This window comes from Streptomyces sp. NPDC104226, assembly GCF_055584085.1.
Map to the genome: position 1 here is coordinate 705,244 of NZ_JBVJMS010000003.1, position 57,671 is coordinate 762,914.

Genomic DNA, 57,671 nt, shown 5'->3' on the forward strand with positions numbered 1-57,671 from the left:
TTGGGCGCCGTCGGCCTGGCGGCAGCTTCGGCGGAACTCTTCCAGGGCGGCCGGTGTGCGCACGGCTGTCTCCAGCTCGGCGCGCCAGGCCTCGGCCTCGGCTCCGGCTCCGGCCCCGCCCCCGTCCTGAGACTCCGGTGCGCCGAACGCCTCCCGCAGCACAGCCGTCTCGGCCTGCCGCGGGCCTGCGCCCGACCGGGCTGCGTCCATGGCCTGTTCGAGGTCGGTCCGGACCAGTACCGCGCCGAGGCTCCGCAGCAGCGTCAGCGCCGACGGGCCGTCCGCGGGAGCGCGGGGCAGTGCGCGTACCGCCGCCGCGACGGCCTGCTTCTCGACAGCGGGCAGGGTGGGTGCGATCGCTCCGAGTACGGCCATGAGGCCGTGCCGGTCTTCCGCCGGGGCCTCGGCGAGCCCGTCGAGCAGGACCGCGGTGGACCGGGCGAAGGCCGCCCGTTCCCCGGCCGTCCACGGCGCGGGGCAGAGCCGGAGCGTGAGCCGCAGGACGGCAGCGCGCTCGGCGGGTTCGGCGGCGGCCAGGCGCAGCCAGTCCGGCAGCAGGTGCCGCAGCTCCCGCAGCCGGAAGGGCCGCAGCTGCTCGTGCCGCGTGCTGAGGCGCAGCGCGGTCGGGGCGTGCCAGCCCTGCGCCGCCAGCGCGTCGACGTCGCGTTCCGCTCCGGTGTCCGCCGCCGACCGGGGTGCGGCCGGGGTGATCCCGTGGCGGGCCAGGGCCGTGGACAGGTCCTCGGCCGTCCCGGAGACGAGGCCGACGCGACCGCTCGCCACCAGGGCGAGCAGGGTGGGGGCGACCGGTGACGCCTGCTCGTCCAGGGCGAGGACCGAGCGCACCGGCAGGGCGCCGTCGAGGCCCGCCAGCAGCAGTTCGCGGGTACGGCCGTGGTCGCTGTGCTCGGCCGCGGCGAGGACGGTCGCCGGGTACGCGTCACCGAGGACGGCGCGCAACGCCGCGACGAGGGTGCCGCGCAGGCCCGGATTGTCGTGGTGTCCAAGCCAGAAGAGCAGCGCCGGTACCGCCGTGGGCGTGCCCGCGGCGACCAGGACCTGCGCGGCGGTCTTCTTGACGTTCATGTTCGGGTGGCCGAGGCATGCGGCGATCGCGGTGGCGGCCCAGCGGGCCCGCGCGTGGCCGAGGGCGAGCAGCGCCTGCCGGACGGTCTGGACGTCCTGGGCGGTGGTGAGCGTGATCAGCGTCGCCGACAGTGCCTGCGCGTCTTCTCCGGTGGCCTCGCGGGCGAGGATCGCGATCACGTGCCCCCGCACGTGCCGGTCGCGGTGCCGCAGCAGGCGGTGCACCCGCGCGCGGGTGCGCGCGTAGGGGGCTCGGAGCAGCAGTTCGAGCAGGAGCGCCTGTTCACCGCTCGACAGTCCGGGCCGGTCCAGCAGATCGAGCGCCAGGGTCGCGACGAGGGCGTGCCCCGCCTCGTCCGGTGTCCGCGCGTCGAGCAGGCAGGCCGGCCTGACGCGTCCCCGCTCGTGGAGCCGGCGGCCCAGGCCGTGTACGGCGTCCAGGATCTGCTGGGGTACCACGGGCTCCCCGGGCTCCTGTCGGGCCGGCAACCACCACTGCTCCGCGGCCGGCGCTCCGGCCTGGTGTACGGCGTCGCGGAGCGGGGCGGCTGCGCCCGGTTCCCGGGCCGCCGCCACGTCGGCCACCACCCGCAGCAGCAGGTCCGCGATGACCGGCAGCGTCCCCGCGCCGCCGTGTGCGGCGAGTCGGCACAAGGCGGCCACCGGCTGGTCCGGGTCCAGATGGGAACTCAGGAGGGCCAGTTCCCGCTCGTCCGGCCCGCCGAGGTCCGCGGCGATGCGGGTCGGCAGATCGACGGGATCGAGGCGGACGAGGAGGGCGCGGCGCCCTGACGGATCGTCCGTCAGGTGCCACAGCACCTCCAGCGCGCGGTGGCGTACGGCGCGGAGATGCGGGGCGATCTCTCCCGCGCCGCCCTCCACGTCCTCCTCGGCGCCTTCCCCCGCGCCCTCCTCAGCGCCTTCCCTCGCGCCTTCCCTCGCGCCTTCTCTCGCTCCTTCCGTCGCGCCGAGCCCGAGCCCTTCCTGCAGCGCCGCCGTCGTCCGGTGCCCGCCGATGGCCTCCAGGGTCTCCAGGGCCGCTGCGGGCGCCGCGGGAAGGAGGGCGATCACGGCGTCTTCGGCATCCGCGTGGCGCAGCGCGCGGAGGGCGTCGAGGAACGGCCCCGGCGCGGGAGCCGAGGGGAGGAGCCGGGTGACGGCGTCCCCGATCTCCAGGTCCGGCGCCCCCTGTCCGGCCAGGGCGACCAGCAGGGCGAGTCGGCGCGGCCAGCTCGGGTCGCCCGCGGCCGCGTCGGCCAGGACGCGGAGCGTCTCGTGGCGGCAGGTGAACAGGATCGTCGCGACCTCGCCGGGCGGAATCGAGTGATCGGCCAGCGCCAGGCCGATGACGGACGGGACGTGCGCGGCGTCCGGGAAGTGCCCGCGCCGGTGGAGCCCGCGCAGGCAGGTCACGGCGGGTGCTCCGAACAGCAGCGGGTCCCGTGCCGCGATCGCGGTCAGTTCGCCGATGTCGCCCCGGTCCGCCAGGTCGCCGATGCGTTCCATCGCGCGCCGGCGAAGGCCCGGCGGCAGCTCCGGATCGTCGATGACCTGCCGGAGCAGGCCGCGGTGTCCGTGGTGGGCCGCGGCGGTGAGTGCGGCATCGGCGGTCCCGGGCCGTGTGCTCGCCGATGCGGCGGCGAGGAAGGGCGACAGCCGCCCCGCCTGCAGGGGCTCCAACGCCGCCCAGGGCTCGGCGAGTTCCCTCAGCGCGGCCGCGACGACGGCCGGGCTGCCGCTGCCGAGCAGCCCGATCACGTGGGCGCGTACCCGTACGGGGGCCAGCAGGCCGGCGTGCAGTGCCTGCCGGGCCAGCCGAAGCCCCTCCTCCTCCATCACCGGGTCGCCGCTGCCCACCAGTTCGTCCACGAGCCGCCCGGGCCGGTGCGCCCCGGTGGCGGTCGTCTCCCGCAGGGCCTGGTAGAGCAGTTCGCCCCGGGGCTCCTTCCGGATCACCGCGGGCTCGTTCAGGATCTCGGCGCGCAGCCAGGCGATCCGTACCCGTACCGGCAGCCCGGCCGTACGCCACGACGGCCGGTGGTGGCCCCGGAGGTACGGGCCGAGCCGTTCGTGGAGCCGTGCCAGGAGGAGCGCCTCCTCCGGCGTGCCCTCCGGCGACACCGGGAGCAGGCCCGCGAGCTCGGCCATCTCGCGCTCGTCGCCGGTCCGGCCCGAGGTGACGCGCTCGGCGAGCAGGGTCAGCCCGAGGTGACGCAGCCGGGAGTCCTCGTGCCGGACGAGGAGTTCGAAGGCGGCCGGCGGGCAGACCTGTGGGTCGAGGTGGCGGGCCGGCCAGTCGAGGTCGCCTCGACGCACGGCGTCCTGGAGGGGCTTGTCTGCCGGCATCGTCATCTTCGGATGCTAACCGGGACGTTCCCGGCGCCACCACCGCGTTTGCGTCCGCGCCTCCGGACCGGCGCGATCTTGACAAGACTTCATGAGCATGACACCAGTGGGTGCTGCACCACTCCCACCTCCCCGTCAGCGGCACCACACCCCGAAGGGGGCGATCAGCGCATGCCCAGGCCTGAGAGCGCGGAACACGACTACGACGTCGTCATCAGCGGAGCCGGCCTCGCCGGCAGCGCCGCGGCGATGCTGCTCGCCCGGCGCGGCGTCCGCGTCGCGCTGCTGGAACGGCGCTCGGACCCCGAGGCGTACAAGGTGCTGTGCACCCACTCCATCACGGCCAACGCCTACCCGGTCCTGGACGAGCTCGGCCTCGTCCCCGCCCTGGAGAAGGCGGGAGCCGTGCACAACGAAGCGCGCTGGTACACGCGTTGGGGGTGGATCGAGCCGAAGCCCGCGCCGGGCGGACCCCCGCTGCCGTTCGCGTACAACGTCCGCCGCAGCACCCTCGACCCGTTGATCAGGTCCCGTGCCGCGCAGACCCCGGGCGTCGATCTGCTCCTCGGCCACCAGGTCACCGGAGTGGTCCGGGAAGGCGGCCGGACCGTGGGGGTGCACGCCTCGACGCCGCAGGGCGAGCGCGAGATCCGGGCCCGGCTGGTGGTCGGCGCCGACGGCAAGGACTCGGCCGTGGCCAAGCACGCCGGGATGCGCACCTGGACGCATCCGAACAACCGCTTCGGCTACCTCGCCCACTTCCGCAACCTGCCGCTGCGCGACGGCATCGGTCAGACCTGGTTCCTCGAACCCGACATGGCCTACGCGTTCCCGAACGACGACGGTGTGACCGTCCTCGCGGTGCTCCCTGACAAGAAGCGGCTGCCGGAGTTCCGCGAGGACCTGGAGGGCAGCTTCGCCGCCTTCGTCCGCGCCCTGCCCGACGCACCGGCGATCGACTCCGCCGAGCGGGTCTCGAAGATCATCGGTACGGTCGACTACCCGCTCCACCTGCGCAAGCCCACGGCACCGGGCCTCGCCCTGATCGGCGACGCCGCCCTGACCGGCGACCCCCTGTGGGGGGTGGGATGCGGGTGGGCCCTGGAGTCCGCGCGCTGGCTGGCGGAGGCGGTCGCCCCTGCCGCGGCCGGCCGGGGCGACCTCGGCAGGTCGCTCAAGCGGTACGCGGGCAAGCACCAGCGCACCCTGCGCGGTCACCAGGCGCTGGCGATCGACTTCGCCAAGTCCCGTCCGTTCAACGCCGGGGAGGAGCTGGTGTTCGCGGCGGCGGCGCGCGACGCGGCCATGGCGCGGCACATGCACCTGTTCGCGTCCCGGCTGATCGGCCCGGTGCGCTTCCTGAATCCCGTGGTCCTGGCCAAGGCCTCGCTCATCAACATCAGACACCGCTGGGCGGATCAGCCGGGAGCGGATCAGCCGGGGCCCGTGGGGTAACCCGTACCGGCCGAGGTCAACCCGGCCCGTCCGCACCCTGGTCGCGGCCGGGCAGCAGGACGCGGACCGTGAGACCGCCGCCCTCGCGGGGCGTCGCCACGATCTCGCCGTGGTGCGTGTCGCCGATCGCCCGGACCACGGCGAGCCCGAGCCCGAATCCGCTGCCCCGCTCCCGGCCCTGGTGGAACGGCGCGAACAGGGCGGGCACCTCTTCCGGCGGCAGGACCGGGCCGGTGTTGGAGACCTCCAGGAACATCCGGTCGCCCGCCGTGCCGGTCGCGATCACGGCGGTGCCGCCGGGGTGGTTGTGGCGCACCGCGTTGGCCAGCAGGTTGAGCGCGACCTGCCGGAGCAGCGCGGGGTCCCCGTCCACCGGCGCGTCCGCCGCGTCGAGCGTGACCCGGACCCCCGCCGTACGGGCCTCCTCGGCCAGGTCGTGCGCGGCGGCCCGGGCGGTGTCCGCCAGATCCACCGGACGCAGCGCCAGTGCGGCGCTCTCCGCACGCGCCAGGGTCAGCAGGGCCGCGATCAGCCGCTCGATCCGCACGTTGGCGTCCAGCGCGCGCAGGACGGCGGGGCGCAGGTCGTCCGGGACCCGTCCCTGGGCCAGGGGGATCTCCAGTGCGGTGCGCAGGACGGTCAGCGGGGTGCGCAGCTCGTGCGAGGCGTGTGCGGTGAAGCTCCGCTGGGCCGTGAAGCTCCGGTCGAGCCGGTCGAGCATGGCGTCGAAGGTGTCCCCGAGTTCGCGGATCTCGTCGTACGGACCGGTCAGCGCGAGCCGCTCGTCCAGGCTGCTGCCGGTGCTGATCCGGCGTGCGGCCCCGGTCACCTGATGGAGCCGGAGCAGGGAGCGGTGGCTCGCCCACCAGGCGAGCAGCGCGGCGAGCGCCGTGAAGACGGTGAGCAGGAGCGCGGAGCGGGTGAGCAGGTCGCCCAGGATGGCGTTCTGGAAGTCGTCGAAGGCCTCGGCCGGGGTCACCGTGCGGGCGGCCTGTGTGGACCCGGGGGGCAGGTCGGCGGTCCCCGGGGGCACGTCGGTCACCCCCGGATCGGGGAACTGCGCCTCCGGCATTCCGGTGGACGCGATGACGATGTCCCGGTTGGCTTCGATGAGCTGGCGCGAGCTGAGCCAGTTCAGCACCAGCACCCCGCAGCCGAGCACGGCGAAGACGGCCGTGGTCACCAGGGTCAGCCGGCCGCGCAGCGGCAGGCGGCTGCGGCCGGGCCCGAGCGGGAAGCGGGACCGGGTCACGGACGGCATCCGTGGCCCGCGTCGCGGGGCTCCGGGGCCGGTTCCCGCTCGTCCTCGCCCATCAGCACCCGCATCGCGTCCCGCTCCGTTCGCCCGTGCCGCCGCTGTTCCCTCCGGGCCGACGCCGGGGACCAGCCTGCCCGCACGCCGGTTAGCCAGTGGTTAGGCGCGCGTTCGGCGCGCCCGGCCGGGCTGCCGCCGCGCGCCTGCGATGCGCGGTTCCCGCGGCCCGGCTACCGGATCGGCGGGTGAACCCGACCCGCACGACGGATCCGGGCGGGCCGGGGAGTGCCTTCGGGGTACGAGTGCGCAGGTCCGGGATAGGGTGCCGCCGACGGATGTAGTCGGTGGGGCGGGGCGGGACATGACACTGCGGGACGGCGATCCGCGGGCGATCGGCGGATATGTCCTGATCTCCCGGCTGGGTTCCGGCGGGATGGGGACGGTGTACTCGGGGCGGGCCGCTTCGGGGCGGCTCGTCGCGGTGAAACTGGTGCACCAGCAGTTCGCCGACGACCCGGAGTTCCGGACCCGGTTCCGGCAGGAGGTGGCGGCCGCCCGGCGGGTGAGCGGGGCCTTCACCGCGGCGGTGGTGGACGCCGACCCGGACGCGGAGCGGCCCTGGATGGCCACCCAACTGGTGCCGGGACGGACCTTGGGCGCCCGGGTGAAGGCGGACGGGCCGCTGCGCGGGAGCGCGCTGCGCGTTCTGGCGCTCGGGCTGGTGGAGGCGCTGCGCGAACTGCACACCACCGGGGTGATCCACCGCGATCTGAAGCCGGACAACGTCATGCTGACGGACGACGGGCCGCGGGTGATCGACTTCGGGATCTCGCGGGCGGCCGGGCAGCAGACGCTGACCTCGACCGGGCAGATCCTGGGGACTCCGCCGTACATGTCGCCGGAGCAGCTGTCGGCTCCGGCGCGGGTGCGGCCCTCCTCGGACGTGTTCTCGCTGGGATCGGTGCTGGTGTTCGCCGCGACCGGGCGGGGGCCCTTCCACGCCGAATCGCACTACATGACGGCCTACCGCGTGGTGTCGGACGCCCCGGACATCGGGGGTCTGGCCGATTCGCTACGGGCCGTGGTCGGGGCCTGCCTGGCCAAGGAGGCGGCCGTCCGCCCGGGACCGGACGAGCTGCTGGCCGTGCTCGCATCGATCCCGGCGGCCGACTGGGAGAGCCCGCTCCGCGAGCACGACAGCCCCGGCGGGGAGGCCCGTAAGCCGCTCGGATCCGGGACCTGGACCGGCTCGCGGGCCGGCGCCGAAGGCGTCGGAGGCGATGCAGGCGTCGGAGGCGATGCAGGCGCCGAAGGCGACGCAGTGGAGCCCTGGGCCGGGGCCGACGACTCCGGCGCCCCCCACGGCTCCGGCTCCGGCACCGACTCCCGCGGCCCGGAATCGCCCGCCGTGTCCGGGGACGGATCCGAGGACACCGAGGGGGCGCTCACCCGGCAGTCCGGGCCGCCCACCGGCCCCGCCGGAGACGTGCCGGCCGGGCGTCCCCGGCGGCCTCGCAAGCCCCGCATGCCCCGCAGGCGGGCTCTCCTCGCAGCGGCGCTCGTGGCTTCGCTGCTGGCCGGCGGCGGGCTCTACCTGCGGTTCTCCCCGCCGCCCGGCAGCGCGCGGGACGACACGAAGGCCCCCGCTTCCTCCCCCGAGTCCTCGACCGGGCCCTCCGCCACCCCCGCCCCCTCCGCTCCGTCCCCCCACGGGTCCCTCGCCCCGTACGTGGCCACCGAGGGCGGCAGCCCCGGCGGCAGCCGTGCCTACGCGGACGCGCCCGCCCGGCGCCCCGCCGGGTGGCGGGCCTGGGACGGCGACAAGGACATGGGGTCCTGCGCGTACGCCGAGTCCTCCCTGGTGTGCACCGCGCCCCGCCCCGGCAAGGCCTCCGCCCTCAGCCGGTTCGACGCGGCGACGGGCAAGATGCTCTGGGGGGAACTGGTGGAAGGCCCCGTGGACGGGCAGGCGCCGATGGTGGCCCCCGGAGCGACCGCCGGAACCCACACGGTGATCGCGCTCGACCGGAGGGGGATCACCGCGGTGGACCTCGCCGACGGCGCCCCCCGCTGGGAGTACCCCACCAAGGAGATGCTGCGGCGGCCGGTGCTGGACGCGGACGGCAGCCGGATGTTCGTCGTCTCCATGTCCGGCGCGGTGACCGCGCTGGAGACCCGGTACGGGAAGGTCCTGTGGACGCAGGCCGCGTTCGGGTCGTCCGGGTCCGCCGACGGCTATCCGGCGCTGCGCGTCGACGGCGACCGGGTGTACGTGGAAGGGCGGGCCCAGGACGCCGACATGAGGTTCGAGAGCTTCGTGACGGCCCTCGACGCGGCCACGGGCAAGAAACTGCCGTTCGGGACTCCCCAGGACGGCACCCGCTTCACGATGCCCGGGATCTGCGAGACGCGCGGGCTGACGCTGGGCCGGGACGAGGGCGGGGCGACCGTCTTCCTGTGCAACAAGGAGAACGGGGCCGGCGTGCTGCGCGGTGAGCCGGCGCGCCGGCGGAGCGCGGACCTCCCGTACGCCGGCACCACGCTGTCCGGACCGGCCGTGGCCGGGGACAAGGTGTACCTGATGGCGACCGCGGCGGGCGGCGAGCCGGGGTTCATGGAACTCAACCAGGAGTCCGGCGGGGCCGTGTGGCGGATTCCGCTGGCGCAGGAGTGCACCGACCCGGAGCGCCCGGAGGCCTCGAACGCGGTGGTGGTGACCGACGGACTCGCGTACGTACGGTGCCGGACCTCGGGCGTGGTCATCGACCTGGTCTCCCGCAAGCAGACCGGCCGGTTCACCGTCCCGGGCGGCGTCCGCCCCGGAGCGGACGACGCGTTCGGCTTCCTGGTGGTGGGCGGGATCGTCTTCACCCCGACCGCCAAGGGGTGGTCCTCCGTCGAGCCCTCTCCGGTCTAGCCGGTCCAGGCCACCGGGGCACCGGGCCACCCGGCCACCGGGGCACCGACTGGTCGGGGTGAGCGGTGCGGGTCACCGTTGACACATGACCGCACCCTCCCGGACCCGCGCCGCGCTCCCCACCGTGACCGGTCCCGCGGGCTCGCGCGTGCGGCGGCTCGGCCCGAACTGGTACGCGAGCGTGATGGGCACGGCCATCGTGGCCAACGCCGGCGTGGCCCTCCCCTGGCAGTTCCCGGGCCTGCGGACGGCCTGCACGGTGGTCTGGGCCCTGTCCGCGGTGATGCTGGCGGTGCTGCTCATCACCCGGACGGTCCATTGGGCCCGCCACGGCGACCAGGCGCGCGCCCATCTGCTCGATCCGACGGTGGCGCCGTTCTACGGATGCCTCTCCATGGCCCTCCTGGCCGTGGGAGCGGGCACGCTGCTGGTCGGGAAGGACTGGATCGGCACGGGTGCGGCCGTCGCCGTGGACGCGGTGCTGTACACCGCCGGTACGGCCGTCGGGCTGCTGGTGGCCGCCGCCATCCCCTATCTGATGGCGCTGCGGCACGAGCTGAAGCCGGGCAGCGCCTCACCCGTCTGGATCCTGCCCGTGGTCGCGCCCATGGTCGCCGCCGCGCTCGGCCCCCTGCTGGTCCCGCACCTGCCGGCCGGCCAGTGGCAGCAGGCCCTCCTGCTCGGCTGCTACGCGATGTTCGGCATGAGCCTGCTGGCGACGCTCTGCCTGCTGCCCATCGTCTTCGCGCGCCTGCTGGCCGGCCCCCGGCTGCCGCTCGCCCTGACGCCCACGCTGTTCCTGGTGCTCGGCCCGCTGGGGCAGTCCACCACCGCGGCGAACAATTTCGCCGATGCCGCGCCGCAGGTGCTCCCGGCCCCCTACGCCGAGGGCTTCCGGATGCTCGCGGTGCTCTACGGGGTGCCGACGATGGGCTTCGCCCTGCTGTGGTTCGCGCTGGCGGGCGCGGTGGTCCTGCGGGCCCGGCGGCAGGGCATGGGGTTCTCGATGACCTGGTGGGCCCTCACCTTCCCCGTCGGCACCTGCGTCACCGGCGCGGAGGGGCTCGCCCGGCACACCGGGCTGACCGCGTGCGCCTGGCTCGCGGGCGGGCTCTACGTGTTCCTCGTACTGGCCTGGCTCACGGCCGGCATCCAGACGCTGCGCGGACTCCGCGCGGGAACCCTCGCCCCGGCCTCGTAACGCGTCCGAACCCACCGGCTCCCCGGCGGGAACGGGACGGAACAGGTGCTCGGTTTGGCGGGTGCGGGGAATCTCAATACGATCCGGCGATGATCACTAGAAGATGGGTGAGGGCCAGTGCGTGCGGCCTGTTCGTCACCCTCGCTGCCGGGTTGTTCCCGGCAGGTGCCGCCGCCGGGGAACCGGTGGCCAAGGAAGCGCCCAAGGTCGAGTTGGTGCTCGACGTCAGCGGCTCGATGCGCGCACAGGACATCGACGGGCAGACCCGGATGTCCGCCGCGAAACAGGCGTTCAACGAGGTACTGGACGCGGTACCCGACGAAGTGCAGCTCGGCATACGGACCTTGGGAGCCAACTATCCCGGCCCCGACAAGGCCCTCGGCTGCAAGGACACCAAGCAGCTCTATCCGGTGGGCCCGTTGGACCGGACCGAGGCCAAGACGGCGGTCGCCACGCTGGCCCCCACCGGGTGGACGCCCATCGGGCCGGCGCTGCTCGGAGCCGCCGAGGACCTGAAGGGCGGCGACGCCACCCGGCGGATCGTGCTCATCACCGACGGCGAGGACACCTGCGCCCCGCTCGACCCCTGCGAAGTGGCCCGGGACATCGCGGCCAAGGGGATCCACCTGGTCATCGACACGCTCGGGCTCGTCCCCGACGCGAAGACCCGCGACCAGCTGATCTGCATCGCCGAGGCCACCGGAGGTACGTACACCTCCGTCCAGCACACGGCCGAACTCTCGGGCAGAGTGAGGCAGTTGGTCGGTCGCGCGGCCACTCCCGTGGTCAACCCGGTGGCCACCGAAGGCGCCAAGCAGTGCACGGGAGCACCGGAGTTGAAGCCCGGTCTCTACAGCGACCGCGAAAGCTTCGGAGAGCACCGCTGGTACCGGGTCTCCGTGGCGCCCGGCAAGGAACTGCGGGCCTCGGTCAGCATCGGCGCCGACCGCGCGGTGAACAACGACTACGGCGTGCTGCTGCGCGCCACGACGCTGAGCGGCCGGGAGATCGTACGCGGCCAGGAAGCCGGTGACGGGCGGACCGACCTGATCTCGTCCGGGCTGCGCTATCCCAAGGCGGGAAGCTCCGACGACGAGGAGCCGGCCGAGACGGTCTGCCTCCAGGTCAGCAACTCCTTCTCGGCGCCCGCCACGGTCAAGACCACCCCGGGCATGCCGGTCGAGCTGACCATCGACGTGGTGGACGGCCCGGACACGGCCTCCGACGTGGCCTCCTTCGGCCTCGGGCGCGGCTGGTGGCTGCTCGGCGTACTGGCGCTCACCGGCCTCCTCGCCGGACTGGTGTGGGGCTGGGTCTCCCGCTGGCGTATCGCGGTCTGGAGGACCAACTGATGAGTGCCCTGAGACGTGAACGAACCGATGCCCCGTCCACCGGGCCGGCCGGTCCTCGCGGACGACGCGCGCACCGCGTGCGCCGCGTGCTGACCGCCGCCCTGCTCGTGGGCGGCGGCCTGTTCGGGGTGGCGGCCTCGCCGTCGCCCGGCCCGAGCGGCGGCGCGGAGGGTCCGACCGAAGCCGGCACGGCCTTCCGTACCGCCACCCCGCTCCGGTTGGACGAGGGAGCCACGGCCGACGCCTCCACCGGCGACTACCTCTACTGGGTGCTCCCCCTGGACTCGGGACAGCGCGCCACCGTGCGCGCCGCGGTCACCCTGCCCGCCGCGGCCGGCCGGCACTCCGCCTCCACGTGGCAGCTCGACGTGTACGACGGCCTGCGCCGCCGCCAGCCCTGCATGTACGGCACGCAGACCGGTACGGCCGCCAAGGACGCGGCGACCGTCGACCTGTCCTGCACCCTGCGTCCGGTCCGATCGGGCGCCGACCAGTGGGCCAACGACCCGCTGCCCGGCGCCTATTACCTCCGGCTCACGGTCACCGACCTCGCGCCGGAGGACCTCGGCCAGCCGGTACGGGCCCGCGTGCGGGCCGAGGCCCAGGACGTCGGCGGCGCCTACGCGGCCGACAACGCCCTGGCCGCGCCGCTCGTCCCCGGCGCCGGTACGGCGTCCGGCATCGCACCGGCCGACGGCTGGTCGGGCACCTGGTGGTCGGACCGCTGGCTCTGGACGGCGGCCGGCGGTGTGCTCGCCGCCCTCGCGGGCATCGGCGGCTACCGCCTGACCCGCGGCACCGGCCGCCCGGCACGGGTCCCGCCCACCGCCTGACCCCCTGCCCCCGGCAACCCGGGTGCGACCCGGGTGCGGGACCTCCGGGCCCCGCACCCGGGAATCCGCGCAGCATCCACACGCCGGAGCCGTTCCCTCCCCCCGCGACCGCCGAGATGATGCGCCCCACGTACACATCGGGGGGCGGCACATGGACGACGGTGAAGCGGCGCGGGGCGACCAGTACGACGACGAGTCGGAGGACTACGTCGCCTACTGGCAGGGGCGCGACTACGAGCACGCCGCGGAGCTGGCCGCGGTCAGACGTCTGATCGGCGACAGCCGGTACGGACTCGTCTGCGAAGTGGGCGGCGGGTTCGGGCGGTTGAGCCCGGTCCTCAAGGAGTACGCGGACCGGGTCATGATGTTCGACCCGAGCACCAAGCACGTGGCCATCGCCGGACGGCTGCTGGCCGGTCTGCCCGGGATCACGGCCCACCACATGCGCCCCGGGCACCTTCCGCTGGACGACGGATCGGCCGATCTCGTCTCCATGATCCGCGTCATGCACCACCTCCCCGACCCCGGCCCGACGCTGCGTGAGATGGCCCGCGTACTGAAGCCGGGCGGCCGCGCCCTGATCGAGGTGGCCAACTCCGCGCACATGCTGAACAAGCTGCGCTACGCGAAGCGGCTGCGCGGCATCCCGCGCGCTCCCGTGGACATCCGCTCCGCCGAGAAGGCCGCCGAGGGCGGCATTCCCTTCGTCAACCACCATCCCGACACCGTGGTACGACAGTTCGCGGACGCCGGGCTGCGCGTCGAGGACAAGCTGTCGGTGTCCAACATGCGCAGCGGCCGGCTGAAGCGCAGCGTGGGCGAGGACCGCCTGCTGGCGGTCGAGCAGCGCATCCAGAGCCCGCTGGCCGCCCTCAACTTCGGGCCCAGCCTGTTCTTCCTGCTCCGGCGGAGCGGGTAGCTCAGGGCCCGGCCGGCCCGGCCCCTCCGGCGCCGCCCAGCGTGAACGTCGCGGCCCCCGACGACGGCAGGAGACGCCGCCAGGCGTCGGGGAGCCCCGAGGGGTCGGTGAAGGTCGCGTTCATGAACTCCCCGTGGTCCGCGAAGTCGGCCTCGGCGAAGGTCGCCCGGTCCGCGAAGAACGTGCCCTTGAACAAGGTCAGTCCGGCAAAGGTCGCTTGATCGAAGGAGACCGGGCCCTCGAAGCGGACCTGATCGAACACCGCGGCGGATCCCCACACGGTGGACTCGAAGGTGGCGGGCCCCTGGAAGGTGCTTCCCCTCCAGTCGCCGTGGCCGTGGAAGACCGCGCGTCCGAGCTCGGCGGCCCCCCGCACCCGCATCCGGCCCATCCGTGCCCTGTCCCACACCTCGGCCCGGGTCATGTCGAGACCTTCGGCGAACACGGCCTCCGCGAATCCGGCATTGCCCCCGAAGTCCGCCCTGACGAACCTCGCTTCGCGGTCGAACAGGGCCGCGTCGAAGGTCGCCCCACGCCGGAAGTCGGTCCGGCCGAAGGACGCACTCCCCTTGAAGTGCACCGTGTCGAAGGCCGCCCCGCCTTCGAAGACGGCCCGGTCGAAGCAGGCGCGCTCCTCGAACTCGCCTCCCGGCAGGGACCAGTCGTCGACGAAGCGTGCCCGGTCGAACCGCGCGGCCCCCATCCGCACGTGGCCCGTCTCCGGGTCGCGCAGCACGGACAGCAGCCGTTCGAGCAGGCCGTCGGCGAAGGTGGTGCCCCGCATGTCCACCCGCGAGCCGGGAGCCATCAGCGCGAGGTACCTCGCCCGGTCCGGCTCCGTCACGTGGGCCAGGCAGAGCGGGCGGCCCGGCAGGCGGATGCCGGTGCACCCGGCCGGATCTCCCGGGCTCCCGTACCGGCACCGCGACCAGCCGATGGCCGGGTCGCCGGTGATCAGTTCCACGTCGCGCAGCAGCCGCCCCGCCTGTGCCGCGTCGTCGAGCAGGATCCACGCGCGCCCGTGGGGGCCGGTCTCCGGTCCCGGCTCCGCAGGCTCGACCGTGAGGGCTCCCAGCGTGGTGACGTCGAGGAGCGACGGGCCCGTCACGGGGATGATCGCCCCCCGCGGACGGGCCGCGTTCAGCCGCTCGCCGAGCGCCTCGGTGCGGACCAGGTGCAGGGCCTCCTCCACCGCCGGTCCGTGCGCTCCTTCCTCGTCGAACCAGAACTCCCCTCTGGCCAGCGCCACTCCCAGCGAGATCTCCCGCGCGCCGGAGCCGGCCCGGAGCCGGGACATGGCCGCGGGCAGTTCGGACAGCACCGTCCCCGCTTTCCCGAGGGCTCCGGGATCGGCCATCGGGAGGATCACGACCCCGTCCTCCAGCGCGGACAGGGGCCCGAGCACCTCGCCGTCCCTCCTCGCCAGTTCGAGGAGCTCGAAGATCTCCGGCCCCATGGCCCCGGCGGGCCGAACGGCCATGCAGACGCCGGAGATCTCGTTCCCGGCGTCTGCGTACGCCGCCACGGCGTCGCCGAATCCGGGCTGATCGAACAGCGCCTGACCGGTCAGGAACACCATCCGGTCCGGCAGCACCGTGTGCACGATGCCCGCCAGCAGACCGTCCTGGGAGACCGGGGAGCCGACGTAGAGGGTCCAGGCCTCCGGCTCGGCGGACAGCCGGACGATCTCCCCGTTGCGCTCCCCCGGGTACGAGACGGCCTCGCCGGTCAGCGCCACCGCCTCGCCCTGGTCGGTCGTGCCGTCCACGACGAGGTGCCCCCTCGGGGTCGCCCAGGCCGGCTCCGTCCCGTCCGCCGGGTCCACGAGGTCCACGTCGGAGACGAGCAGGAGCGCCTGGGGGGCCGCACCGTCCCCCCAGGCCTGGCGGCACAGGACCTCCCGGCCTCCGGCCCTGACCCAGGCGAAGACGTCCGTGCGCGGGGTGGGGGACGCCCCGTCGACCGTCAGGACCAGTCGGGGCGACAGCAGCAGGCCCACGGCCTGTGGCTCGGCGTGGGGCTCGAAGCGGACCCGGACCACCCGGCCGGCCAGGCCCGACACCGGTCCCGTGGCCTGGGCGAACGGCATGGCCCCCGGCGCCAGTTCGCGGCGCCCTCCGCCCCCGGGCCCGCGGCGGATCGCCGTGAAGTCGGGGCCGGTGCCGCGGTTGCGGGACATGTACTCCCCGACGCGCCGCCGGACCAGCTCCCGTACCGCGGCCACGTCACCGCGCAGCTGCGACCCGAGCAGGGCCTCCCGTACCCCCGGCAGGAACTCGAACTCGACCGCGTCGGCTGCCTGTTCGCCGTCCCACGGGGCGAGCAGTCCGCCCAGGGCCACCTCCGCGAGGTGCCCGTGCTCGGAGTCCCGCAGCAGGGAGCGGCGTACGAGGGTCATCACGGGCAGCGTGAGCGGTACGGCGGCCAGGTGGTCGGCGAGGCGCTGGGCGGTCGGGGAGGCGCTCGCACGGAAGCGCTCCACCGCCTCCAGGGGGTCCTGGAGGAACTTCGAGACTCCCGACGGCGTCCCGTACGGGGCTTCGCGCGCGGGTTCCGCGTCGAGGCGCAGGCAGGCGAGGCGCCGCCAGCGGCCGTCGCCGGACACCACCCGCACCAGCCGGGCCAGGCTCCCGGAGGCGATGCCGACGACCGGGATCACCGCCCCGCCGCCGCGCGCCCGCCGGGTCATCGGGACCCGCTGCCAGGAGCGGGTGGCCGCCGCGGGCCGGTCGGCGCGGACGGCGAAGGGGACCGGCCGGACCGCCCCGCGCGTCCAGAGCCGCTCGGGCAGGACGTTGAGCACGGCCACGGCGTTGTGCGCCGACCACTGCCGCAGGACACCGCGCAGCGGGTCCTCGCGCCAGCCGCCGGCGACCGTGTCGGAGAGCACCAGGATCAGGCGCCGGCCGGCCGGGTCGACCAGCTCCAGGGGGTTGCGGGGCGGGCTGTCGCGATGGTGCGCGACCATGGGCACGCCGCCGGGGCCGGTGCCCGTGAGCCGCCAGGTCCGTACGTCGCGGAAGACCCCGCTGCGGGTGAGGAGCCCGCGGACCTCCTCCACCAGGTCGGACCAGAGCAGCATCGAGGGGTGGGCGTCGACGACCAGGGCCACGTCCAGCCAGCGGCTCTCGGCGGGGCGCAGGACCGGGGTGAGCACCATCCGCTCGATGCTGCGCTCGACGGTGAGCTGTTCGTCCAGCTCCTCCCCCGGGCCGCCGATGCTGCGGCGGCCGATCGGGCGCAGGGCGCGCATCAGGGCGAGCGGGTCGTCCAGGGTGGCGGCGCGCGGCAGCCGCACCGCGGTGCCCCGTCGCGGCAGAGCCTGCGCGGCTGCGGGGCCGGGGGTGCCGGCGGGGGTGGCGCCTCCGGCGGCCCGGCCGGCGGCGGGCACAGGAGCGGCGCCGGCCGCCGGGAAGTACTGGACGCCCGGTTCGCCGGCGCCGCTCCCACCGCCGCCGCGTTCCGAGACGGGTAACTCCGGCCCATCGGGGGCCGGTTCGGGCTCTGCCGGCAGCGGCAGCTGCGGGGGCTCGCCGCGGGCGGCCGCGTCCACCCGGGTCGCGAGCCAGAGGATGTCGGCGATCTCCTCCGCCCCGAGCCCGGGGCGCGGGCCGTTGTCCTCGGCGCCTTCGGCCAGGGCGGCGAGGAGCTTCTCGATCACGCGGAGGGCCCGGTGAGGTGGTGCATGACGGTGTCGAGGAAGCGCTCGCGGTCCCCGGGCGCGGACCAGGCGCCGGCCAGGCGCAGTTGGATGGCGTTGAGGAGCTGGTCGGTGGCAAGGTCGCCGTCCTCGGCGCGCTCCAGGAAGCTCTGGACCAGATCCCGGTACTCGTCGCTGTTCTCGATGTCGACGCCGAGCCGGCCGCGCACGATGCGGGCGAGCTTGTCGGGGTCCGGCGGGTCCAGGTGGAGGCGGACGCAGCGGCGCAGGAAGGCGGGCGGGAAGTCGCGTTCGCCGTTGCTGGTGAGGACGACGATGGGGAAGTACCGGCACTGGACGCGGCCTTGGGAGATCCGGACGGCCTCCTCCGTGTCGTCGTCGGTGCCGATGGCGACGGTGGGGGCCTCCTTGGCGAGCCGGGCGAGCTCGGGGATGACGAAGCCGCCGTCCTCGAAGACGGTGAGGAGGTCCCCGGGGAGGTCGATGTCGCTCTTGTCGATCTCGTCCACGAGCAGGACGCGGGGGCGGTCCTGGGGCAGCAGGGCGGTGCCGAGGGGGCCGAGCCGCAGGTAGCGGGCGATGGAGGGACCACCCTCCGCGGTGGAGGCGGCGGAGGCGGGGTCGGCGGCAGAGGCGGTGGCCGCCAGGGCGCGGGCCGCGGGCGGCTCGGCGCCGGGCGTGCGCAGCTGCTCCAGCCCCGCCTCCTGGAGCCGGCCGATGGCGTCGTACAGGTAGAGGCCGTCGCGCAGGACGGTCCGGCTGGTGACCGGCCAGTGCAGTACGGGGCCGAGGCCCAGGTCGGCGGCGATGCTGGAGGCGAGCGTGGACTTGCCGACGCCCGGCTTGCCGGTGATCAGGAGCGGCCGCCGCAGGTGCAGGGCCGTGTTGACCACGTCCTTCTCCAACTCGTCGGGCACGTAGCCCTCGCCGCGCCGCCAGGTCCGCTCCCAGGCCGGCCCCTCGCAGCCGGGGGGCGCGTACCCGGGATCGGGGACGCCTTCGAAGTCCCGCCAGGGCGGTGGCGGTCCGGCCTCCAGCCTGGCCCGGCGCTCGGCGGCCTCGCCGGTCCCTTGGTACAGCCACCAGTCCTTCACCACGGCCTCTGCCTCCATCGTCGGTATCACGGTCCGTCGCTGCGAGCGGTCATCGGGATCTGTGCGGAAGCCGGCCCCGGACGCGGGGCCGGAGTCGGAGTCGGAGTCGGGGCGGGCATCGGTGTGGGTGTCGGCATCGGGTTCAAGCCAGGGACCGGAGGATGAGGGTGTCGTCGGGATCGTCCCACAGGAGGACCAACCGGTCTCCCCCCGGAGGCTGTCGGCGATAGGCGGCAGGGGTGCCCGCGCCCGCGACGGCTGCCGCCAGGCGCACCGCGCGTACGCGGGCGGGCAGTGCGAGCACGTCGAGCGTGCCGGGGTCGGGCGGCCGCCCGTCCTCGCCGGCCGGCGCCAGCAGCGCGAGCAGATCACCCGCGAACCCGTCCGGGCGGACACCCCCGGCCGCGCCCGCACTTCCGGCACCACCGGCACCACCGGCACTTCCGGCACTCTCGGCACTCCCCGGACCACCCGCACTTCCGGCACCCTCGGCACTCCCCCGGCCACCGGCACTCCCCGCACCCCCGGCCCCGCCAGTACCCCCCGCGCCCCCCGCCCGGCCCGGCCGTGGTGGGGTCGGGGGGCGGTGCCAGAGGGCCACCGGGATGCCGCCCTCGAGGACGGCCTCCACCACCGCCGAGGTCCGCGCCCCGGTCCGGGTGTGGGCCAGTACGCAGGCGGGTGCCGATCCCGCGCCCAGTTCCATGCCGAGCCCGTCGCCCGCGTCGGCGTCGGCCACCACCCGGACCGCGTCCGGATGCCGGCCGCCCTGGGCCCAGAGCCACCGCCATTTGCCGCGCCATTCCGCGCCGGTGTCCTCCCGTTCCTGCGGGCAGCGCACCACCACCTGGTAGACCACGCCCAGGGGCCGGGTCCGCCCGCCCGGGCCGCGCGGGACCTGCCACTGGTCGAAGTCGAGGTCCAGGAGCTCGTACGGCACGTGGAACTCGATCCGCTCCACCGCGCCGGACAGCCGCCCGGCCTCCGCGTCGGCGCCCCACGCCCGGGCCACCGCCCCGAGTTGCCGTACGAGTGCGTCCCGTACCGCGTCGAGCCGGACCGGCTCCCCCTCCGATTCCCAGATGTGCTCGGTCGCCTCCCGGCGCAGCCACATCCGGGCGTGGAAGCCGTCCTCCCCGCCCGGCGGCGTCTCCAGCCGTACGTGCAGGGCGGTCTGGCGCGCGGCCGGGGGCGGGGGCGGCAGCGCGGGCAGGCCGAGGCGTTCGCGGGTGGCGCGCACCCAGTCGCGCACCCGGGCGGCCCACCGCTCGTCGCCCGCCGCGCCCTGCTCCGCGAGGAACCGTACGAAGGGCACCGCGAGCGGCATCCCGTCCGGGCCGCCGTGGCGTTCGTCCAGGTCCTGGGCGACCTCCAGCAGGCTGTCGGCGGGCAGCCCGCCCCGGGCGGGGGCGGCGCAGCCGGCGGCCTTGAAGGCCCACAGGTACGCCTCGTAGGCGCAGCGCGGCAGGTCGCGGCCCTCGAAGAGCTCGCCGAGCCCGTCCCAGGCGCTCTGGTCGAGGCGGCCGGCGCGCGGCGGCGCCAGCCCGGGGACGTCGTCGTCGAGGAAGGAGGAGGCGTCCCAGTTCCGGTCCACGACGAACTGCGGGAGCTGCCAGCCCTCGCCGCGGGCGCGCAGGCCGAGGAAGGTCCGGTGGATGGAGCGGGCGGTGTCGGCGAGACCGGTGACGGCCTCGTGCACCGGGCGTTCGCCGAGTTCGGCGAGGAGTTCCTCGGTGAAGCGGCCGGCGCCGCGTTCGGCGTCGTTCTTCGCGGCCTCGCCCTCGCGGGAGGCGTACAGCCGGAACTGGCGGCGCCCCGGCACGGTGGCGCCGCCGCCGTAGTCGTTGGCCCCGAAGTTCCACCGGGCCTCGCGGGGTGCGTCGACCCGGCAGGCGTCCACCAGGGCGGCCTGGTAGCGGAAGGCTTGGCGCCTGACGAGGCTGGTGCGCCACCAGCGCAGTGCGGAGTCGAGGTTGAGGTGGCGGATCTGGCCGGTCCGGGCGTCCGCGGAGGGCAGCATCAGGTCACCGCGGTGCGGTTCGGTGTAGCCGTGTCCGGCCCAGAAGATGACGAGCACGTCGCCGTCGCACGCGGGGAGTTCCTCGAACAGCACCGATTTCGTGTTCGCCTCGGTCGCCGGGCGGTGCGTGTCGCGCAGGGCCTCCAGGCCGGCGGAGGCCGACCAGTCGAGGGAGTCCGGGTCGTCGAGCGGGGACAGCAACAGCCGTACGTGGCCCGGCGGCACGCCCCCCGGACCGGTGAGCCAGCGGGCGAACCGCAGGGCGTCGCGGGCCGGGCCGCGCAGGTTCCAGTGGCGGCTGATCTCGTACGTCTCGACCCCGGCGACGAGCGCGAAGGTGCGCGGCCCCAGCTCGGAGGGCAGCGGGTCGAGGGGGTTCACCCGATCTCCGCTTCGGCCACCGCCCGTTCGATGCGTGCGTAGAGCGCGTCCTGTTTCCAGTAGGCGCTGTGGCAGGCGGGGAAGGGCTGGCGGCTGCCGATCTCCTGGTCGCTGACGCGCGGGTCGCCGGGGAAGACGGGCTCGGCGAGGTACGAGAGGACGTCCTGGCGGTCGTAGACGTTGAGCCAGCGCGGGAAGGCGTACGGGAGCCTGGTGCCCGGAACGACCCCGGCCAGGGCGCCGAGTTCGTGGAGGAAGGGGGCCTGGGAGCCGACGGTGACGAGCAGTTCGACCCCGGGCACCGGCTCGCCGCGGGCGGCCGCGAGGGCGAGGAGGTCCACCAGGGCGATGCCGCCGAGGCTGTGGCCGATGAGGACGGTCGGCCCGGGCTCGGCGGTGATCCGCTCGTGCAGGAACGCGCGGAGGTCGGCGCCCCGGGCCTGGTAGCGCAGGATGTCGCCGAGGGCGGGGGTGGCCCCGACGGTGAGGGAGCCGCGCCAGGCGTTGAGCAGGGGCTGGGTGGTGACGCGCAGCGCGAGTCGGCCGAGGACGGCGGCGGCGCGGGCGCCGGGGAACCTGGCGTCGCCGCCGAGGCGGGCGGTGATCAGCTCGACCAGGCGGTCGCGTTCGGCTCCGGTGCAGTCGGCCTCGGCTCCTGCCGAGGCGAGTGCGGCGGCGGTCACCGCGCGGGCCAGGGTCTTGGCCAGCTCGCGGGCCTGCGCCTCGTCGGCGGCCCGCTCCCCGGCGCGGGCGGCTTCGGCGGAACGGGAGACGCTGTCCAGGGCGGCGGGAAATCCGGCGGCGAGGCCGGTGCCGAGCAGCAGGGCGGCCTGTTCGCTGCCGTCGGGGCCCCCGGTGACCGCGCCGAGCAGCTCCAGCACGCGGTCGCCCGCGGACTGCACGCCGGGCATGGCGAACGCGTCCCCGTCGGGGTCGTCGTCGAAGTCGTCATCGGGGTGGCCGCCGGCCGCGGTGTCCCAGCCGGCTTCCGCCAGGACCCGCAGTTCGCAGAGCGGGTCGGCGATCAGCAGCCCCCACTCGGCGATCTCCTCCTCGTGGGGCCCGGGGAGCGTGCCGGGGGCGCCCAGTCCGGGCACCGAACGCCCGTCGGCGCCGAGGGTGGCCCCGTACCGCTCCCCCCAGAAGCACGAGTCGACGGCCGCCCCGGGGAACCGGGCGGTCAGCCGGTCCCGGACCAGGGCGAAGAGCGTGTCGTGCCGCTCGCGCCGCACCCCCGTGCCGTGCACAAACAGAAATCGCATCGCGGTTCCGCCCCCCTCGCACCGTCGCCCCCGCTCGGCACGATAGCGCCGCGCGGCGAACGGGGCCCTCGGAACGTCGAGTTCGAAGGGGCCGGGGCGCACGCCCTCGGCTGCTCGGAGACGCTTCTCGGTCCTCCTGCTCCACCCTGCCCGACACCTATCAATCACCTGTCACATGTGAAATATTACTCCCGCTCCGGCGCCAACCCGACCGACCGGAACCTCCAGAAAGGCCCGCTACGTTGCGCAGACTCGCTGCGGTGGGAGCGGCGATATCACTCGCCCTCCTCGCCGCCCCCGCGCTCGCCGCCACCGCGCCCCCGACCCCGTCGCCGACGTCGGCGCCCGCCGGGCAGCAGCAGACCGACCGGGCCGCCCCGCCGCCCGCACCCCTGGAGCTCCAGCGGCAGGCCCTGCGCCGCCAGGCCCTCGAAGAGGTGGCCGCGGGCCGTCCCGGCGGCCTGCGCGCCGAGGCCGACGGCAGGCTGCCGCGCAAGGCCAAGATCGGCAAGCGGTACGTCGAACTGGCCCAGGAGCGCAAGGACAAGGTCTTCGTGATCCTCGCCGAGTTCGGCGACCAGGTGGACAACACCACGGAGTTCGAGGGCAAGCCGCGCTTCGGCGGCACCCCGGGCCCGGCGCACAACACGATCGGCAAGCCCGCCAAGGACGACAACCACACCCTGTGGCGCAAGGACTTCGACCGGTCCTTCTACGAGAAGCAGTTCTTCTCCACCGACCCGCAGTCGGCGTCCCTGCGCGCCTACTACCGGCTCCAGTCCTCCGGCCGGTACGACATGGACGGCATGGTGACCGACTGGGTCAAACTCCCCTGGAACGAAGCCCGTTACGGCACCGACAACTGCTCCGAGTCCGGCCAGTGCCGGACCAACTGGGACATGATCCGGGACGCCACCGACTCCTGGTACAAGTCCGAGCGCGCGAAGGGCCGTACGGCCGAACAGATCAAGGCGCAGCTCGCCGAGTACGACGTGTGGGACCGCTACGACGCCGACCACGACGGGAACTTCGACGAGCCGGACGGCTACCTCGACCACCTCGTCGTCGTCCACGCGGGCAAGGACGGCACCTGGGGCGGCGGCGCACAGGGCAAGGACGCCGTGTGGGCGCACCGCTGGTTCGCGTACTGGAACCAGGCCGGCAGCGCGGGCCCGGCGGGCAACAAGGCGGGCGGCACCCCGGTCGGCGACACCGGGATCTGGGCCGGTGACTACCTGACCGGCGGGGAGAACAGCGGCGCGGGCCTCTTCGCGCACGAGTTCGGGCACGATCTGGGCCTGCCGGACCTCTACAGCTCGGACGGTGACAACAGCGTCAACTTCTGGTCGCTGATGTCCTCGGCGTCCTACCTGGGCAGGGGCCGCAACTCCACGGGCGAGTTCCCGGGCGACCTCGACCCGTGGAGCAAGCTGCAGCTGGGCTGGCTCCGGTACACGGAGGCCGACGCGGGCCGCACGACGCGGGCGACGCTCGGGGTGTCCGGCTACAACACCGAGGAGCCGCAGGCCCTGCTGGTGCACCTGCCGCCGTCCTCGACCACCACCGAGCTGGTCGACCCGTACGAGGGCGCCAGCCAGTGGTGGAGCGGTACGGGCGACTTCATGGACAACACCCTGACGCGCCCCGTCGACCTCACGGGTGTCCCGGCCGGGACACCGGCCCGTCTGGACGCCCGCCTCTGGTACGACATCGAGCAGGACTTCGACTACCTGACGGTGGAGGCCTCCACGGACGGCGGGGCCGCCTGGACGGCGCTGCCGGGCACGGTGGACGCCGCGCCGATCGGGGCGAAGGGCATCTCCGGCACCTCGGCGGGCTGGACACACCTCTCGGTCCCGCTCGGACAGTTCACGGGCAAGGCTATTCAGCTGCGGCTGCGCGTCACTTCCGACAGCAACACCCACGGCAAGGGCGTCACCTTCGACGACATCCGCGTCACGGCCGGCGACGACGGCCGGGTGCTGCTGCGCGACGGGGCGGAGCAGGGCGCGAACGGCTGGACGGCGGTCAAGTGGTCCCGTACGGAGGGCCGTACGGGCAGCGAGCAGCACCCGCGGGCGTACTTCGTGGAGAACCGCCGCTACACCGGCTACGGCAACCTGCTGCGGACGGGGCCGTACAACTTCGGCTTCACGGGCGACAAGGTGGAGTTCTACCCGTACCAGCAGGGCGTGCTGATCTGGCTCTGGGACACGGCGTACAGCGACAACACCACCAAGGCGCACCCCGGCGGCGGCATGCTGCTGCCCGTCGACTCCCGTCCGGCGCCGCTGACCCACGCGGACGGCACGCTGCTCAACGCGCGTGCGCAGACCTTCGACGCGCCCTTCTCCCTCGGGAGGAGCGACCGGATCGTCCTGCACAAGGCGGGCGTCCCGACCGTGATCCCGGCCCGGAGCGGCGTACCGGTCTTCGACGACCGCCACGGGACGTACTGGAACGCGCAGCTGCCGCAGCTCGGGGTCAAGGTGCCGGACACCGGGACCCGGCTCACGGTGGTGAAGGAGGCCGCGGGCGGAGCCCTGACGACGGTACAGCTCACCCCGTCGAAGTGAACGCGCTCCCGGCCGGACCGGCGGAGAACCGCCGGTCCGGCCGGGAGGCGCACGGGGGTCACGTGATGGCCCTACACGCCTCGGCGCGCCCCCCGCTCGGCGGGCGGGCCGTGGTGCGGCGGGTAGGCGGTGGTGTGCGGGGTGTCCGGGAGGCGCGGCCTGGACAGGACGCGGACCATCGTGACGGGGTCCATGAGGGTGCCCGGCGGGCGGGTCAGCGAGAGCACTCCGAAGAAGCGGGCGGCGATCGCCGGGTCGGTGTTGGCGCCCGCCATCACCCGGGCCATGTAGCGCTGCAGGATCCGCGTGGTCCCGTCCGGCGGGGGGCCTTCGGTGACCGCGTACCGCATGTCCTCGCTGGTGGCGATCTGCCAGGGCACGGCCACCACGGCGGTGGTCCGGCGCTGGATCCGGCGGGAGGCCGCGGCGATCTGCTCCGGATCCAGGGTGCGGATCTCCTTGGCCAGCGCCTCCGCGGCGAGCGCGGCGACCGTCATGCCGTGTCCGTAGACGGGGTTGAACCGGCAGGCGGCGTCGCCGAGGACCACGAATCCGGCCGGCCAGCGCTCCAGGCGTTCGTAGTGGCGCCACTCGTTCGCCGTGTTCCGGAAGGCGGTGGGCGCGGACAGCGGGACCGCGTCCCGGATGGCGTCGTACAGGGCCGGACTGCGCAGGCTGCGCGCGAACGGCAGGAACTCCTCCTCCCGCGCGGACGGGGCGTGTTCGCCGTTGCCGACGAGGGTCACCAGCCAGCGGTTCGCGTCCAGCGGCATCAGCACGCCGCCGCGCGGAAGGTCAGGCCGGCCCTGCACGTACACGCCCTGCCAGCTCCGGTCCGGATCGTCCGGCATCTCGAAGTAGCGGCTGGTGTAACCGAGATGGGAGTCGTAGCGGGTGACCGCCGGCGCCGGGTGGCCGATGTCCGTGAGCCAGGCGGGAGCCTTCGAGGTGCGGCCGGTCGCATCGACGACGAGCCGGGCGGCCAGCTCCTCGCCGTCGCGCAGCCGCACGCCGGTCACCGTGCGGCCGTCCGGCCCGGCCACGAGTCCGGCGGCCGTCGCACCGCCCCGGATCCGCACCCGGGGGTTGCGCAGGACCTCCCCGCGCACCGTCCCGTCGAGCAGCTCGCGGCTCGCGAGGAGGACCTTGGCCCCGGGCACCGGTCCGAACCAGTCGGCCGGGCTCAGCCAGAGGAAGTCGCGCGGCGATTCGAGCAGGGCCGCCCCCGCGGCCAGCAGCTTGTCGGTGGTGCCCGGCAGCATCCGCTCGATCAGCTCCGCGCCCCGCGCCCACAGCACGTGCGTGTGCCGCGACTGGGGTATGCCGGGCCTGAACACCGGCTCCCCCTGCGCTAGTTCGTCCCGTTCGATCACGGTGACCCGGGAGAACCTCATCGCGAGCACCCGCGCGGCCAGCAGTCCGGCCATGCCCGCGCCGAGGACCACGGCGTGGTCCCCGGCGCGGTCCCCGGCGTGGTCCTCGGCTCGGTCCCCGGCTTGCCGGGCTTGATCCTCGGCGTGCGATCCGGCGCGCGCGCCGGTGGTACGTAGGTGGTTGTCCGTTGCGTCGTCGTCCATGCCGAGAGTGTGACGGGGACGGGGCGCCCTGGTCAGGGCCCGGACGGGGCGCCCGGGGGCTCGACGGGGGCGGACGGGCTCATACCGGGGCGCGCCCCCGTCGGACCCCCGTCGGGACCTCCAGCGGGACTCCGTCGGGTCAGGGGCAGAGGGCGGTCCAGGTGACCTTCACGTGCCCTCCGTCGTCCCCCCGGAACTCGCTCGTACGGGTGCCCGGCCGGTCGGTGTACGGATCCCAGGCCACCGTGCCCCGGGCGACCAGGTCGTCGGCCGAGGAGGCGTCGTAGTCCCAGAGGAAGACGCCGATCTCGAACGGGCCGGGACCGTACGTGGCCCCCGAGCCGACGCGCTGGTAGAAGTACGGGTCCGGGTTGGTCCGGTTGCCCTGGTTGGGGAAGGTCGACGGGTCGGAGCCGGAGCGCGACCACACGGCGGTGCGCGTACCGTCGCCGGTCCGGACCGCGATGTCCCCGTAGAGCGCGGGGCGGGTCGTGCCGTCGTCGAAGTAGGTCAGCTCCGCCTGGTCCACGCGGACCCGGCAGGCGGGGACGCCCTGCACCGGGGTGACGGTGTAGGTGACGGAGGCCTCGCCGCCGTCCACGCCGGACATCCGGGCCGTGAACCGGCCGAAGCCGAGCGCCGGGTCCCAGTGGACGCGGCCGGCGGCCATCACGTCGTCGTTGTTCCCGGCGCTGTAGTCGGCGTCGGTGAGGTAGGCGGTGACGGTCGCCCGGCCGCTGAAGACCTGGCTCCGGGCCGCGTCGTCGAGCCCGAACCAGGGGTCGTGGTCGGGAAAGGCGGTGGCGCCGGACCGGTCGCGGTGCCAGAGGGAGCGGGCCGTCCCGTCGGTGGTCAGGGTGAGGCCGTCGTAGAGCTCGGGCCCGCTCTCGCCACTGGAGGTGAACCGGGCCGAGTCGACGGTGATCCTGAACGGCCCCGTCTTCAGCTCCACTTCGCTCACCGGGTCCTTGGAGAACTCGGCGACGATCTGCCGGCGCACCCAGTCGTTGCCGAGCAGCCCGTAGTGCGAGGGGCAGCCGCTGTCGCCCACCGGCAGGACGTGGTTGACGGCTCCCGCCAGCTCGGTGGAGCGCGGGGCGCGGCTGTCGCCGGGCGGGATCTGCTGGTCGCAGCTGGAGCTGAAGGTGGTGTACCGGGTGGCGCCCGGGGTTTCGTCGCCCGAGTTGAGGGAGTTCAGGAAGGGGCTTCCAGGACTCATGTCCGCGAGCGAGGCGGCGTGGATGTCGCAGAAGGTCGCGAAGGGCCCGCACGGGGCGGCGTCCCCCGCCCCGTGGTTGGGGCCGCCGAGGGAGACCCAGGCGCGGACCCGGGAACTCCCGCCGTCCTTGAGGTACTTGCGCGTCAGCAGCGATCCCATGCTGTGAGCGACCACGTCGACGGGGCGGCTGCCGAACCGTTCGGTGAGGAAGGCGCCGAAGCGGGCGGCATTGGAGTCGTTGGTGGCGGCCCAGTCGTAGCCGAACTCGGCGAGGTCGCTGGCGAGCCACCCCTGGGTGAGCAGATGGTCCTCCAGCCCGTCGAGGGAGGCCGCGGTGTCCCCGAAACCGTGGACGAGCACGACCGGCGTACGTTGCTGCGCTCGGGCGGCGGCCTCCGCGGAGCCCGCGGCGCGCGCGGTCGGGGCGGTGAGCAGGGTCGCGACGAGCGCCGCGACGGCCGTGAAGAGCACCGAGAACAGCAGGGGCACACGGAGCGGGACGGTCAGGGGAACGGGCAGGACGGATCTGCGCATGGCTCTCCCAGGGGATGCGGCGGGATGCGGCCCGACAGCCTGAAGTGACTGGCGAGTAGCAAGCTAACCCCCGGGGATTCAGTGCGATAGAGACGCGTACGAGACTCCGGTGAGCTTTTCGGAGGCGGCCCAGAGCCGTTCGCCGGACTTGTCGTCCAGGGTCCATTTCGCCCGCCAGGAGCGGTGCGGTGCGCCGCGCACGCTGAACCGGGGCCCGATGAACTCGTCCGGCCGGACCCCGGGTGCGGTGGCCGCGTACAGGGTGGGCAGTGCGCCGGATGCCGCGGACTGGGCGATGATCCCGTTGCCGATGGCGACGCCGAGGCTGTTGGCGGCGACGGCGAGCCGCGAGGTGAGGGTGGTGCCCGCCTGCGGGGCCGCCGCGACGTGCAGGTTGGTGGAGGCGTAGCCGGGGTGCGCGGCGGCCGCGACGATCCCGGACCCGGCGGTCGCGAGGCGCCGGGCGAGCTCGTGGGTGAAGAGCAGGTTCGCCGTCTTGGAGCGGCCGTAGGCGATCCAGCGCCGGTAGTTCCGCTCGCCGTTCAGGTCCTCGTGGTCCACGTCCCCGAAGACGTGGAAGCCGCTGGAGAGGTTCACGATCCGGGCTCCGGGCGGGGCGGCGAGGAGGTGGGGCAGGAGCAGTCCGGTGAGGGCGAAGTGCCCGAGGTGGTTGACCCCGAACTGCGTCTCGAACCCGTCGGCGGTGCGGCCGTACGGCAGGGCCATCACGCCGGCGTTGTTGACGAGGAGGTCGAGGCCGGCGGTGGCGCCGCGGCGCCGCCCGTACGCGTCCGCGAACTCCCTCACGGAGGCCAGATCGGCGAGATCCAACGCCATGAACTCCACGTCTGCGCCGGGCACTTCACTACGCAGGGAGACCTCGGCGGCCCGTCCCCGGGCCGCGCTCCGGCAGGCCAGCACCACCGAGGCGCCGTGGCGCGCGAGCTCCCTGGCGGCGGCGTAGCCGATCCCGCTGTTGCCTCCGGTGACGACGGCCGTCCGACCGCTCTGGTCCGGCATCCCCTCGGCCTTCCAGCCCGCCATGACACCCCTCCCCTCCCGCGGACCCCACGACCCACGGCCCCCGCACCCTACTGCCGCACCCCCGCGCCTCGAACGCCGGCGAGGCCGGATCCGGTCAGCCGCCGGACCACGGCTGCGCGCAGCGCACCAGCCGCCCCGCACGGCACCGGCCGGAGCCACAGGCCGCCTGCCCGCCCCATGGCCGGGGGCCGGCCCTCCGCAACGGCCTCGCACCCGCCAACGGGTCCGTGGCGCAGCCCCCGGCGACGGCATCGGCGCGGCACGCGGCGCAGGGTCCGGGGCGCAGCCCCGGGGAACGGGCGAAGGGCGGGTAGGGGAACTCCGCCCCGCCGGGCAGACCCGGCACCGCACCTCCGCCCCGGGGCCCGCCCGCCGGGCGGGTGGGGTGGGAGCATAGGCTGCGGGTCCACCCGCTTCCGTACCCCGAGGTCCACCCAGTGAGCTCCGCACCACCCCCCATCCCCGTATCGGTCGTCGGCCTCGGCGCCGACGGCTGGGCCGGGCTCACCGCCCCCGCGCGGACCGCGCTGGCCGGGGCCGAGGTGCTGATCGGCGGGCCGCGCCAGCTGGACCTGCTCCCGCCCGGGGAATGCGGCGGCGTCCGGGTGGCGTGGCCCAGCCCGCTGCGTCCGGCCGTGCCGAAGCTGATGGCCGAGCACGCGGGCCGCCGCATCGCGGTACTGGCCAGCGGCGACCCGATGTTCTACGGGATCGGCCGCGCCCTGTCCGAGGAGCTCGGAGCCGGCGCCCTGCACGTCGTCCCGCACCCCTCCTCCGTGTCCTACGCCTGCGCCCGCCTCGGCTGGCCGGTGGAGGACACCGAGGTGGTCACGGTGGTGGGCCGTCCGGTGGCCCGGCTCGCGGCCGCGCTGTACGAGGGCCGCCGGGTGCTGGTGCTGAGCGCCGGAGCAGTGACCCCGAACGAGATCGCCGCTCTGCTTCGAGAGCAGGGCTTCGGCCCCAGCCGGATGCGCGTCCTGGAACAGCTCGGCTCCGAGCACGAGGACACGTACGAGGGCCTCGCCCGGAGCTGGGAACACCCGCCCGGCGACCCCCTCAACGTGGTCGCCGTCGACTGCCGCCGCGACCCCGACGCCCCCACCCCCCGGCTCGGCGCGACCCCCGGCCTGCCCGACACCGCCTACGAGCACGACGGCCAGCTCACCAAGCGCCACGTCCGCGCCGCCACCCTGTGCGCCCTCGCCCCCGCCCCGGGCGAGCTCCTGTGGGACATCGGCGGCGGCTCCGGTTCCATCGGCATCGAGTGGATGCGCACGCACCCGTCCTGCCGGGCGGTGACCGTGGAGCGGGTGACGGAGCGGGCCGCGCGGATCACCCGTAACGCGGCCGCGCTCGGCGTTCCCGGCCTGCGCGTGGTCACCGGTTCCGCACCCGACGCGCTCGCCGGACTGCCGGCCCCCGACGCGGTGTTCATCGGCGGCGGCCTGACCGCGCCGGGCCTGCTCGACGCAGCCTGGGAGGCGCTGGCCCCCGGCGGCCGGCTCGTGGTCAACACCGTCACCCTGGAGTCGGAGGCGGTCCTCGCCGACCGCTACCGCCGCCACGGCGGCGAACTGGTCAAACTGGCCGTCGCGCACGCCGTACCGGTCGGCGGTTTCACGGGCTGGCGCCAGGCGATGCCCGTCACCCAGTGGACGGTCACCAAGCCGTACCCGTCCCACCCGCAGTCCCAGCCCGAGCACCCCGAGCAGCCCGACCCCGAAATGGTGGATCAGACGATATGACCGTGTACTTCATCGGTGCGGGCCCCGGGGCCGCCGACCTGATCACGGTGCGCGGCGCCCGGACGCTGGCCGCCGCCCCCGTCTGCCTGTACGCGGGCAGCCTGGTCCCGCGCGAGCTGCTCGCCGAATGCCCGCCGGACGCCCGCCTCGTCGACACGGCGCAGCTGAACCTGGACGAGATCATCGCCGAGTGCGTACGGGCGCACGCGGCGGGCCAGGACGTGGCCCGGCTCCACTCCGGCGACCCGTCCGTCTTCAGCGCCGTCGCGGAGCAGATGCGGCGGCTCGACGCGGCCGGCATCCCGTACGAGGTCGTCCCCGGCGTCCCCGCCTTCGCCGCGGCGGCCGCCGCGCTGAAGCGGGAGCTGACCGTCCCCACCGTCGGCCAGACCGTGATCCTGACCCGGATCTCCCAGCAGGCCACGCCGATGCCGCCCGGCGAGGACCTCGCCACGCTGGGCCGCAGCGGTGCGCTCCTCGTCCTCCACCTGGCCACCCGCTACGTGGACCGGGTCGTGGACGAACTCCTGCCGCACTACGGAGCCGAGTGCCCGGCGGCGGTGGTCGCGATGGCCAGCCGCCCCGACGAACTGATCCTGCGCGGGACGCTGGCCGACATCGCCGCCCAGGTGAAGGAGGCCGGGCTGGTCCGCACGGCCGTCATCCTGGTGGGCCGCACCCTGGGCGCCGAGCAGTTCCGCGACAGCCACCTGTACTCCGCCGAGCGCGACCGGCATGCCTGCTGATCCGCCCGCCCCGGGTCCGCGCGATCCTGCCGCCCCGGGTCGGCACGTCCTGATCCTCGGCGGCACCACCGAGGCCCGCCGCCTCGCGGAGGCGCTGGCCGCCGCCCCGGGCCCGCCCCGGGTGACCACCTCCCTGGCCGGCCGGGTCGCCGCTCCGGTGCTCCCGCCCGGCGAGACCCGGATCGGCGGCTTCGGCGGCCCGGACGGGCTGGCTGCCTGGATCGGCGCCCACCGGGTCACGCACCTGGTCGACGCCACGCACCCCTTCGCGGAGCGGATGAGCTTCAACGCGGCCGCTGCGGCCGCCCGTTCGGGTGTTCCGCTGCTCGCGCTGCGCCGCCCCGGCTGGACTCCGGGCCCCGGAGACGACTGGCACTTCGCGGACTCCCTCACCGGGGCGGCCGCCCTGCTCCCCGGCCTCGGCACCCGCGCCTTCCTGACCACCGGCCGCATGGGCCTGCACAGCTTCGCGCACCTCACGGAGCCCTGGTTCCTGGTGCGTTCGGTGGATCCCCCCGCCGCACCCGCTCCGCCGCGCCTCGAAGTCCTGCTCGCCCGCGGCCCGTTCACCCTGGCCGACGAACGGGACCTGCTGGCCCGCCATCGCATCGACCTCCTGGTCACCAAGGACAGCGGCGGCTCGGCCACCGCCCCGAAACTCGCCGCCGCCCGCGAGGCGGGCATCCCGGTCCTCGTCGTGCGCCGCCCGCCGGTCCCCGAGGGCGTCCCGTTGGCGGCCTCGGTCGCCGAAGCCCTGGAGCGGCTGGGCTACGATCTGCCGCGTTGATCGTGCACGCGTACGAAAGGGCAGGTCATGAGCGCCGTCGGCAGAGTCTCCTCAGCGGTGGCGGCCCTGCTGGTCGGCGGTCTGCTCGCGGGCGGCTGCTCGGGCGGCGGGCCGGCACACAAGCCGGCCGCGGTGCCGGCGACGACCGCCGCCGAACCGTCCGGTACGCCCCTGTCCACCGGCACGCCCGTGCCGACCGGATCGCCGGCGCAGGACCCCGTACCCTCGGCCTCCGTCGCCGGCGCGGCCCCGACGACGGGGGCCTCCCGCCCGGCCCCCGGGCCCGGCACCTCGCGCACCCCGGGGGCGAAGCCGCGCGCCTCGTCGGTTCCGCAGAACCCCAACCGGGGCCCCACGCCGCCGCCCGCGCCGCCCCACACCCCGACACTGGACTGGACTCCCCCGGTGGGCCCCCCGAGCCCGGTCATGACCGTGACCCTGCCTCCGGCCCGGTAGGGACCCGCGCGAAACGGAAAGGCCCGGGGCGGCGAACCACCCCGGGCCTCCTCACGACCGCACACGCACCGAAGACGCGGTACCGCTCCGCTCAGCCGTAGCGGCGCGGAGTCCAGGTCACCCGCGACCCGTCGGGCCGCTCGGTCACCTGGGTCTGCGAGGAGCCGATCAGCAGGATCGTCCGCATGTCCACCTCGGACGGCTCCAGTTCGGCCAGCGTGACGATCCGGACCGACTGCTCCGGCCCGCCCACGTCGCGCGCGACGACCACCGGGGTATGCGGTGAGCGCAGTTCCAGCAGCAGCTCCCGGGCCTGCGCGACCTGCCACGTCCGGCTCCGCGAGCCCGGGTTGTACAGGGCGAGTACGAGGTCGGCCGCGGCGGCCGCACGCAGCCGCTCGGCGATGACCTCCCAGGGCTTGAGCCGGTCGGAGAGGGAGACGGTGGCGTAGTCGTGGCCGAGCGGGGCTCCGGCCGCGGCGGCCGCCGCGTTGGCGGCGGTCACCCCGGGCAGTACCCGTACCGGCACGTCGCGGTAGGCGTCCTGCGCGGCGACCTCCAGGACGGCGGTGGCCATCGCGAAGACCCCGGGGTCGCCGCCGGAGACCACGGCCACCCGCTTGCCGCGCCGGGCCAGGTCGAGCGCGAACTCGGCGCGCTCCGACTCGACCTTGTTGTCCGAGCCGTGCCGGATCTGGCCCGGCTTGACCGGGACCCGGTCCAGGTAGGTCGTGTACCCGACCAGCACCTCGGCGTCGGCCAGCACCCGCCGCGTCTCGGCGGTCAGCCACAGCGGCCCGGCCGGACCGGTGCCGACCACGGCGACCTCTCCGGGGCCGGAGGGCACGCTGCCGGGGTTCCCGATCCGGCTGGGCAGCACGGCGACGGCGAAGTAGGGGACGGAGTCGGGGTCGGTGTCCGCCAGGACGCCGGTGCGCTCCCCCTCCATCGTGGCGCGCTCCACGTAGCGCGCCTCGGCGAGCCGGCCGCTGTTCTCCATGGCCCGCCGTATGGCGGGGAAGGTGCGGCCGAGCTTCATCACGACCGCCGAGTCGGTGGCGGCGAGGCGGGCCGTGAGCTCCTCCTCGGAGAGGGTGCCGGGCAGGATCGTCAGCACCTCCTCGCCCTCGACGAGCGGGGTTCCGAGCCGGGCGGCGGCGGCGCTCACCGAGGTCACCCCGGGGATCACCTCGGTCTCGTACCGCTCGGAGAGCCGCTTGTGCATGTGCATGTACGAGCTGTAGAAGAGCGGGTCGCCCTCCGCGAGCACGGCGACGGTCCGGCCGGCGTCCAGGTGGACGGCGAGCCGGGCGGCGGAGGCCTCGTAGAACTCCTCCATCGCGCCCTGGTAGCCGCCGGGGTGGTCGGTGGTCTCGGTGGTGACCGGGTAGACCAGCGGCTCCTCGATGTGGTCGGAGCGCAGGTGCTTCGCGGCGATGGAGCGGGCGATCGAGCGGCCGTGGCGGGCGGAGTGGTACGCGACCACATCGGCCTCCGCGATCACCTCGACGGCGCGCAGCGTCATCAGTGAGGGGTCGCCGGGCCCGAGCCCGACGCCGTACAGCTTTCCGGTGCTCATTCGGCCACGCTCGCGATGGCGTTGAGGGCGGCCGCGGCCATGGCGCTGCCGCCGCGGCGGCCGCGGACGATCAAGTGGTCGAGTGCGGAGGGGTGTTCGGCGAGGGCGTCCTTGGACTCGGCGGCGCCGATGAACCCGACGGGGACCCCGATGACCGCGGCGGGGCGCGGGGCGCCCTCCTCGATCATCTCCAGGAGCCGGAAGAGCGCGGTCGGCGCGTTCCCGACGGCGATCACCGAACCCTCCAACAGGCCCCGGTCCCGCCAGACTTCGAGGGCAGCGGCGCTGCGCGTGGTACCCATCTTCGCGGCGAGGGCGGGCACGGCCGGGTCGGAGAGCGTGCAGACGACCTCGTTGTTGGCGGGCAGCCGCTTGCGGGTGACCCCGCTGGCGACCATCTGCACGTCGCACAGGATCGGCGCACCGGCCTCCAGGGCGGCGCGCGCCCGCAGGACGACCTCGGGCGAGTAGCCCAGGTCCCGGGTCAGGTCGGTCATCCCGCAGGCGTGAATCATGCGCACCGCGACCTGGGCGACCGAGGCGGGCAGCCCGGAAAGGTCCGCCTCGGCGCGGATCGTGGCAAAGGACTGGCGGTAGATCTCGGCGCCGTCCTTCTCGTACTCGAACACGGTGTACTCGCTCATTTCTTCACTGCGGCTTCGGACACTCGGGGTTGGCTGCGCGCTTCGGCGACGGCCTGGGCAAGTTCGCGGGAGGGCACCGGACGACCGTCGAGGCGGTACCCGTCGGGGGTGGCGACGAGGTCGATCCAGGCGGTGCCGCGCGGATGCCCGCAGCGGCGCTCGCAGCCGGACCAGTGCACGGGCGCCCCGGCCGAGGACTCTCCCCGCACCTCCACCACGGCCCGCGCATCGGCGCGCACATCGGACAGCGCCTTGGCGCAACCGGGCTGCCCGGTACAGGCGGTGACGGACTCCCAGGGGCCGTCGGGCGCGACGGACAGTCCCGCGGCCACGAGCCGCGCGTAGCCGTCGACCGGCCGCCGGACGCTCACGCGGGGCAGGACGATGCTCCGCCACGGAGTGACCCGCAGCTCACCGTCACCGCCCTCGTCCGCGACGCGCACCAGCACCCGCCACTGCTCCGAGGTCAGCCGGCCCAGCCGGGGCAGGACGCACAGCGCGGGCCGGTCGCCGGTGCCGGGGCCCCAGGGCCCGGGCGGCGGCGCGTACGGCCACTCCACCCCGGCGACGACGGCCGCGGCGATCCCGGCCGCCCCGAGCCGCAGGGCCAACTCCGCAGCATCCAGGGCGTGTACGGCGGGCAGCTCGGACACCCGCCAGGCGCGGGTGCCGGCGGCGTCCGCGCGGTCGAGGAAGTACTCGGCCGCGAGCAGCGCCGCCCGGGGCGCGTCGGCGGCGTCCACCTCCACGGCGTCCGGGGCCGCGCCGAGCCGGACCAGCGCCCGGCCCCGCGGTCCGCCGAGCAGGGTGACATCGGGGTCGAGGGCGGCGACGTCCCCGCGCCCGTCGTCGACGGCGAAGAGGAACCGCCCGGACAGGGCTGCGGCGCGGGTGCTCGCGCACAGCAGCCGGTCCAACTCCCCGACCCAGGGGGTCACATGGGGACGGCCGTCGTCCAGGATCCCGGACAGCGGGGTCGCCACGACGTTCCGTACCCGCTCGTGGCTCGGGGCGGGCAGCAGCCCGGCCTCGTCCAGCAGCTCCGCGAGCCCCGCGCCGCAGCCTTCGGCGAGCCCGCGCAGCTGCACGTTCCCGCGCGAGGTGAGTTCCAGGTGCCCGTCCCCGAAACGGTCGGCGGCCAGCGCCAGCGCCTCGGCCTGCCGGACGGTGAGCAGACCTCCCGGGATCCGGACCCGCGCCAGGTACCCGTCATCGGCGGCATGCAGGCGCAGCGCGCCGGGGCAGGCGTCGCCGCGGTCCCGTATGACGGGTTCGTCCCGCGCGGTGGCGGAGGGGGGCGTGGGCATGGCGGCGAGCATACCCACGATTCTGCGCGCATCCCCTGTGTCCCACACCACCCCGCTCCGGCCCCCCGACCCCGCGAATCCCGCACACGCACCCGCCTCCGCAGGAACCGTCCGCCCCCACGGGCCACCCCCACCCGAACCATCCGGCCCGGCCCGGACACCCACGTGCCGCTGCGCGGGGCAGAGCTCCCCTACCCGCCCTTCCCCCGTTCCCCGGGCCGGCCCGGACCCGCGCCTCAAACGCCGGCGAGGCTGAGGGGGGGGTATCCCCGGCCGGGGCCGGGAAAAGGCCCCGGGCTACGCCCGGACCCCCTGGGGCTCCGCCCCAGACCCCCGTCCTCAAACGCCGGACGGCTGAAAGGAACACACCCCGGCCGGTGTCAGTGATGGCGTACCGGGGCAGTGGTGGCGCGCCGGGCCGGTGGCTGCGGTCGGCCGGGGCGGGGACGGGGGCGGGGTGGGGTGTTGTCCGGGACGTAGAGCGTGATTTGTGGCGCGAGGCATTGCCTGACTGTCGAATGTTGGGGACAGGGCGCCTAAATCATGCAGTCCCGGACAACACCCCACCCCGCCCCCGGCACCGCCCCACCCGCAGCCACCCCACCCACTCCGACGACCAGCCCCCGAACTCCCGACCAGGGACACCGCCCCCTAGGATGAGTCCAAGGCGGCCAACAGGCCCGCCATCGCCGAGGACGGCGACATGGGAGGAAGCCCGGTGCGATTCCGGCGCGGTCCCGCCACTGTGAATCCGCGGCCCCGGCCCCGGATGAGTCAGGAACTCCCGCCGTCCTCACTGCCCGGGGCGCGGAAACCCCGAGGAAGGCCTGCCGCCGCATGATCCTGCTGCTGTCGACGTCCGACACCGATCTGCTCAGTGCCCGCGCCGCGAACACGGCGGACGCCCCCGTCCCGTACCGGTTCGCGAACCCCGCCCGCCTTCCCCTCGACGACCTCCCCGGTCTCCTCGACGGCGTCACCCTCGTCGTCGTACGCCTCCTCGGCGGCCTCCGCGCCTGGCAGGACGGCCTCGACGTGCTCCTGGCCCCCGGCCAGACCCGCCCGGTGGTGGTGCTGACCGGCGAACAGGCCCCCGACGCGCAGCTGATGGAAGCCTCGACCGTCCCGATCGGCATCGCCGCCGAGGCGCACGGCTACCTCGCCCACGGCGGCCCGGCCAACCTCGACCAGCTCGCCCGCTTCCTCTCCGACACCGTGCTGCTGACCGGCCACGGCTTCGAGCCCCCGGCGGCCTCCCCCACCTGGGGCCCCCTGGAGCGCACCGCCCAGCGCACCGAGGGCCCCCGCGTCGCGGTGCTCTACTACCGCGCGCACCAGATGAGCGGCAACACCGCCTTCGTGCACACCCTCTCCGAGGCGATCGAGGCCCACGGCGCCCAGGCGCTCCCCCTCTACGTCTCCTCCCTCCGCTCCCCGGAGCCGGAGCTGATCGAACAGCTCGCGTCCGCCGACGCGATCGTCACCACGGTCCTCGCCGCCGGCGGCACCAAGCCCGCCACCGCCTCGGCCGGCGGTGACGACGAGTCCTGGGACGCCGGCGCCCTGGCCGCCCTCGGTGTGCCGATCCTGCAGGCCCTGTGCCTGACCGGCTCCCGGTCCGCCTGGGAGGAGAACGACGAGGGCCTGTCCCCGCTCGACGCCGCCACCCAGGTCGCCGTCCCGGAGTTCGACGGCCGTCTGATCACCGTCCCGTTCTCCTTCAAGGAGCTGGACGAGGACGGGCTGCCCGCCTACGTCGCCGACGCCGAGCGGGCCGCCCGCGTGGCCGGCATCGCGGTCCGGCATGCCCGCCTGCGCCACATCGAGCGCCGCGACAAGAAGGTCGCCCTCGTCCTGTCCGCGTACCCCACCAAGCACTCCCGCATCGGCAACGCGGTCGGCCTGGACACCCCGGCCAGCGCCGTGGAGCTGCTGCGCACGCTCATCGCGGGCGGCTACGACTTCGGTCCCGTCGAGGACCTCCCGGGCCTGGTGTCCGGCGACGGCGACGAGCTGATCCGCGCCCTGATCGAGGCCGGCGGCCACGACCAGGACTGGCTCACCGAGGAGCAGCTGGCCCGCAACCCGGTCCGCATCCCGGCGGCCGACTACAAGCGCTGGTTCGCGGAGCTTCCGGCCGATCTGCGCGAGAGCGTCGAGCAGCACTGGGGCGAGGCCCCGGGCAACATGTTCGTGGACCGTTCCTCGAACCCCGAGGGCGACATCGTCCTCGCGGCCCTGCGCCGCGCCAACCTCCTCGTCCTCATCCAGCCGCCGCGCGGCTTCGGCGAGAACCCGATCGCGATCTACCACGACCCGGACCTGCCGCCCTCGCACCACTACCTGGCCGCGTACCGCTGGATCCAGGCCCGCGCCGAGGACGGCGGTTTCGGCGCCGACGCGATGATCCACCTGGGCAAGCACGGCAACCTGGAGTGGCTGCCGGGCAAGAACGCCGGCCTGTCGGCGTCCTGCGCCCCCGACGCCGCGCTCGGCGACCTGCCCCTCATCTACCCGTTCCTGGTCAACGACCCGGGCGAGGGCACGCAGGCGAAGCGGCGGGTGCACGCAACCCTGGTGGACCACCTGGTGCCGCCGATGGCGCGCGCGGAGTCGTACGGCGACATCGCGCGCCTGGAGCAGCACCTCGACGAGTACGCCCAGATCTCGGCGATGGACCCGGCGAAGCTGCCGGCCATCCGCGCGCAGATCTGGACCCTGATCCAGGCCGCGAAGCTGGACCACGACCTGGGTCTGGAACAGCGCCCGGACGACGACGGCTTCGACGACTTCCTCCTGCACGTCGACGGCTGGCTGTGCGAGATCAAGGACGCCCAGATCCGCGACGGTCTGCACGTGCTGGGCGGCGCCCCGACCGGCGAGTCCCGGGTCAACCTGGTCCTCTCCATCCTGCGCGCCCGCCAGATCTGGGGCGGTACGACGGCGCTGCCGGGTCTGCGCGAGGCGCTCGGGCTCGACGAGTCCGCGGCCACCCGCACCTCCGCCGACGAGGCGGAGGAGACGGCCCGCGCGCTGGTCCAGGCGATGGAGGACGCGAACTGGGCCCCCGACGCGGTGGCTTCCGCGGCTGCCGGGCACTCGGCGGACGTGGCGGCCGTACTGGACTTCGCGGCCCGCGAGGTCGTGCCGCGCCTGGCCGGCACCACCGACGAGATCGCCCACGTGGTCAGGGCCCTGGACGGCGGGTTCGTCCCGGCGGGCCCGTCCGGCTCCCCGCTGCGCGGTCTGGTGAACGTGCTGCCGACCGGCCGCAACTTCTATTCGGTGGACCCGAAGGCCGTCCCCTCGCGCCTCGCGTGGGAGACGGGCCAGGCCCTCGCCGACTCCCTCCTCACCCGCTACCGCACGGACAACGGGGAATGGCCCGCGTCCGTCGGCCTGTCCCTGTGGGGCACGAGCGCGATGCGCACCTCGGGCGACGACGTGGCCGAGGCCATGGCGCTGCTCGGCGTCCGCCCGGTCTGGGACGAGGCCTCGCGCCGGGTCACCGGCCTGGAGCCGATCCCGCTCGCCGAGCTCGGCCGTCCGCGCATCGACGTGACCCTGCGCATCTCGGGCTTCTTCCGCGACGCGTTCCCGCACGTCATCGGCCTGCTGGACGATGCGGTACGGCTGGCGGCCTCGCTGGACGAGCCGGCCGAGGACAACTTCGTACGGGCCCACGCGCAGGCCGACCTGGCCGTGCACGGGGACGAGCGGCGGGCCACCACCCGTATCTTCGGCTCGCGCCCGGGCACGTACGGCGCGGGCATCCTGCAGCTGATCGACTCCCGCGACTGGCGCACCGACGCCGACCTCGCGGAGGTCTACACGGTGTGGGGCGGGTACGCGTACGGCCGTGGCCTGGAGGGGCGCGCGGCGCGCGAGGAGATGGAGACCGCCTACAAGCGGATCACGGTCGCGGCGAAGAACACCGACACCCGTGAGCACGACATCGCCGACTCCGACGACTACTTCCAGTACCACGGCGGCATGGTGGCCACCGTCCGCGCCCTGCGCGGCACGGCCCCCGAGGCGTACATCGGCGACTCGACCCGGCCCGAGACGGTCAAGACGCGCACGCTGGTTGAGGAGACCTCCCGAGTCTTCCGCGCCCGCGTCGTGAACCCGAAGTGGATCGAGGCGATGCGCCGTCACGGTTACAAGGGTGCGTTCGAGCTGGCGGCCACGGTCGACTACCTCTTCGGCTACGACGCCACGACCGGTGTGGTCGCCGACTGGATGTACGACAAGCTGACCGAGACGTACGTCCTGGACCCGGAGAACCGCGCCTTCCTGGAGGAGGCCAACCCCTGGGCCCTGCACGGGATCGCGGAGCGGCTGCTGGAGGCCGAGTCCCGCGGCATGTGGGAGAAGCCGGACCCGCAGGTCCTGGAAGCGCTGCGCCAGGTGTACCTGGACACGGAGGGCAACCTCGAAGGCGAAAGCGACTAACCGGACACCCGCTGGACCAGACTGGCCGCATGTGCCATTACTGCGGCTGCCGTGAGATCCCGCTGATCAAGGAGTTCATCGCCGAGCACGAGGCGGTGACGAACGCCGGGGGCGACGCCCTGCGCGCCCTGGACGCGGGGGACCTCACGAGGGCGCGCGCCCTCGTCACGGAGATGACGGCCCTCCTCCTCGCCCACTGGAAGGGCGAGGAGGACGGCCTTTTCTCGGTCATGGAGCGGGACCCGGAGTACGCCCCGTACATCGCGGCGCTGGTCGGGGAGCACCGCGAGCTGGCGGCGTTCCTCGCCGGCGCCGACCTCGCGGACCCGGAGGACGCCGAGGCCCTGCGCCGGGCGGTGGACGAGCTCCACCACCACATCGCGAAGGAGGAGGACGGCCTCTTCCCCGCGTCCCTCACCGCCCTGACGGGCGACGACTGGGACCTGTCCATCGAGGCCTGGCGCGCGGCCCATCCCGGCGGGGAGCTGAGGCCCGCCGGGTAGCCGGTGCGCCTGCGGAGAGTCTGCGCCCGGGGGGGGCCTGCCACCCGGGGCGGTCCCGCTACTTGGTGGTCTGGTTCAGCGCGACGAGCGCCTGCGCCCAGCGCGCGTACTTCAGCTGGCCGAAGTCGGCGACGGTCTTGACGCCGAAGGCCTCCTGCAGCAGCTCGCCGTCCTTGTCGGTGACGCCCTTGAGCGCGGCCACCGGCGCCGCGAGCACCTCCGCGAGCGGCTTGTCGGCCCACGCCTTGTCCAGCACCTTGTCGAGGTCGATCGCCATGAGTGTCCCTCCGGAATCACAACGTATGAACTGATGTCACAAACCTAGAACAATCGGACAAGCATCCGGGGGTGCGACACCAGCGCCTTCGGGCCCGCCGGGCGCCCGCCCGACCAAGGGGCGGGCGCACCCCCCTCACCCCGGTGGATTCCACGTATAATCCGCCCCGTTCCCCCTGTACTTCGCGTCGGATATCGGAATCGAAAAGGCTGTGACCAAGAAATGAATTCACTGCGGGCGCTTCTCGACGGCGGGATTCCGCTGGTGGCCGTCAGCTTCGACGACAGCGAGACCGAGCCGCGCGCCCACGCCGCGAAGAGCGCCGGCGTCGACGTGGCCGAACTGCGCGTCGACCGGTACGCGGCGACCGGAACGGACCATGTCCTGGCCCAGGTGGACGAGTTCAAGACACTGCCGGTCCTGGCCACGATCCGGTCCGCCCGCGAAGGCGGAGAGTGGAAGGGCACCGAGGCGCAGCGGCTCGAACTGTTCCGTGCGCTCGCCCCTCAGGTCGACGCCGTGGACATCGAGCTTTCCTCCGGGGAAATCCTGTCCGAGGTGATCGAGGCGGCCCACCGGCACGACACGGTGGCGCTCGTCTCCTATCACAATTTCGAATTCACCCCGGCCACCGAGGAACTCCAGGCCGTCATCGACGACGCGAAGAGCGCCGGCGCCGATGTGGTCAAGGTGTCCACGATGGTGCGCTCCGAGGACGACGTACGACGGCTGGCCTCGCTCCTGCTGCGCGCCGGAGCCGAGGACACCCGGCTGATCGTCATCGCCATGGGCGAGGCCGGGGCCGTGTCCCGCGTCTTCTTCCCCGCCCTCGGATCCCGGATCACCTACTCCTTCTTCGGGGCCAGCTCCGCCCCGGGCCAGCTCGACTTCCCCGAGACCTTCGGCCTGCTGCGCAAGTTCTACCCGGCCTTCGACGAGCGGAAGTCCGCCGGGGCCTGAGCCGCCGCGCCGGGGAGGGTCACCACCTCCCCGGCCCCTCCCGGGCGCCTCTCCCCTGCCCTTCCCGGCCGCGCCTCCCCCACCCCTCTACCGGCCACCGGCCCCATCCGTCACAGAACGGCGCACACGTCACCTGATGAAGTGAACTCCCCCTTATCCCACCGGCACCCGGGGTAGGGCCCTGCTGATCTCGTGAGGAAACCGACGAGGACGAGACAGTCAGACGAAAGGCCCACCCTGCCGTGACGCAGCCGTTTCAACTGCCGGATTTCTATGTGCCTTATCCGGCACGACTGAACCCCCACCTGGAGGACGCCAGGGTCCACACCAAGCGGTGGGCCCGCGACTTCGGGATGCTGGAAGGTTCCGGCGTCTGGGAGGAGCGCGACCTCGACTCGCACGACTACGCCCTGCTCTGCTCGTACACCCACCCCGACTGCGACAGCGAAGCGCTGTCGCTGGTCACCGACTGGTACGTGTGGGTGTTCTTCTTCGACGACCACTTCCTGGAGATGTTCAAGCGCTCCCAGGACCGCGAGGGCGCCAAGGCCTATCTCGACCGGCTCGGCGCCTTCATGCCGATGGACCTGGCGGACGGGTTCCCCGAGGCCACCAACCCCGTCGAGGCGGGACTCGCCGACCTGTGGGCCCGTACGGTCCCCGCCATGTCGATGGACTGGCGGGAACGGTTCTCCCTGTCCACCAAGAACCTGCTCGACGAGTCCATGTGGGAACTCGCCAACATCAACATCGGCCGGGTCTCCAACCCCCTCGAGTACATCGAGATGCGCCGCAAGGTCGGCGGCGCGCCCTGGTCGGCCGGCCTCATCGAGTACGTCGCCGCGGAGGTTCCGGCCCGCGTCGCGCACTCCCGCCCCCTCGGCGTGCTGCGCGATTCCTTCTCGGACGCCGTGCACATCCGGAACGACATCTTCTCCTACCAGCGCGAGGTCTCCGAGGAGGGCGAACTCTCCAACGCCATCCTGGTGCTGGAGACCTTCCTCGGCTGCACCACCCAGGAGGCCGCCGACGCCTCCAACGACCTCCTCACCTCCCGGCTCCAGCAGTTCGAGCAGACCGCCCTCGCCGAACTCCCCCAGCTCTTCGCCGACCACGCCCTGGACCCGGCCGAGATCGCCGCCGTCCTCGCCTACGCCAAGGGCCTCCAGGACTGGCAGTCCGGCGGCCACGAATGGCACATGGTCTCCAGCCGCTACATGAACAAGGAGGCCCGGGCCACCGCCCCGGTCACCCTGCCGTTCATGCCGACGGGTCTCGGCACCACCGCCCTCGACCTCCGCTCCCTCTTCGCCCCCCGCGCCCTGGAGCTGCGCCGGCGCTCGTTCACCCACGTCCCGTTCGAGCACACCGGCCCGTCCGTCATCCCGGACGTCTACATGCCGTTCCCGCTCACGGTCAGCCCGCACCACGCCCGCGCCCGCGAGGAATCCGTGGCCTGGGCCCGGGAGATGGGACTGCTCGACCCGCAGATCGGCGACCCCGGCTCCGCGATCTGGAACGAGGAGAAGGTGCGCGGCTACGACTTCGCGCTCTGCTCCGCGGGCCTCGACCCGGACGCCACCCCCGAGGCCCTGACCCTCAACGCCTGCTGGCTGACCTGGGGTACGTACGGGGACGACTACTACCCGGTGGTCTTCGCCCAGCCCAAGAACGCGGCGGCCGCCAAGGCCACGCACGCCCGGCTCCTCTCCATGATCCCGCTGGACCACGCCGAACAGGCCGTGCCGGCCACCGCGATGGAGCGCGCCCTCGGCGACCTGTGGGTGCGCACAAGCCGGGACATGGGCCCGACGGTGCGCGCGGAGTTCCGGGCCACCCTGGTGGACATGCTGGAGAGCTGGCTGTGGGAGGTGGACAACCAGATCCTGAACCGCATTCCGGATCCGGTGGACTACGCCGAGATGCGCCGCCGCACCTTCGGCAGCTACCTCACCATGTACCTGTGCCGGCTCGGCCTGGAGGGCCGGGGCATCCCGGAGGCGATCTACTCCTCCGGCATCATCCGCTCCCTGGAGAACGCGGCCGCCGACGCCGGCTGCCTGATCAACGACATCTTCTCGTACCAGAAGGAAGTGGAGGTCGAGGGCGAGGTCCACAACTACGTGCTCGTCACCCGCAACTTCTTCGACATCGGCTATCCGGAGGCCCTGCGCATCTGCCACTCCCTGCTGACGCAGCGCACCGAGGAGTTCGAGCACATCGTCGCCACCCAGCTGCCGCTTCTCTACGAGGACTGGAAGCTGGACGCGGAGGCCCGCGCCGGACTCGACGGCTACGTGCGCGAGTTGCAGGACTGGCTCGCAGGCGTCCTCAACTGGCACCAGAAGGCGAAGCGTTACCGCGAGGAGGACCTGCACCGGCTGGGCGACGGGATCTCCACCGCCGTCCTGAGCACCTCCTTCGGCATGGCGGCAGCCCGGATCGGCCTGCCCGGCTGACCCCGGCCCGCACGGCTGACCCCGGAGGCGCCGCCGGGTCAGTGCGCGGCGGGCCCCGTCCAGTCCGCGGGGACGTGTCCGAGCCGGACCCGCTGGGGGTGGTCTCCGACGGGTACGGACACCCGCTTGGCGCCGGTGGCGAAGTCGATGGCGGTGACCTGGTCGGCGGCGCTCTCGGAGATCACGCAGCCGGAGCCGTCGCCGTCGACCGTGGCCCAGTAGGGCTTGGCGGCGGGGACGAGGGGCCCTTGCTCCAGGGTGGCCCGGTCCACGACGGTCGCGTAGTCGTCCATGGTCCCCGCGATGCACAGCTTGGACCCGTCCGGGCTCATGGACATGCCGTGGTGCCGGGAGTCGTTGACCCAGGTCGTGCGGTCGGTGCTGGTGGCGGGGTTCACGGGGAGGGTCTTGATCCGGGTGATCCGGTCGGCGGCCACGTCGTACTCGGCGAAGCCGTTGAAGAAGGACACCTGGAAGTAGAGCTTCGACTCGTCCGGGGTGAAGGACATGGGCCGCACGGCATCGGACAGGTCGGAGCGCCCGAAGGCGTCGAGCCGGGCCCGCATGTCGATCACCCGGACCGGGCGGAGGGTCTGCGCGTCGGCGACCGTGATCCTGCGGTCGCCCTTCGTCCAGTCCAGCCAGGGCGCGTCGAGGGCGGAGGTCACGTCACCGATGGAGCTGTTCCACAGGAACCGGCCGCCCTGGGTGAAGGTGTTCTCGTGCGGTTTGTCGCTGGTGGCGAAGGAGCCGGCCTGCCGGCCGGTCGCGATGTCGAGGACGTGCACGGTGTTGGCGGTGGAGGCCGAGACCGCCACGCGGGTGCCGTCCGGGGAGACGGCCATGTGGTCGGCCCGGTAACCGGCAACGGGAAAGCGCCAGTTGATCCGGCCGGTGCGGACGTCGATGGAGACGACGTCGGCGAAGCTGGGGCGGGAGGCGACGACGGCGGACCCGTCCGGGGTGGTGTACATGTCGTCGACGAACTGGTCGTGGCCCTCGCCCGCGGTGGTCCGGACGCCCAGGAAGTAGGCGAGCTTCACCGGGTTGAGGTAGATCTCCCGGAGCCGCTCCTCCTTGTCCGGGACCATGTCGATCCGGCCCACCTTGGCCAGGTTCCCGGTGGAGGCGAGGACGTCGGCAGTGCCCTCCCAGTTGTTGCCCACGAACAGGACCTCGCGCGGGCCCGGACCGGCGGCCCCCGCAGCCGCGGACGGTCCCGCTCCCGCCGCCACGGCGCCGGCGGCGGACACCGGGCCCGCCGCGAGGGCGGCCAGAGCCAGCGCGGCCACGGCCGCCAGGGCCGGCAGGGTGCGGCGGGTGCTCGATCGACTGGCGGACATCCGGTCAACTCCGTTACGGGGAGACGCTGTTACCGGCCGGTAAGATAGGCGGAACAACGAAAGGGCGCAACCCCCACGGGGTTGCGCCCTTTCCACACCGTGCTACAGCCCGTCACCTCTTCAAGCGACGGAACCGATCCTGCTGATCACCGTGTTCGCGACATCCGGGTGGATCGGGATGTGCGCGCCCGTCAGGGCCGCGCCGGTGCCGCCGCGCCGGTTGGCGACGATCTCGGCGGCGATGGACAGCGCGGTCTCCTCCGGGGAGCGGGCCCCGAGGTCCAGGCCGATCGGGGAGCGCAGCCGGGCCAGTTCGAGCTCGGTCACGCCGACCTCGCGGAGCCGCTTGTTGCGGTCCTCGTGGGTGCGGCGGGAGCCCATGGCGCCGACGTAGGCGACGGGAAGTTTGAGTGCCAGTTCGAGGAGCGGGACATCGAACTTGGCGTCGTGCGTGAGGACGCACAGGACCGTCCGGCCGTCGAGCCCGCCCGCGGAGGACTGCTCCTCCAGGTAGCGGTGCGGCCAGTCGACCACGATCTCGTCCGCTTCGGGGAAGCGCTTCTTCGTGGCGAACACGGGCCGGGCGTCGCACAGCGTCACCCGGTAGCCGAGGAACTTGCCGATCCGCACCAGGGCGGAGGCGAAGTCGATGGCTCCGAAGACGACCATCCGGGGCGGCGGGACGCTGGACTCGACCAGCACCTTGAGCGGCTCTCCGCAGAGGCGGCCGTCGGCGCCGATCTCCAGCACACCGGTCTTGCCGGCGTCGAGCATGGCCCGGGCCTCGTCGGCGATGGCGCGGTCCAGCTCGGGGTGACCGCCGAAACCGCCCTCGTAGGAGCCTTCGCCCCGGACGAGTACGGCGCGGCCCATGAGCTCGGCCGGTCCTTCGGCGATCCGGGCGACCGCCGCCGCCTCCCCGCGAGCGGCGGCGGCCAGCGCGGCCGCGAACACCTCCCGTGCGGGAGAGCCCACGGGGACCGGGGTCACCAGGATGTCGATGATTCCGCCGCAGGTCAGACCGACGGCGAAGGCATCGTCATCGCTGTAGCCGAAGCGCTCCTGGACGGTCTCGCCGTCCTCCAGCGCCTGCTGGCACAGCTCGTACACCGCACCCTCCACGCATCCACCGGAGACCGAACCGATGGCCGTGCCGTCACTGTCGACGGCGAGGGCCGCTCCGGGCTGCCTGGGTGCGCTCCCGCCGACCGCCACGACCGTGGCGACGGCGAAGTCACGTCCCTGCTCGACCCACCGGTTCAGTTCTTCGGCGATGTCCAGCATGGGGGCCTCCTCGGAGGGGTTCGTTTTCCAGTATCGGATACGTGGAGGGTGCGGTTCCTGCCAAGAGATCACGCGGGGTGATCCGTACGGCCCGATGGGCCGTGGCCGGCTCAGGCGACGCCGAGCCAGCTCTCGATCGGGTGGAGCGCGAAGAAGACCAGGAAGATTCCGGTCAGCGCCCACATGAAGCCGCCGATCTCGCGGGCCTTGCCCTGCGCGACCTTGATGGCGACGTAGGAGATGACGCCCGCGGCGACACCAGCGGTGATCGAGTACGTGAAGGGCATGACCACGACGGTCAGGAAGACCGGGATCGAGGTCGAGCTGTCGGCCCAGTCCACGTGGCGGGCGTTCTGCATCATCATCGCGCCGATGACGACCAGGGCCGCGGAAGCGACCTCACCCGGGACGATCTGCGTGATCGGGGTGAAGAAGAGGCAGGCGGCGAAGAACAGACCCGTGACGACGGAGGCGAGACCCGTGCGGGCACCCTCGCCGACGCCGGTGGCCGACTCGACGAACACGGTCTGGCCGGAGCCACCGGAGATGCCACCGATGGCGCCACCGGCACCGTCGATGAACAGCGCCTTGGACAGGCCCGGCATGCGGCCCTGCTCGTCGGCCAGCTTGGCTTCGGTACCGACACCGATGATGGTGGCCATCGCGTCGAAGAAGCCGGCGAGCACCAGGGTGAAGACGATCATGCCGACGGTCATGTAGCCGACGTCGCCCCAGCCGCCGAAGGAGACGTGGCCGAAGAGCGAGAAGTCCGGCGCGGAGACCGCGGAGCCGGAGAGCTCCGGCGGGCCGTTCTTCCAGGCCTTCGGGTCGATGTCCACGATGGCGTTGAGGATCGCGGCGAGCACGGTGCCGCCGACGATGCCGATCAGGATCGCGCCGGGCACCTTGCGGGCCTGGAGCATGAAGATCGAAACCAGGGTGATCGCGAAGAGCAGCACGGGCCAGCCGGAGAGCTCACCGGTCGCACCGAGCTGGACGGGGGGCATGAACTCCCCGCCGTTGCCCACGAAGCCCGCCTTCACGAAGCCGATCAGGGCGACGAAGAGGCCGATGCCCATGGTGATGGCGTGCTTGAGCGCGAGCGGGATCGCGTTCATGATCATCTCGCGGAGGCCGGTGACGACCAGGAGACAGATCACGATGCCGTAGACCACGCACATGCCCATGGCCTGGGCCCAGGTCATCTGGGGGGCCACCTGCGAGGCCAGCACGCCGGACACGGAGAGGCCGGCGGCGAGCGCGAGCGGGACCTTGCCGACGAAGCCCATGAGGAGCGTCGTGACAGCTGCGGCGAAAGCCGTGGCGGTGATGATCGCCGAAGCGGCCATCTTGTCGCCGTTGACATCCGCGCCCGAGAGCAGCAGGGGGTTCAGCAGGAGGATGTAGGCCATGGCCATGAAGGTCGTGATACCGCCACGAACCTCGTTGCTGACCTTGGAACCGCGCTTGCTGATGTGAAAGTACCGGTCGAGCCAAGACTGTCCGGCGGGGGACGAAGAGCCGTCTCCGGCTCCCTCCGCACTGGGCTTGGACTCCACAGAGGACTGGGTCATGGTGCCTAACTCCCAAGGTTCAAAGGGGCACCCGCATAAAGATTGGAGACACGGGATTTGGGAAAACGCGTTTGGCTGCACGACCCGGGGTGACGGCCCGAGGCGACGCAAATTGTGCACTGCGTGTACTGCGGGTACTGCGAGGGTTCTGCGGTACGGCTGGTACTCCTGGTGTCACCTGGGGTAGTCGGTGAACCGGGGTGTACTGCGGGGGGTACTGCCGGTGAAACTGACCGCGAGCGGTGCGGTGCTGATGACTCCGGACTTCTGTGCTCCGGGCGGTGCGGCTGGAAGTGTGACGTTCCCGTGTCACACCGCCCGGAAATCTGGGGGGTCCGGGGGCCTCGCGGCCCCCGGACCACGCCGTCCTAGAGGGTGCCGGTGAGCAGTTCCGGACGGATCGGCGTCTTGTTGATCTCCAGACCGGTCGCCGCCCGGATCGCCGCGATGACGGCCGGGGTGGACGAGAGGGTCGGGGCCTCGCCCATGCCGCGCAGGCCGTAGGGGGCCTTCGGGTCGGCGAGCTCCAGGACGTCGACCGGGATGGTCGGGGTGTCGAGGATGGTGGGGATCAGGTAGTCCGTGAAGGAGGGGTTGCGCACCTTCGCGGTCTTCGGGTCGACGATGATCTCTTCCATGATCGCGACGCCCAGGCCCTGGGTGGTACCACCCTGGATCTGGCCGACCACGGAGAGCATGTTCAGCGCCTTGCCGACGTCCTGGGCGGTGGCCAGCTCGACGACCTTGACGAGGCCGAGCTCGGTGTCCACCTCGACGACCGCGCGGTGCGCGGCGAAGGTGTACTGGACGTGGCCGTTGCCCTGGCCGGTGACCAGGTCGAAGGGCTCGGTCGCGGCGTGGCGGAACTCGAGCTCGATGTCGATCGGCTCTTCGCCCTCCAGGATGTCGGCCAGGTCCGCGAGGACCTCTCCGCCATCGGTGACGACCTTGCCGCCTTCGAGGAGCAGCTCGGCGGTCGCCCACGCGGGGTGGTACGAGCCGTTCTTGCGCCGGCCGATCTCCAGGACCGCCTCGCGGACGGCCTCACAGGTGTTCTTCACCGCGCCACCGGTCATGTACGTCTGCCGCGAGGCGGACGTGGAACCGGCGGAGCCGACCTGGGTGTCGGCCGGGTGGATGGTCACCTGCGTGACACCCAGCTCCGTACGGGCGATCTGGGTGTGGACGGTGATACCGCCCTGGCCGACCTCCGCCATGGCCGTGTGGACCATCGCGACGGCCTCGCCGTTGATGGCCTGGAGGACCACGCGGGCGGTGGAGTAGTCGTCGAAGCCCTCGGAGAAGCCGACGTTCTTGATGCCGACCGCGTAGCCGACGCCGCGGACGACGCCTTCACCGTGGGTGGTGTTCGACAGACCACCGGGCAGCGCGCGGACGTCCGCGTTCTCGCCGGCGGACTCCCACTGGCGCTCCGGCGGCAGCGGGCGGGCCTTGACCCGGCGCAGCAGCTCGGCGACGGGCGCCGGAGCGTCCACGACCTGGCCGGTGGGCATGATCGTGCCCTGCTCCATGGCGTTGAGCTGGCGGAACTCGACCGGGTCCATGCCCAGCTTCGCCGCGAGCTTGTCCATCTGGGCCTCGTAGGCGAAGCAGGCCTGGACGGCGCCGAAGCCGCGCATCGCGCCACAGGGCGGGTTGTTCGTGTAGAGCGCGATCGCCTCGATGTCCACGTCCTCCAGGACGTACGGACCGACCGAGAGGGAGGAGGCGTTGCCCACGACCGCCGGGGAGGCGGACGCGTACGCGCCGCCGTCCAGGACGATCTTGCACTTCATGTGCGTGAGCTTGCCGTCCTTGGTGGCGCCGTGCTCGTAGTACAGCTTCGCCGGGTGACGGTGCACGTGGCCGAAGAAGGACTCGAAGCGGTTGTAGACGATCTTGACCGGCTTGTTCGTGGCCAGGGCCAGGAGGCAGGCGTGGATCTGCATCGAGATGTCTTCGCGGCCACCGAACGCGCCGCCGACGCCCGAGAGCGTCATGCGGACCTTCTCCGGCGGCAGGCCGAGGACCGGGGCGATCTGCTGGAGGTCCGAGTGCAGCCACTGGGTGGCGACGTACAGCTCGACGCCGCCGTCCTCGGTGGGTACGGCCAGACCGGACTCCGGGCCGAGGAAGGCCTGGTCCTGCATGCCGAAGGTGTACTCGCCCTCGACGATGACGTCGGCGCGCTTGCGGGCCTCTTCCACGTTGCCGCGGATGATCGGCTGGCGGTGCACGATGTTCGGGTGCGGGACGTGACCGATGTGGTGGTCGTCGCGGCCCTCGTGGATCAGCGGCGCGTCGGCGGCGAGGGCGGAGGCCTCGTCCGTGACGAGCGGCAGCTCACGGTAGTCGATCTTGATCTTGGCGGCCGCGCGGCGGGCGGTCTCCGGGTGGTCGGCGGCCACGAGGGCGACCGGCTCACCGTGGTGACGGACCCGGCCGTTGGCGAGAACCGGGGTGTCCTGGATCTCGAGGCCGTAGTTCTTCATCTCGGCCGGCAGGTCGTCGTACGTCAGCACCGAGTAGACGCCCGGCATCGCCAGGGCCTCGGAGATGTCGATCGAGACGATCTCGGCGTGGGCGACGGTGCTGCGGAGCGTCTGGCCCCACAGCATGTCCTCGTGCCACATGTCCGAGGAGTACGCGAACTCGCCGGTCACCTTGAGGGTGCCGTCCGGGCGCAGAATCGATTCGCCGATTCCGCCCTTCTGGTGGTTCTGCGTGACGTTGGTCGGCGTGCCGACCGTACGCGTGTTCTGGGCCATGGTCAGACCGCCTCAGACTGACGGGCGGCCGCCAGGCGGACCGCGTCGAGGATCTTCTCGTAGCCCGTGCAGCGGCAAAGGTTGCCGGACAGGGACTCACGGATGTCCTGGTCGGACGGGGAGGGGTTCTCCTCCAGCAGTGCGTCCGCCTGGATCAGCAGACCCGGGGTGCAGAAACCGCACTGGACGGCGCCGGCGTCGATGAACGCCTGCTGGATGGTGGAGAGCTCGACGCCCTCACCGGTCTGCGAGTCGGAGGGCTTGGCCTGCCACTGCTTGGCCGCGTCCAGGGTGACGCCGCCCTTGCTGCCGCAGCCGCCGCCGGTGCCGCACGCGCCGCCGTGGCCGTGCTCCTCGCGCTGCTTGGAGAAGTCCGCCAGGCCCTCGACGGTCACGACGTCGCGACCCTCGACCTGACCGGCCGCGACCAGGCAGGAACAGACCGGCACGCCGTCGAGACGGACGGTGCAGGAACCGCACTCGCCCTGCTCACAGGCGTTCTTCGAACCGGGAAGGCCCAGGCGCTCGCGCAGGACGTAGAGAAGGGACTCGCCCTCCCAGACGTCGTCGGCTTCCTGCTGACGGCCGTTGACAGTGAAATTGACGCGCATGATTACGCAGCCCCTTCAAGCGAGCGACCGTTGTTCGAGCCGCGGTACTGCTCCCACGTCCAGACGAGCTGGCGGCGAGCCATGATGCCGACCGCGTGGCGGCGGTACTTCGCCGTGCCGCGGACGTCGTCGATCGGGTTGGCCGCGCCGGAGGCGAGGTCACCGAACTGCTTGGCGATCGACGGGGTGATGACCTTGCCGGACTCCCAGAAGCCGCCCTCTTCGAGCGCGGCGTTGAGGAACTCCTCGGCGGCCTTCGCCCGGATCGGGGTCGGCGCGGCCGAACCGATGCCGGTACGGACCGTGCGGGTCTCGGGGTGCAGCGCCAGGCCGAACGCGCAGACGGCGATGACCATCGCGTTGCGGGAGCCGACCTTGGAGTACTGCTGGGGGCCGTCCGCCTTCTTGACGTGGACGGTCTTGATGAGCTCGTCGGCGGCCAGCGCGTTGCGCTTGACGCCGGTGTAGAACTCGTCGATCGGGATCAGGCGGGATCCGCGTACGGACTCCACCTCGACCTCGGCACCCGCCGCGAGCAGCGCGGGGTGGGAGTCGCCGGCCGGCGAGGCGCAACCGAGGTTGCCGCCGACGCCGCCGCGGTTGCGGATCTGCGGGGACGCGACCGTGTGCGAGGCGAGCGCGAGACCCGGAAGCTCCGTGCGGAGGTTCTCCATGATCTGGGTGTACGGGACGGAAGCGCCGAGCCGGACCACGTCCTCCCCGACCTCCCACTCGCGCAGGAGACCGATGCGGTTCAGGTCCAGGAGGTACTCCGGCCGACGGTGGTCGAAGTTGATCTCGACCATCACATCGGTGCCACCCGCAATCGGCACAGCTGTGGGGAACTCGGCCTTAGCGGCGAGCGCCTCCTCCCAGCTGGCGGGGCGAAGGAAGTCCATGTGCGGCTCTCTTCTTCTTAATCGGGTCGTTCACTTCAAGCCAGGAGGCCGTTGGGCCCTCGACTGGTCGTTCACGTGCTGTTAACGCGGTGTGGACTCAGTACACCGGCCCTCCGTCCCCCGGGTGCAGTCACCGAAACCATGAAGGAGTTGGCTGGGGACCTCCCTCGTCTTGTAGATTCGTATGAAAGGCAGGATGCGACGACCTGCCCGATTTCCAACGGCAACATTCGAGACAGATCGGCGGCGACATCATGCGGCTGCGCGCACTGCTGGAAACCGAGGCGCTGGGGCTGCGGCTGCTGGGCGGCGAGGAAGAACTCGACCGGACGGTCCGCGGGGTCATGACGACCGACCTGAGGGATCCCAGCCGATACCTATCCGGAGGGGAACTGGTCCTCACTGGCCTGGCATGGAGACGAAATTCAGCCGACTCCGAGCCGTTCGTACGAATCCTCGCGAGCGCAGGCGTGGCCGGGCTCGCGGCCGGCGAGGCGGAGCTGGGTGACATTCCCGACGATCTCGTCTCGGCGTGTCTGCGCAACCGTCTGCCGTTGTTCGCTGTAAACGAAGACGTTGCATTCGCCACCATCACCGAGTACGTGGTGCGGCAGGTGTCCGGAGAGCGTGCCGGGGACCTTGCGGCCGTAGTGGACCGCCATCGGCGGCTCATGACCTCCGGTCCCGCCGGTGGCGGACCCGATGTGGTCCTCGATCTCCTCACCACGGACCTCGATCTCCGGGCCTGGGTGCTCTCGCCCACCGGTCGGCAGATCGCCGGAGCGGGCGAGCCGCTGGCGCCGGGCATCTGCGCGGCACTGGCGAGCGAACACCTCGCGGCGGTCCGGACGGGCCGCAGGGGTCCGCACCGGATCTCCCTCCAGGGTATTACGTACTCCCTCTTCCCGATCAGGGGACACGGCCGCGGAGCCGCAGGTCCGGCGGCCCGTGACGTCCGCGAGAGCGTGCTCTCCGACTGGCTGCTGGCCGTCGAGGCCGACGCCGGCGACTGGCCGGCCGAACGGCTCGACCTGCTCCAGGGCGTCACCCAGCTCATCGCGGTCGAGCGGGACCGCCGCGACGCGGCCCGTACGGTGCGCCGCCGGCTGGCCCAGGAGGTCCTGGAGCTGGTCCAGACGGGCGCTCCGCCCGCCGAGATCGCCGCCCGCCTGCGGGTGGCCGCGCCGGTCCTCCTGCCCGGTCTGGGCGCCGCCCCGCACTGGCAGGTCGTCGTGGCCCGGGTCGACTGGGACGGCGGCGACATCGCGGGCGGCCCCGTGGCCCAGTCGCTCCTCGAGGAGATCCTGGTCGACCCCTCGGTCTCCGGACCGGAACCGTCCGACCGGATCGCCGTCGCGCACGCCGGGGACGAGGCGATCGCCCTCGTACCCCTGCCCGCGCCCGCCGGGGAGCCCGGAGAGGATAAGGGCCCCGACACCGCCCTGCACGCGGAAACGCTGCTGGCGGCCGTACGGGAGCCCCTGGCGGCCGGTCTCGCCGACGACGGCCGGCTCACCCTGGGCGTCAGCGCGGCCGTGTCCTCCGCCGAAGGGCTCCGCGGAGCCCTGGAAGAGGCCCGGCACGCCCGCCGGGTCGCGGCGGCCCGCCCGGGCCGGGTCTGCGCCGCCGGTCACCACGAGCTCGCCTCGCACGTCCTGCTGCTCCCGTTCGTCCCGGACGACGTCCGCCGCGCCTTCACCGCCCGGCTGCTCGACCCGCTGCGGGACTACGACCGCCGCCACCGGGCGGAGCTCATCCCCACCCTCGAAGCCTTCCTCGACTGCGACGGCTCCTGGACCCGCTGCGCGACACGGCTGCACCTCCACGTCAACACGCTGAGGTACCGGGTCGGGCGAATCGAGCAGTTGACGGCGCGCGACCTTTCCCGCCTGGAGGACAAGCTCGACTTCTTCCTGGCACTGCGGATGAGCTGAGAAGATCCACCGCCTGACCGGCCGGGGGGCCGGTCGGGGGCGGCTGATGATCCGTCCGGACTTTGTGAAAGAGTTCACCCGACCCCTTGGCCGAAGCCGCCGATCCGTGCTCTCATTTCGCCCCAGGGCTCAACGACGTGCTGCTTGGTTGCTTTGGGGAGGGCAATGTGGCGGATACCGCCATGTCCAGTGCCGGAACTACCGGGGGAGACGACCCCCTCCAGCGGGCGATATGGCGGCTGCGCTCGCGCGGCTGTTGGACCGACGCGGCGGCGCTGCTGACGCCGCACCTGCACGATGCCGGAGCCGCCGTGCAGCGGACCGGGCTGCTGGTCGAACGCTGCCTGTTCACGGGGCAGGGCTGGGCCGAGGCCGAGGACGCGCTGCGGGTGGCCGAAGCGGTCTCCCAGGAAGACGACCACCGCGGCGCGGCCGCGTGCGAGCGCGGTCACCTGGCGTACGCGGCGACCGTACTGGGCGTGCGCGACCGGGCCGACGAGGCACGCTCCGCGCTCGGCCGGGCAGCGGCGCTGCTGTCCCCCGGGTCGCGCACCCGGCCGCTCCTGGACTTCCGCCGGGGCCTGGTCGCCGAACACCTGGCGGACGCCCCCTCCTCCGCCCTGCCGGCCTACCGGCGGGCCCACGCGGGCGCCCTCACCCACGGCGACACCCTGCTCCTCTCCTTCACCTGGCGGCACCTCGCGGCGCTGGCCCTGCGGGACGGGGAGGTCGCCGAAGCCCGCAAGGGCTTCGCGGAATCCCTCCGCATCCGGGAGGACCTCGGCTTCCTGATCGGCACGGCGCCGGCGCTCGCGGCCCTGGCCGAAGCCGAACCGGAACCGGAGGCCACCCGCCTCCGTGCGGAGGCCCGCCGCCTCTTCCACCTCCTGGGCGGCATCCCCACCTGGCTCGCCGACCAACTCCACCCCGGCCGCCTTCCCGACGCGGAGCTCGCACCGCTCAGCACTGGCGCGCCTCCCGGGCTTCGCCCCGCTGCGCCGGCCTCCGACCGGCGGTAACCGGGCGGGGCTGGCGCCACCGCCGTCCCGCGGGTCCCGGTGGGCGGGTGCGGCCGGGTCGGCCCTGCGGGGCGAGTCCCCTACCCGCCCTTCCACCGTTCCCCGGGCCGGCCCGGACCCGCGCCTCAAACGCCGGCGGGGCTGGGAAGGGGTACCGGGCTGCACCCGGACCCCTGGGGCTCCGCCCCAGACCCCGGTCCTCAAACGCCGGACGGCTGAAAGGCCGGACCCCGGCCTCTCAACCGCTGGGCGGCTGAGAGGCCGGACGGCTGAAATGAACCCGGGGCGGCTGGAAGGGGCTGTGGGGCCCGGTCGGGGTCGGGGGTGGGGTGGGGTGTCGGACTGGACGTAAAACGTGATTTGTGGCGCGAGACCACGCCGCGCCTGGTCGAAGCTCGGCACAGGGCGCCTAAATCATGAGTCCAGTCCGACACCCCACCCCGCCCCCGGCCCCGACCCACCCGCAGCCCCAGCCCCAGCCCCAGCCCCCTCAGGGGGACTTGAAGTGGCTGCGGAGAAGGGACTCCGCCTCCGGGAGGTCGCCCGTACACAGGGCCGCCAGGACCGCCATGTGCTCCGCCGCGTCCGCGACGAGGTCCGCCCGCCGGCTGTGCCGGGGCCCCGGCAGGGGCCACTGGGAGCGCCGGTGGAGGTCCTCCGCCACCAGCAGGAGCTGCGCGTTGCCGGCCAGTGCCAGCACCGCCCGGTGAAACGCCCGGTCCGCATCCGCATACCGCGCCGCATCACCCGCGGCCGCCGCCGCCTCCCCCTCCGCCGCCACCGGCACCACCGCCGCCCACTCCCCCGCCGGCACCGTCCGGGCCAGCCGCAGCATCACCGGGAGTTCGAGCAGCGCCCTGACCTCGGCCAGCTCCGCCAGCTCCCCCGGGGTGCGGGTCAGGACCCGGAAGCCCCGGTTCGGGAGGCATTCGACGACCCCCTCCAGCGCCAGCTGCTGCATCGCCTCGCGCACGGGCGTCGCGGAGACCCCGAACCGCTCCCCCAGCGCCGGCCCCGAGTAGATCTCCCCCGGCGCCAGCTCCCCCGCGAGCAGCGCCGCCCGCAGGGCGTCGAGGACCTGCCCGCGCACGGAGTGGCGCACCACCTTGCGGTCCTGCTGTGCCGGTACCCGGGCTCGGTCCGTATCGCGCACTCGGTCCTCCCACGGGTTTCGACCTGCCCGAAGAATAGCCCGGCTTCCCACACCCACCGGAGATCAGGTAAGGTAAGGCTTACCTGCTAAAGATCACGCGATGGGGTGGTACGCGCATGACCGTCACGGCCGTAGCGCCCGCCCAGGGCTGCGCCCACCCGGTACTCACCCCCTCCCCGGTGGCAGACGCCTACGCACGGATGACCGAGGCGTACGCCGGACTGCGCGTCACCGAGCTCGCCCCGCACGAACCCTCCCCTCGCGGTGTGGGGTGGGTCGGTGCGGACGAGCTCGCGGCGGGCGGCGACGCCCTGGAGGCGTTCCTCGCGTGGGACGAAGCTCAGATACTCCGCGACTACGGGCGCCCGGGTCGCGCCGACGTGGTCGCGGGGTTCGGGCTGCACCGGTACGCCTGGGAGGCCTGCCTCCTGTTCAC

38 protein-coding genes and 1 riboswitch (1 of these 39 running past the window's edge) are annotated in these 57,671 nt (G+C 73.4%); of the genes, 18 read left to right on the forward strand and 20 right to left on the reverse strand.

Features of this window, described 5'->3' with window-relative positions; translation table 11 throughout:
- On the reverse strand, positions 1-3,438 hold a 3,438-nt coding region (locus ACZ60J_RS13110; RefSeq protein WP_469681390.1), incomplete at its 3' end, for a HEAT repeat domain-containing protein.
- 165 nt (positions 3,439-3,603) lie between these two features.
- Between ACZ60J_RS13110 and ACZ60J_RS13115 the strand changes: the two genes are divergently transcribed.
- Positions 3,604-4,887 carry an NAD(P)/FAD-dependent oxidoreductase gene (locus ACZ60J_RS13115; RefSeq protein ID WP_469681392.1) on the forward strand — a complete coding sequence of 428 codons (1,284 nt, stop codon included), beginning with the start codon at positions 3,604-3,606 and terminating at the stop codon, positions 4,885-4,887.
- A gap of 16 nt (positions 4,888-4,903) precedes the next feature.
- Here the strand turns inward: ACZ60J_RS13115 and ACZ60J_RS13120 are convergent, their stop codons facing one another.
- On the reverse strand, positions 4,904-6,139 hold the full coding sequence (locus ACZ60J_RS13120; RefSeq protein WP_469681394.1) for a sensor histidine kinase: 1,236 nt from the start codon (positions 6,137-6,139) through the stop codon (positions 4,904-4,906).
- Positions 6,140-6,503: 364 nt separating this feature from the next.
- Here ACZ60J_RS13120 and ACZ60J_RS13125 point away from each other — a divergent pair, with 364 nt between their 5' ends.
- The 5 genes from ACZ60J_RS13125 to ACZ60J_RS13145 all read left to right on the forward strand — a co-directional run bounded on the left by ACZ60J_RS13125 (position 6,504) and on the right by ACZ60J_RS13145 (position 13,364).
- Entirely contained in the window at positions 6,504-9,059 is a 2,556-nt protein-coding gene (locus ACZ60J_RS13125; RefSeq protein WP_469681396.1) for a protein kinase domain-containing protein, read from the forward strand.
- Between the two features lie 85 nt (positions 9,060-9,144).
- On the forward strand, positions 9,145-10,260 hold the full coding sequence (locus ACZ60J_RS13130; protein WP_469681398.1) for a TDT family transporter: 1,116 nt from the start codon (positions 9,145-9,147) through the stop codon (positions 10,258-10,260).
- An 89-nt stretch (positions 10,261-10,349) separates the two neighbouring features.
- On the forward strand, positions 10,350-11,612 hold the full coding sequence (locus ACZ60J_RS13135; protein WP_469681400.1) for a VWA domain-containing protein: 1,263 nt from the start codon (positions 10,350-10,352) through the stop codon (positions 11,610-11,612).
- Entirely contained in the window at positions 11,612-12,445 is an 834-nt protein-coding gene (locus ACZ60J_RS13140; protein WP_469681402.1) for a hypothetical protein, read from the forward strand. Before ACZ60J_RS13135 ends, ACZ60J_RS13140 begins: the two co-directional genes overlap by 1 nt.
- Before the next feature lie 151 nt (positions 12,446-12,596).
- Complete coding sequence (locus ACZ60J_RS13145; RefSeq protein WP_469681404.1) at positions 12,597-13,364, forward strand: class I SAM-dependent methyltransferase; 768 nt, start codon at positions 12,597-12,599, stop codon at positions 13,362-13,364.
- A 1-nt stretch (position 13,365) separates the two neighbouring features.
- Here ACZ60J_RS13145 and ACZ60J_RS13150 read toward each other — a convergent pair whose 3' ends face one another.
- The 4 genes from ACZ60J_RS13150 to ACZ60J_RS13165 form a co-directional block, all read right to left on the reverse strand.
- On the reverse strand, positions 13,366-17,025 hold the full coding sequence (locus ACZ60J_RS13150; RefSeq protein WP_469681406.1) for an SAV_2336 N-terminal domain-related protein: 3,660 nt from the start codon (positions 17,023-17,025) through the stop codon (positions 13,366-13,368).
- The gene (locus ACZ60J_RS13155) at positions 17,022-18,137 is read right to left on the reverse strand and encodes an AAA family ATPase (protein ID WP_469681408.1); all 1,116 of its coding nucleotides are present in this window, start codon (positions 18,135-18,137) and stop codon (positions 17,022-17,024) included. The genes ACZ60J_RS13150 and ACZ60J_RS13155 overlap by 4 nt, the downstream gene beginning before the upstream one ends.
- 124 nt (positions 18,138-18,261) lie before the next feature.
- The gene (locus ACZ60J_RS13160) at positions 18,262-20,520 is read right to left on the reverse strand and encodes a VMAP-C domain-containing protein (protein ID WP_469681410.1); all 2,259 of its coding nucleotides are present in this window, start codon (positions 20,518-20,520) and stop codon (positions 18,262-18,264) included.
- Complete coding sequence (locus ACZ60J_RS13165; RefSeq protein WP_469681412.1) at positions 20,517-21,782, reverse strand: hypothetical protein; 1,266 nt, start codon at positions 21,780-21,782, stop codon at positions 20,517-20,519. The genes ACZ60J_RS13160 and ACZ60J_RS13165 overlap by 4 nt, the downstream gene beginning before the upstream one ends.
- 260 nt (positions 21,783-22,042) lie before the next feature.
- On the opposite strand from ACZ60J_RS13165, the gene ACZ60J_RS13170 reads away from it, so the two are divergent.
- Positions 22,043-24,358, forward strand: a complete 2,316-nt coding sequence (locus tag ACZ60J_RS13170; protein ID WP_469681414.1) for an immune inhibitor A domain-containing protein — start codon at positions 22,043-22,045, stop codon at positions 24,356-24,358.
- A gap of 71 nt (positions 24,359-24,429) precedes the next feature.
- On the opposite strand, the gene ACZ60J_RS13175 is transcribed toward ACZ60J_RS13170, so the two are convergent.
- The 3 genes from ACZ60J_RS13175 to ACZ60J_RS13185 all read right to left on the reverse strand — a co-directional run bounded on the left by ACZ60J_RS13175 (position 24,430) and on the right by ACZ60J_RS13185 (position 28,732).
- Positions 24,430-25,935: an NAD(P)/FAD-dependent oxidoreductase gene (locus ACZ60J_RS13175; protein WP_469681416.1), complete on the reverse strand. Its 1,506-nt coding sequence runs from the start codon at positions 25,933-25,935 to the stop codon at positions 24,430-24,432.
- Between the two features lie 139 nt (positions 25,936-26,074).
- On the reverse strand, positions 26,075-27,688 hold the full coding sequence (locus ACZ60J_RS13180) for an esterase/lipase family protein (protein WP_469681418.1): 1,614 nt from the start codon (positions 27,686-27,688) through the stop codon (positions 26,075-26,077).
- A gap of 78 nt (positions 27,689-27,766) precedes the next feature.
- Positions 27,767-28,732 (reverse strand): oxidoreductase, encoded by a 966-nt coding sequence (locus tag ACZ60J_RS13185; RefSeq protein ID WP_469681420.1) that lies wholly within the window; start codon positions 28,730-28,732, stop codon positions 27,767-27,769.
- Between the two features lie 437 nt (positions 28,733-29,169).
- Here ACZ60J_RS13185 and cbiE point away from each other — a divergent pair, with 437 nt between their 5' ends.
- From cbiE to ACZ60J_RS13205, 4 genes are read left to right on the forward strand one after another with little or no spacing between them, the layout of a single operon-like run.
- Positions 29,170-30,477: a precorrin-6y C5,15-methyltransferase (decarboxylating) subunit CbiE gene (gene cbiE, locus ACZ60J_RS13190; RefSeq protein ID WP_469681421.1), complete on the forward strand. Its 1,308-nt coding sequence runs from the start codon at positions 29,170-29,172 to the stop codon at positions 30,475-30,477.
- The gene (gene cobM / locus ACZ60J_RS13195; protein ID WP_382979000.1) at positions 30,474-31,223 is read left to right on the forward strand and encodes a precorrin-4 C(11)-methyltransferase; all 750 of its coding nucleotides are present in this window, start codon (positions 30,474-30,476) and stop codon (positions 31,221-31,223) included. Before cbiE ends, cobM begins: the two co-directional genes overlap by 4 nt.
- The gene (locus tag ACZ60J_RS13200; protein WP_469681422.1) at positions 31,213-32,010 is read left to right on the forward strand and encodes a cobalt-precorrin-6A reductase; all 798 of its coding nucleotides are present in this window, start codon (positions 31,213-31,215) and stop codon (positions 32,008-32,010) included. Before cobM ends, ACZ60J_RS13200 begins: the two co-directional genes overlap by 11 nt.
- 27 nt (positions 32,011-32,037) lie before the next feature.
- The gene (locus tag ACZ60J_RS13205; RefSeq protein ID WP_469681424.1) at positions 32,038-32,466 is read left to right on the forward strand and encodes a hypothetical protein; all 429 of its coding nucleotides are present in this window, start codon (positions 32,038-32,040) and stop codon (positions 32,464-32,466) included.
- A gap of 91 nt (positions 32,467-32,557) precedes the next feature.
- Here ACZ60J_RS13205 and ACZ60J_RS13210 read toward each other — a convergent pair whose 3' ends face one another.
- From ACZ60J_RS13210 to cobG, 3 genes are read right to left on the reverse strand one after another with little or no spacing between them, the layout of a single operon-like run.
- The gene (locus ACZ60J_RS13210; protein ID WP_469681426.1) at positions 32,558-34,045 is read right to left on the reverse strand and encodes a precorrin-2 C(20)-methyltransferase; all 1,488 of its coding nucleotides are present in this window, start codon (positions 34,043-34,045) and stop codon (positions 32,558-32,560) included.
- Positions 34,042-34,674, reverse strand: a complete 633-nt coding sequence (locus ACZ60J_RS13215; protein ID WP_469681547.1) for a precorrin-8X methylmutase — start codon at positions 34,672-34,674, stop codon at positions 34,042-34,044. Before ACZ60J_RS13215 ends, ACZ60J_RS13210 begins: the two co-directional genes overlap by 4 nt.
- Positions 34,675-34,685: 11 nt before the next feature.
- Complete coding sequence (gene cobG, locus ACZ60J_RS13220) at positions 34,686-35,996, reverse strand: precorrin-3B synthase (protein WP_469681428.1); 1,311 nt, start codon at positions 35,994-35,996, stop codon at positions 34,686-34,688.
- Between the two features lie 686 nt (positions 35,997-36,682).
- Positions 36,683-36,780: riboswitch (cobalamin riboswitch) on the forward strand.
- 53 nt (positions 36,781-36,833) lie between these two features.
- Between cobG and cobN the strand changes: the two genes are divergently transcribed.
- A complete protein-coding gene (gene cobN / locus ACZ60J_RS13225) occupies positions 36,834-40,451 on the forward strand; it encodes a cobaltochelatase subunit CobN (protein ID WP_469681430.1) in 3,618 nt (1,205 codons plus the stop codon).
- Positions 40,452-40,480: 29 nt separating this feature from the next.
- Positions 40,481-40,954: a hemerythrin domain-containing protein gene (locus tag ACZ60J_RS13230; RefSeq protein WP_469681432.1), complete on the forward strand. Its 474-nt coding sequence runs from the start codon at positions 40,481-40,483 to the stop codon at positions 40,952-40,954.
- Positions 40,955-41,012: 58 nt separating this feature from the next.
- Here ACZ60J_RS13230 and ACZ60J_RS13235 read toward each other — a convergent pair whose 3' ends face one another.
- Complete coding sequence (locus tag ACZ60J_RS13235) at positions 41,013-41,231, reverse strand: hypothetical protein (protein ID WP_250744176.1); 219 nt, start codon at positions 41,229-41,231, stop codon at positions 41,013-41,015.
- 222 nt (positions 41,232-41,453) lie between these two features.
- Between ACZ60J_RS13235 and aroD the strand changes: the two genes are divergently transcribed.
- The gene (gene aroD / locus ACZ60J_RS13240; RefSeq protein WP_469681434.1) at positions 41,454-42,191 is read left to right on the forward strand and encodes a type I 3-dehydroquinate dehydratase; all 738 of its coding nucleotides are present in this window, start codon (positions 41,454-41,456) and stop codon (positions 42,189-42,191) included.
- Between the two features lie 242 nt (positions 42,192-42,433).
- On the forward strand, positions 42,434-44,650 hold the full coding sequence (locus ACZ60J_RS13245) for a terpene synthase family protein (RefSeq protein ID WP_469681436.1): 2,217 nt from the start codon (positions 42,434-42,436) through the stop codon (positions 44,648-44,650).
- Between the two features lie 38 nt (positions 44,651-44,688).
- On the opposite strand, the gene ACZ60J_RS13250 is transcribed toward ACZ60J_RS13245, so the two are convergent.
- From ACZ60J_RS13250 to ACZ60J_RS13275, 6 genes are all read right to left on the reverse strand, one after another.
- Positions 44,689-45,993, reverse strand: a complete 1,305-nt coding sequence (locus tag ACZ60J_RS13250) for a YncE family protein (RefSeq protein ID WP_469681438.1) — start codon at positions 45,991-45,993, stop codon at positions 44,689-44,691.
- Between the two features lie 120 nt (positions 45,994-46,113).
- Positions 46,114-47,277, reverse strand: coding sequence for an XdhC family protein (locus ACZ60J_RS13255; protein ID WP_469681440.1), 1,164 nt, complete (start codon positions 47,275-47,277; stop codon positions 46,114-46,116).
- A 110-nt stretch (positions 47,278-47,387) separates the two neighbouring features.
- Complete coding sequence (locus ACZ60J_RS13260; protein WP_469681442.1) at positions 47,388-48,851, reverse strand: NCS2 family permease; 1,464 nt, start codon at positions 48,849-48,851, stop codon at positions 47,388-47,390.
- A gap of 368 nt (positions 48,852-49,219) precedes the next feature.
- Positions 49,220-51,619, reverse strand: coding sequence for a xanthine dehydrogenase family protein molybdopterin-binding subunit (locus tag ACZ60J_RS13265; RefSeq protein ID WP_469681444.1), 2,400 nt, complete (start codon positions 51,617-51,619; stop codon positions 49,220-49,222).
- 2 nt (positions 51,620-51,621) lie between these two features.
- On the reverse strand, positions 51,622-52,230 hold the full coding sequence (locus tag ACZ60J_RS13270) for a (2Fe-2S)-binding protein (RefSeq protein WP_469681446.1): 609 nt from the start codon (positions 52,228-52,230) through the stop codon (positions 51,622-51,624).
- 2 nt (positions 52,231-52,232) lie between these two features.
- Positions 52,233-53,129 (reverse strand): FAD binding domain-containing protein, encoded by an 897-nt coding sequence (locus tag ACZ60J_RS13275; protein WP_250744166.1) that lies wholly within the window; start codon positions 53,127-53,129, stop codon positions 52,233-52,235.
- 254 nt (positions 53,130-53,383) lie between these two features.
- Between ACZ60J_RS13275 and ACZ60J_RS13280 the strand changes: the two genes are divergently transcribed.
- Both ACZ60J_RS13280 and ACZ60J_RS13285 read left to right on the forward strand, forming a co-directional pair.
- Positions 53,384-55,063 carry a PucR family transcriptional regulator gene (locus ACZ60J_RS13280; RefSeq protein WP_469681447.1) on the forward strand — a complete coding sequence of 560 codons (1,680 nt, stop codon included), beginning with the start codon at positions 53,384-53,386 and terminating at the stop codon, positions 55,061-55,063.
- A gap of 167 nt (positions 55,064-55,230) precedes the next feature.
- Positions 55,231-56,082 carry a hypothetical protein gene (locus ACZ60J_RS13285; protein WP_469681448.1) on the forward strand — a complete coding sequence of 284 codons (852 nt, stop codon included), beginning with the start codon at positions 55,231-55,233 and terminating at the stop codon, positions 56,080-56,082.
- Positions 56,083-56,572: 490 nt separating this feature from the next.
- On the opposite strand, the gene ACZ60J_RS13290 is transcribed toward ACZ60J_RS13285, so the two are convergent.
- Positions 56,573-57,235, reverse strand: a complete 663-nt coding sequence (locus ACZ60J_RS13290; protein WP_469681450.1) for a GntR family transcriptional regulator — start codon at positions 57,233-57,235, stop codon at positions 56,573-56,575.
- Positions 57,236-57,351: 116 nt separating this feature from the next.
- Between ACZ60J_RS13290 and ACZ60J_RS13295 the strand changes: the two genes are divergently transcribed.
- Positions 57,352-57,671: the 5' end (the start) of a (2Fe-2S)-binding protein gene (locus ACZ60J_RS13295; RefSeq protein ID WP_469681452.1), read on the forward strand. 556 nt of this gene lie beyond the right edge of the window; 320 of the gene's 876 nt are visible here — the first part of the coding sequence; it begins with the start codon at positions 57,352-57,354; the stop codon falls past the right edge of the window.

Coding starts and splice junctions, on each gene's coding strand:
- ACZ60J_RS13145 (WP_469681404.1), top strand. CDS start 12,597: ATGGACGACGGTGAAGCGGCGCGGGGCGACCAGTACGACGACGAGTCG.
- ACZ60J_RS13115 (WP_469681392.1), top strand. CDS start 3,604: ATGCCCAGGCCTGAGAGCGCGGAACACGACTACGACGTCGTCATCAGC.
- ACZ60J_RS13140 (WP_469681402.1), top strand. CDS start 11,612: ATGAGTGCCCTGAGACGTGAACGAACCGATGCCCCGTCCACCGGGCCG.
- ACZ60J_RS13265 (WP_469681444.1), bottom strand. CDS start 51,619: ATGGCCCAGAACACGCGTACGGTCGGCACGCCGACCAACGTCACGCAG.
- ACZ60J_RS13165 (WP_469681412.1), bottom strand. CDS start 21,782: ATGCGATTTCTGTTTGTGCACGGCACGGGGGTGCGGCGCGAGCGGCAC.
- ACZ60J_RS13155 (WP_469681408.1), bottom strand. CDS start 18,137: ATGGAGGCAGAGGCCGTGGTGAAGGACTGGTGGCTGTACCAAGGGACC.
- ACZ60J_RS13230 (WP_469681432.1), top strand. CDS start 40,481: ATGTGCCATTACTGCGGCTGCCGTGAGATCCCGCTGATCAAGGAGTTC.
- ACZ60J_RS13175 (WP_469681416.1), bottom strand. CDS start 25,935: ATGGACGACGACGCAACGGACAACCACCTACGTACCACCGGCGCGCGC.
- ACZ60J_RS13135 (WP_469681400.1), top strand. CDS start 10,350: ATGATCACTAGAAGATGGGTGAGGGCCAGTGCGTGCGGCCTGTTCGTC.
- ACZ60J_RS13200 (WP_469681422.1), top strand. CDS start 31,213: ATGCCTGCTGATCCGCCCGCCCCGGGTCCGCGCGATCCTGCCGCCCCG.
- ACZ60J_RS13250 (WP_469681438.1), bottom strand. CDS start 45,993: ATGTCCGCCAGTCGATCGAGCACCCGCCGCACCCTGCCGGCCCTGGCG.
- ACZ60J_RS13125 (WP_469681396.1), top strand. CDS start 6,504: ATGACACTGCGGGACGGCGATCCGCGGGCGATCGGCGGATATGTCCTG.
- ACZ60J_RS13275 (WP_250744166.1), bottom strand. CDS start 53,129: ATGGACTTCCTTCGCCCCGCCAGCTGGGAGGAGGCGCTCGCCGCTAAG.
- cobG (WP_469681428.1), bottom strand. CDS start 35,996: ATGCCCACGCCCCCCTCCGCCACCGCGCGGGACGAACCCGTCATACGG.
- cobN (WP_469681430.1), top strand. CDS start 36,834: ATGATCCTGCTGCTGTCGACGTCCGACACCGATCTGCTCAGTGCCCGC.
- ACZ60J_RS13260 (WP_469681442.1), bottom strand. CDS start 48,851: ATGACCCAGTCCTCTGTGGAGTCCAAGCCCAGTGCGGAGGGAGCCGGA.
- ACZ60J_RS13280 (WP_469681447.1), top strand. CDS start 53,384: ATGCGGCTGCGCGCACTGCTGGAAACCGAGGCGCTGGGGCTGCGGCTG.
- ACZ60J_RS13180 (WP_469681418.1), bottom strand. CDS start 27,688: ATGCGCAGATCCGTCCTGCCCGTTCCCCTGACCGTCCCGCTCCGTGTG.
- ACZ60J_RS13270 (WP_469681446.1), bottom strand. CDS start 52,230: ATGCGCGTCAATTTCACTGTCAACGGCCGTCAGCAGGAAGCCGACGAC.
- cobM (WP_382979000.1), top strand. CDS start 30,474: ATGACCGTGTACTTCATCGGTGCGGGCCCCGGGGCCGCCGACCTGATC.
- ACZ60J_RS13255 (WP_469681440.1), bottom strand. CDS start 47,277: ATGCTGGACATCGCCGAAGAACTGAACCGGTGGGTCGAGCAGGGACGT.
- ACZ60J_RS13185 (WP_469681420.1), bottom strand. CDS start 28,732: ATGGCGGGCTGGAAGGCCGAGGGGATGCCGGACCAGAGCGGTCGGACG.
- ACZ60J_RS13235 (WP_250744176.1), bottom strand. CDS start 41,231: ATGGCGATCGACCTCGACAAGGTGCTGGACAAGGCGTGGGCCGACAAG.
- aroD (WP_469681434.1), top strand. CDS start 41,454: ATGAATTCACTGCGGGCGCTTCTCGACGGCGGGATTCCGCTGGTGGCC.
- ACZ60J_RS13205 (WP_469681424.1), top strand. CDS start 32,038: ATGAGCGCCGTCGGCAGAGTCTCCTCAGCGGTGGCGGCCCTGCTGGTC.
- ACZ60J_RS13130 (WP_469681398.1), top strand. CDS start 9,145: ATGACCGCACCCTCCCGGACCCGCGCCGCGCTCCCCACCGTGACCGGT.
- ACZ60J_RS13210 (WP_469681426.1), bottom strand. CDS start 34,045: ATGAGCACCGGAAAGCTGTACGGCGTCGGGCTCGGGCCCGGCGACCCC.